The sequence below is a fragment of the Metabacillus litoralis genome (genome assembly GCF_020524045.1).
GTDB classification, from domain to species: domain Bacteria; phylum Bacillota; class Bacilli; order Bacillales; family Bacillaceae; genus Metabacillus; species Metabacillus litoralis_C.
Genome location: NZ_JAIVKL010000010.1, coordinates 115,344 through 173,014 on the forward strand (window position 1 = coordinate 115,344; position 57,671 = coordinate 173,014).

General features: G+C 33.4%; 60 protein-coding genes and 1 riboswitch (2 of these 61 cut by a window edge). Of the genes, 25 read left to right on the forward strand and 35 right to left on the reverse strand.

Features of this window, described 5'->3' with window-relative positions; translation table 11 throughout:
* Both LC076_RS15990 and LC076_RS15995 read right to left on the reverse strand, forming a co-directional pair.
* Positions 1-125, reverse strand: partial view of a YbjQ family protein gene (locus tag LC076_RS15990; RefSeq protein WP_226670102.1) — the 5' end (the start) only. It extends 193 nt beyond the left edge of the window; the window shows 125 of its 318 coding nt (coding positions 1-125); its start codon is at positions 123-125; its stop codon lies off the left edge, out of view.
* Entirely contained in the window at positions 106-309 is a 204-nt protein-coding gene (locus LC076_RS15995; protein WP_226670103.1) for a hypothetical protein, read from the reverse strand. The genes LC076_RS15990 and LC076_RS15995 overlap by 20 nt, the downstream gene beginning before the upstream one ends.
* Before the next feature lie 215 nt (positions 310-524).
* On the opposite strand from LC076_RS15995, the gene LC076_RS16000 reads away from it, so the two are divergent.
* The 6 genes from LC076_RS16000 to LC076_RS16025 all read left to right on the forward strand — a co-directional run bounded on the left by LC076_RS16000 (position 525) and on the right by LC076_RS16025 (position 8,651).
* Positions 525-842 (forward strand): hypothetical protein, encoded by a 318-nt coding sequence (locus tag LC076_RS16000; RefSeq protein ID WP_226670104.1) that lies wholly within the window; start codon positions 525-527, stop codon positions 840-842.
* Positions 843-1,092: 250 nt separating this feature from the next.
* The gene (locus LC076_RS16005; protein ID WP_226670105.1) at positions 1,093-1,605 is read left to right on the forward strand and encodes a universal stress protein; all 513 of its coding nucleotides are present in this window, start codon (positions 1,093-1,095) and stop codon (positions 1,603-1,605) included.
* Between the two features lie 117 nt (positions 1,606-1,722).
* Positions 1,723-3,033, forward strand: coding sequence for a globin-coupled sensor protein (locus LC076_RS16010; protein ID WP_226670106.1), 1,311 nt, complete (start codon positions 1,723-1,725; stop codon positions 3,031-3,033).
* Positions 3,034-3,235: 202 nt separating this feature from the next.
* Positions 3,236-4,603 (forward strand): Na+/H+ antiporter NhaC, encoded by a 1,368-nt coding sequence (gene nhaC, locus LC076_RS16015; protein WP_226670107.1) that lies wholly within the window; start codon positions 3,236-3,238, stop codon positions 4,601-4,603.
* 323 nt (positions 4,604-4,926) lie between these two features.
* Positions 4,927-5,104, forward strand: a riboswitch (cobalamin riboswitch).
* A 143-nt stretch (positions 5,105-5,247) separates the two neighbouring features.
* The gene (locus LC076_RS16020; protein WP_226670108.1) at positions 5,248-7,533 is read left to right on the forward strand and encodes a ribonucleoside-diphosphate reductase subunit alpha; all 2,286 of its coding nucleotides are present in this window, start codon (positions 5,248-5,250) and stop codon (positions 7,531-7,533) included.
* 71 nt (positions 7,534-7,604) lie between these two features.
* Positions 7,605-8,651 (forward strand): ribonucleotide-diphosphate reductase subunit beta, encoded by a 1,047-nt coding sequence (locus LC076_RS16025; RefSeq protein WP_226670109.1) that lies wholly within the window; start codon positions 7,605-7,607, stop codon positions 8,649-8,651.
* Between the two features lie 107 nt (positions 8,652-8,758).
* Here LC076_RS16025 and LC076_RS16030 read toward each other — a convergent pair whose 3' ends face one another.
* The gene (locus tag LC076_RS16030; RefSeq protein WP_226670110.1) at positions 8,759-8,857 is read right to left on the reverse strand and encodes a YhdX family protein; all 99 of its coding nucleotides are present in this window, start codon (positions 8,855-8,857) and stop codon (positions 8,759-8,761) included.
* A 272-nt stretch (positions 8,858-9,129) separates the two neighbouring features.
* On the opposite strand from LC076_RS16030, the gene sda reads away from it, so the two are divergent.
* Positions 9,130-9,294, forward strand: coding sequence for a sporulation histidine kinase inhibitor Sda (gene sda, locus LC076_RS16035; protein ID WP_226670111.1), 165 nt, complete (start codon positions 9,130-9,132; stop codon positions 9,292-9,294).
* Positions 9,295-9,361: 67 nt separating this feature from the next.
* Here the strand turns inward: sda and LC076_RS16040 are convergent, their stop codons facing one another.
* The 6 genes from LC076_RS16040 to LC076_RS16065 all read right to left on the reverse strand — a co-directional run bounded on the left by LC076_RS16040 (position 9,362) and on the right by LC076_RS16065 (position 15,813).
* A complete protein-coding gene (locus LC076_RS16040; protein ID WP_226670112.1) occupies positions 9,362-9,781 on the reverse strand; it encodes a universal stress protein in 420 nt (139 codons plus the stop codon).
* Positions 9,782-10,104: 323 nt separating this feature from the next.
* The gene (locus LC076_RS16045) at positions 10,105-10,782 is read right to left on the reverse strand and encodes an HAD family hydrolase (protein ID WP_226670113.1); all 678 of its coding nucleotides are present in this window, start codon (positions 10,780-10,782) and stop codon (positions 10,105-10,107) included.
* Positions 10,783-11,143: 361 nt separating this feature from the next.
* Positions 11,144-11,311 (reverse strand): transcriptional regulator SplA domain-containing protein, encoded by a 168-nt coding sequence (locus LC076_RS16050; RefSeq protein WP_226670114.1) that lies wholly within the window; start codon positions 11,309-11,311, stop codon positions 11,144-11,146.
* Positions 11,312-11,659: 348 nt separating this feature from the next.
* Complete coding sequence (locus LC076_RS16055; protein ID WP_226670115.1) at positions 11,660-13,291, reverse strand: MDR family MFS transporter; 1,632 nt, start codon at positions 13,289-13,291, stop codon at positions 11,660-11,662.
* A gap of 903 nt (positions 13,292-14,194) precedes the next feature.
* Positions 14,195-14,788, reverse strand: a complete 594-nt coding sequence (locus LC076_RS16060) for a DedA family protein (protein WP_226670116.1) — start codon at positions 14,786-14,788, stop codon at positions 14,195-14,197.
* Between the two features lie 149 nt (positions 14,789-14,937).
* Entirely contained in the window at positions 14,938-15,813 is an 876-nt protein-coding gene (locus tag LC076_RS16065) for a YitT family protein (RefSeq protein ID WP_413466002.1), read from the reverse strand.
* A 684-nt stretch (positions 15,814-16,497) separates the two neighbouring features.
* Here LC076_RS16065 and LC076_RS16070 point away from each other — a divergent pair.
* Both LC076_RS16070 and LC076_RS16075 read left to right on the forward strand, forming a co-directional pair.
* Entirely contained in the window at positions 16,498-17,151 is a 654-nt protein-coding gene (locus LC076_RS16070) for a B12-binding domain-containing protein (protein ID WP_226670118.1), read from the forward strand.
* 5 nt (positions 17,152-17,156) lie between these two features.
* Positions 17,157-17,906: an STAS domain-containing protein gene (locus tag LC076_RS16075; protein WP_226670119.1), complete on the forward strand. Its 750-nt coding sequence runs from the start codon at positions 17,157-17,159 to the stop codon at positions 17,904-17,906.
* A 605-nt stretch (positions 17,907-18,511) separates the two neighbouring features.
* On the opposite strand, the gene LC076_RS16080 is transcribed toward LC076_RS16075, so the two are convergent.
* From LC076_RS16080 to LC076_RS16095, 5 genes are all read right to left on the reverse strand, one after another.
* Positions 18,512-19,159 carry a class F sortase gene (locus LC076_RS16080; RefSeq protein ID WP_226670120.1) on the reverse strand — a complete coding sequence of 216 codons (648 nt, stop codon included), beginning with the start codon at positions 19,157-19,159 and terminating at the stop codon, positions 18,512-18,514.
* A 14-nt stretch (positions 19,160-19,173) separates the two neighbouring features.
* The gene (locus LC076_RS16085; RefSeq protein ID WP_226670121.1) at positions 19,174-20,532 is read right to left on the reverse strand and encodes a copper amine oxidase; all 1,359 of its coding nucleotides are present in this window, start codon (positions 20,530-20,532) and stop codon (positions 19,174-19,176) included.
* 434 nt (positions 20,533-20,966) lie between these two features.
* Positions 20,967-21,095, reverse strand: coding sequence for a hypothetical protein (locus LC076_RS24205; protein ID WP_264191579.1), 129 nt, complete (start codon positions 21,093-21,095; stop codon positions 20,967-20,969).
* Between the two features lie 258 nt (positions 21,096-21,353).
* The gene (locus LC076_RS16090) at positions 21,354-22,091 is read right to left on the reverse strand and encodes an anti-sigma factor domain-containing protein (RefSeq protein ID WP_226670122.1); all 738 of its coding nucleotides are present in this window, start codon (positions 22,089-22,091) and stop codon (positions 21,354-21,356) included.
* Positions 22,084-22,647, reverse strand: a complete 564-nt coding sequence (locus LC076_RS16095) for an RNA polymerase sigma factor (protein WP_226670123.1) — start codon at positions 22,645-22,647, stop codon at positions 22,084-22,086. The genes LC076_RS16090 and LC076_RS16095 overlap by 8 nt, the downstream gene beginning before the upstream one ends.
* A gap of 534 nt (positions 22,648-23,181) precedes the next feature.
* Here LC076_RS16095 and LC076_RS16100 point away from each other — a divergent pair.
* Positions 23,182-24,729 carry a catalase gene (locus LC076_RS16100; RefSeq protein ID WP_226670163.1) on the forward strand — a complete coding sequence of 516 codons (1,548 nt, stop codon included), beginning with the start codon at positions 23,182-23,184 and terminating at the stop codon, positions 24,727-24,729.
* Between the two features lie 71 nt (positions 24,730-24,800).
* On the opposite strand, the gene LC076_RS16105 is transcribed toward LC076_RS16100, so the two are convergent.
* Complete coding sequence (locus tag LC076_RS16105) at positions 24,801-25,784, reverse strand: Gfo/Idh/MocA family protein (RefSeq protein WP_226670124.1); 984 nt, start codon at positions 25,782-25,784, stop codon at positions 24,801-24,803.
* A 205-nt stretch (positions 25,785-25,989) separates the two neighbouring features.
* On the opposite strand from LC076_RS16105, the gene LC076_RS16110 reads away from it, so the two are divergent.
* Entirely contained in the window at positions 25,990-26,847 is an 858-nt protein-coding gene (locus LC076_RS16110; RefSeq protein ID WP_226670125.1) for a Cof-type HAD-IIB family hydrolase, read from the forward strand.
* Between the two features lie 416 nt (positions 26,848-27,263).
* Here the strand turns inward: LC076_RS16110 and LC076_RS16115 are convergent, their stop codons facing one another.
* From LC076_RS16115 to wrbA, 4 genes are all read right to left on the reverse strand, one after another.
* Positions 27,264-28,370: a diguanylate cyclase gene (locus LC076_RS16115; protein ID WP_226670126.1), complete on the reverse strand. Its 1,107-nt coding sequence runs from the start codon at positions 28,368-28,370 to the stop codon at positions 27,264-27,266.
* Between the two features lie 229 nt (positions 28,371-28,599).
* Positions 28,600-29,109: a hypothetical protein gene (locus tag LC076_RS16120; protein ID WP_226670127.1), complete on the reverse strand. Its 510-nt coding sequence runs from the start codon at positions 29,107-29,109 to the stop codon at positions 28,600-28,602.
* Positions 29,110-29,363: 254 nt separating this feature from the next.
* Entirely contained in the window at positions 29,364-29,864 is a 501-nt protein-coding gene (locus tag LC076_RS16125; protein ID WP_226670128.1) for a PCYCGC domain-containing protein, read from the reverse strand.
* A 184-nt stretch (positions 29,865-30,048) separates the two neighbouring features.
* Positions 30,049-30,648: an NAD(P)H:quinone oxidoreductase gene (gene wrbA / locus LC076_RS16130; RefSeq protein ID WP_226670129.1), complete on the reverse strand. Its 600-nt coding sequence runs from the start codon at positions 30,646-30,648 to the stop codon at positions 30,049-30,051.
* A gap of 258 nt (positions 30,649-30,906) precedes the next feature.
* Between wrbA and LC076_RS16135 the strand changes: the two genes are divergently transcribed.
* Together LC076_RS16135 and LC076_RS16140 are read left to right on the forward strand one after the other, a co-directional pair.
* Complete coding sequence (locus LC076_RS16135) at positions 30,907-31,332, forward strand: MarR family winged helix-turn-helix transcriptional regulator (protein WP_226670130.1); 426 nt, start codon at positions 30,907-30,909, stop codon at positions 31,330-31,332.
* Positions 31,333-31,467: 135 nt separating this feature from the next.
* Positions 31,468-32,094 (forward strand): FMN-dependent NADH-azoreductase, encoded by a 627-nt coding sequence (locus tag LC076_RS16140; RefSeq protein ID WP_226670131.1) that lies wholly within the window; start codon positions 31,468-31,470, stop codon positions 32,092-32,094.
* Between the two features lie 445 nt (positions 32,095-32,539).
* Here the strand turns inward: LC076_RS16140 and LC076_RS16145 are convergent, their stop codons facing one another.
* The 3 genes from LC076_RS16145 to LC076_RS16155 form a co-directional block, all read right to left on the reverse strand.
* On the reverse strand, positions 32,540-33,088 hold the full coding sequence (locus LC076_RS16145; RefSeq protein WP_226670132.1) for an NADPH-dependent FMN reductase: 549 nt from the start codon (positions 33,086-33,088) through the stop codon (positions 32,540-32,542).
* A gap of 12 nt (positions 33,089-33,100) precedes the next feature.
* Positions 33,101-34,084, reverse strand: coding sequence for an NAD(P)/FAD-dependent oxidoreductase (locus tag LC076_RS16150; RefSeq protein WP_264191580.1), 984 nt, complete (start codon positions 34,082-34,084; stop codon positions 33,101-33,103).
* 82 nt (positions 34,085-34,166) lie between these two features.
* On the reverse strand, positions 34,167-34,784 hold the full coding sequence (locus tag LC076_RS16155; protein ID WP_226670133.1) for a superoxide dismutase: 618 nt from the start codon (positions 34,782-34,784) through the stop codon (positions 34,167-34,169).
* Between the two features lie 222 nt (positions 34,785-35,006).
* Between LC076_RS16155 and LC076_RS16160 the strand changes: the two genes are divergently transcribed.
* Positions 35,007-35,639: a helix-turn-helix transcriptional regulator gene (locus LC076_RS16160; RefSeq protein WP_226670134.1), complete on the forward strand. Its 633-nt coding sequence runs from the start codon at positions 35,007-35,009 to the stop codon at positions 35,637-35,639.
* Between the two features lie 562 nt (positions 35,640-36,201).
* On the opposite strand, the gene LC076_RS16165 is transcribed toward LC076_RS16160, so the two are convergent.
* The 5 genes from LC076_RS16165 to LC076_RS16185 form a co-directional block, all read right to left on the reverse strand.
* Entirely contained in the window at positions 36,202-36,786 is a 585-nt protein-coding gene (locus LC076_RS16165) for a nitroreductase (protein WP_319005538.1), read from the reverse strand.
* Positions 36,787-36,834: 48 nt separating this feature from the next.
* The gene (locus LC076_RS16170; RefSeq protein WP_226670136.1) at positions 36,835-37,710 is read right to left on the reverse strand and encodes a pirin family protein; all 876 of its coding nucleotides are present in this window, start codon (positions 37,708-37,710) and stop codon (positions 36,835-36,837) included.
* Positions 37,711-38,344: 634 nt separating this feature from the next.
* Positions 38,345-38,764, reverse strand: coding sequence for an arsenate reductase (thioredoxin) (gene arsC / locus LC076_RS16175; RefSeq protein ID WP_226670137.1), 420 nt, complete (start codon positions 38,762-38,764; stop codon positions 38,345-38,347).
* A 23-nt stretch (positions 38,765-38,787) separates the two neighbouring features.
* The gene (locus LC076_RS16180) at positions 38,788-40,086 is read right to left on the reverse strand and encodes an arsenic transporter (RefSeq protein WP_226670138.1); all 1,299 of its coding nucleotides are present in this window, start codon (positions 40,084-40,086) and stop codon (positions 38,788-38,790) included.
* A gap of 14 nt (positions 40,087-40,100) precedes the next feature.
* Positions 40,101-40,445, reverse strand: coding sequence for an ArsR/SmtB family transcription factor (locus tag LC076_RS16185; protein WP_226670139.1), 345 nt, complete (start codon positions 40,443-40,445; stop codon positions 40,101-40,103).
* 698 nt (positions 40,446-41,143) lie between these two features.
* Between LC076_RS16185 and LC076_RS16190 the strand changes: the two genes are divergently transcribed.
* From LC076_RS16190 to LC076_RS16220, 7 genes are all read left to right on the forward strand, one after another.
* The gene (locus LC076_RS16190) at positions 41,144-42,445 is read left to right on the forward strand and encodes a voltage-gated chloride channel family protein (protein ID WP_226670140.1); all 1,302 of its coding nucleotides are present in this window, start codon (positions 41,144-41,146) and stop codon (positions 42,443-42,445) included.
* Positions 42,446-42,545: 100 nt separating this feature from the next.
* Positions 42,546-42,701 (forward strand): YjcZ family sporulation protein, encoded by a 156-nt coding sequence (locus tag LC076_RS16195; protein ID WP_226670141.1) that lies wholly within the window; start codon positions 42,546-42,548, stop codon positions 42,699-42,701.
* 337 nt (positions 42,702-43,038) lie between these two features.
* A complete protein-coding gene (locus tag LC076_RS16200; RefSeq protein WP_226670142.1) occupies positions 43,039-43,371 on the forward strand; it encodes a four-helix bundle copper-binding protein in 333 nt (110 codons plus the stop codon).
* A gap of 155 nt (positions 43,372-43,526) precedes the next feature.
* Positions 43,527-43,979 (forward strand): DUF305 domain-containing protein, encoded by a 453-nt coding sequence (locus LC076_RS16205; RefSeq protein ID WP_226670143.1) that lies wholly within the window; start codon positions 43,527-43,529, stop codon positions 43,977-43,979.
* A gap of 471 nt (positions 43,980-44,450) precedes the next feature.
* Positions 44,451-45,827, forward strand: a complete 1,377-nt coding sequence (locus tag LC076_RS16210) for a sensor histidine kinase (RefSeq protein ID WP_226670144.1) — start codon at positions 44,451-44,453, stop codon at positions 45,825-45,827.
* On the forward strand, positions 45,827-46,513 hold the full coding sequence (locus LC076_RS16215; RefSeq protein ID WP_226670145.1) for a response regulator transcription factor: 687 nt from the start codon (positions 45,827-45,829) through the stop codon (positions 46,511-46,513). Before LC076_RS16210 ends, LC076_RS16215 begins: the two co-directional genes overlap by 1 nt.
* A gap of 27 nt (positions 46,514-46,540) precedes the next feature.
* On the forward strand, positions 46,541-47,479 hold the full coding sequence (locus LC076_RS16220) for a F510_1955 family glycosylhydrolase (RefSeq protein ID WP_226670146.1): 939 nt from the start codon (positions 46,541-46,543) through the stop codon (positions 47,477-47,479).
* An 83-nt stretch (positions 47,480-47,562) separates the two neighbouring features.
* Here the strand turns inward: LC076_RS16220 and LC076_RS16225 are convergent, their stop codons facing one another.
* The 3 genes from LC076_RS16225 to hmpA form a co-directional block, all read right to left on the reverse strand.
* On the reverse strand, positions 47,563-48,135 hold the full coding sequence (locus LC076_RS16225) for a YdhK family protein (RefSeq protein ID WP_226670147.1): 573 nt from the start codon (positions 48,133-48,135) through the stop codon (positions 47,563-47,565).
* A 719-nt stretch (positions 48,136-48,854) separates the two neighbouring features.
* Positions 48,855-50,270 (reverse strand): SpoVR family protein, encoded by a 1,416-nt coding sequence (locus LC076_RS16230; RefSeq protein WP_226670148.1) that lies wholly within the window; start codon positions 50,268-50,270, stop codon positions 48,855-48,857.
* A 96-nt stretch (positions 50,271-50,366) separates the two neighbouring features.
* Entirely contained in the window at positions 50,367-51,587 is a 1,221-nt protein-coding gene (hmpA, locus tag LC076_RS16235; RefSeq protein ID WP_226670149.1) for an NO-inducible flavohemoprotein, read from the reverse strand.
* A gap of 190 nt (positions 51,588-51,777) precedes the next feature.
* Between hmpA and LC076_RS16240 the strand changes: the two genes are divergently transcribed.
* Positions 51,778-52,224: an RrF2 family transcriptional regulator gene (locus LC076_RS16240; RefSeq protein WP_226670150.1), complete on the forward strand. Its 447-nt coding sequence runs from the start codon at positions 51,778-51,780 to the stop codon at positions 52,222-52,224.
* A gap of 138 nt (positions 52,225-52,362) precedes the next feature.
* On the opposite strand, the gene LC076_RS16245 is transcribed toward LC076_RS16240, so the two are convergent.
* Positions 52,363-52,713 (reverse strand): DUF3889 domain-containing protein, encoded by a 351-nt coding sequence (locus tag LC076_RS16245; protein ID WP_226670151.1) that lies wholly within the window; start codon positions 52,711-52,713, stop codon positions 52,363-52,365.
* Between the two features lie 59 nt (positions 52,714-52,772).
* Entirely contained in the window at positions 52,773-53,744 is a 972-nt protein-coding gene (locus LC076_RS16250) for a M14 family zinc carboxypeptidase (protein WP_226670152.1), read from the reverse strand.
* 159 nt (positions 53,745-53,903) lie between these two features.
* Here LC076_RS16250 and LC076_RS16255 point away from each other — a divergent pair, with 159 nt between their 5' ends.
* Positions 53,904-54,146, forward strand: a complete 243-nt coding sequence (locus LC076_RS16255) for a YhdB family protein (protein ID WP_226670153.1) — start codon at positions 53,904-53,906, stop codon at positions 54,144-54,146.
* Between the two features lie 63 nt (positions 54,147-54,209).
* Here the strand turns inward: LC076_RS16255 and LC076_RS16260 are convergent, their stop codons facing one another.
* The 3 genes from LC076_RS16260 to LC076_RS16270 are packed head-to-tail and all read right to left on the reverse strand — an operon-like array spanning position 54,210 to position 56,542.
* Positions 54,210-54,740, reverse strand: a complete 531-nt coding sequence (locus LC076_RS16260; protein WP_226670154.1) for an NADPH-dependent FMN reductase — start codon at positions 54,738-54,740, stop codon at positions 54,210-54,212.
* A 20-nt stretch (positions 54,741-54,760) separates the two neighbouring features.
* A complete protein-coding gene (locus LC076_RS16265) occupies positions 54,761-55,408 on the reverse strand; it encodes a response regulator (protein ID WP_226670155.1) in 648 nt (215 codons plus the stop codon).
* Between the two features lie 6 nt (positions 55,409-55,414).
* Positions 55,415-56,542: a GAF domain-containing sensor histidine kinase gene (locus tag LC076_RS16270; protein WP_226670156.1), complete on the reverse strand. Its 1,128-nt coding sequence runs from the start codon at positions 56,540-56,542 to the stop codon at positions 55,415-55,417.
* Positions 56,543-56,726: 184 nt separating this feature from the next.
* On the opposite strand from LC076_RS16270, the gene LC076_RS16275 reads away from it, so the two are divergent.
* Complete coding sequence (locus tag LC076_RS16275; RefSeq protein WP_226670157.1) at positions 56,727-57,098, forward strand: GntR family transcriptional regulator; 372 nt, start codon at positions 56,727-56,729, stop codon at positions 57,096-57,098.
* 5 nt (positions 57,099-57,103) lie between these two features.
* A protein-coding gene (locus LC076_RS16280) for an ABC transporter ATP-binding protein (protein ID WP_226670158.1) crosses the window boundary here: on the forward strand, positions 57,104-57,671 show its 5' portion. The gene runs 305 nt beyond the window's last position; the window shows 568 of its 873 coding nt (coding positions 1-568); it begins with the start codon at positions 57,104-57,106; the stop codon falls past the right edge of the window.

The following is a 57,671-nucleotide window of genomic DNA, read 5'->3' on the forward strand; positions in this document are numbered from 1 at the left end:
ATGGTTTTTAATCCTGCCATAAGGTCTTTACCAATATGTTTCGATTGAACAGTACTTCCTCTAACAAACCCCTTATACTCTTTTGTTTCTTTACCAGGAACTGTTTCAGTAGTCACGATAATCACTTTCATCATCCTCCTTTTTTTCATCTAATCTAAGCTTAATAAAAGCAACAAGCAAGACAGCTAATGATATGAAATAAATAAAAAACAAGCCAATTGCAATCGTGATGTTTATAAATAAAAATATAATGCCAATAATCTGGGTGAAGACTGCAGTAATCATACTGATGTATTTTACTTTTTCCATCTTCAACTTCCTTTCATAACGCACTAATTTAACTATACCTTCTTTTTACAATATATTGAATTGTTTTATTAATAAAGAACTTATTTTTTCTAAATCCCTTCACAACAAATAGGACTTTATAATCATTTTATAATGAATGTGTTTTCATTTTTGGAAGTAGAGGTAATTAACGACTAACAAAACACAAATTACATTTTTGGATGGAGGAAACTAAAATGAACAAGCTATTAACTTTAAACTTGCAAGTAGAAAATCAGTTACGCATTGATCAAGTTATTAAAATGAATCAGCTTGCTAAATCATATAACGGTAAAATTTATTTACTAACTAAAAACAAAAGCGTGATCAACACTGGCAGCCTTCCTTCTCTCATTACATATCTTTTAACAGTGAAAAGTGGACAGGTGCTTAAAGTAGTAATTGATGGTCCTTTTCCTGAACTAAAACTAAACGATTTAAAACAGATATGTTCTTCAACTATTATGAGACAAAGTCAACAAGTATTACAACCTGCTATGAAAGTCAAAATATAAATTCGTTTCCTATTAGTGAGTTAAACAAATTTAGATTTATAAGGTGGTGTTTTATATGTTACGAACAATTTTTATGATTGTCGGCGCAATCGTAGTGATCGGATTTCTAATTGGTCTTATCTTTTAAAGGCTATAGAAATCAAAAATATTCTGTAATTCTTGTGTCAATAAAATGATCTATTAATTAAATGATTAGATTTATTTTAGAAGGGAATTAAACATATAACAAGTAAAGAAAGGATGATAAAAGATGAAAAAATTTCAACACTTAGTTGTCGCTTATGATGGAACGGACGATAGCAGAGAAGCACTAGAGCTTGGAATTGACATGAGTAAACAATTACAATCATCTCTTTCAGTTGTAAATATCCAAAAAGGAAGCACTTTTTCAGATGTAACCAGAAGTGACAGATCAGGTATGATTCCACCTTCTCATACCCCTCCAGTAGGAGGACTAAATAATTATCCAGTTGTTCCAGTACCAGTAGACAATCCAGATACTCGAAGTGACGAATATACTGAGAAGGAAGAAGCCTTAAAAAGTGAAGCTCAACGACTTTTAGATCAGAATAATATTGATGGACATGTTGAAGTTGCATACGGTGAACCATCAGATGAAATTGTCAACTATGCCAAAAATCATGATGGAGATTTAATTATCATTGGTAGTAGAGATATCAGTGGATTAAAGCGCTTAATATTTGGAAGTGTAAGTGAAAAGGTTTCACATCGTTCAACCATACCTGTGTTAATTGCTAAATGAAGTAGAGATTAAATTCTCTACTTTTTTTCATTTTCACAATCCTCTAAAACATTATCAATGTTAGCCGATATAACTAGTAAAGACAAATCTTTTAAAATGGCCAAAGGGGATTATTACATGGGAATTCTTTCTTTTAAAAAAGAAAAAAAGGCATCTACTACTTCATTTGCTCAAAACAAAAGTGAACTTTTATCACAAATTTCATTAAATATTAAAGAACAAGAGCTTCGTAAACAATTAGAAATGACTGGATTAACATCAGACGATCTTTATATTGCGCTTACTTTAAAGCCCTATATCCAAGAAAATATTGATTCTATTGTTACAGCCTTTTACTCTTCATTTGAAGCGAACGAGGGTCTTATTGACATAATCAATCAATATAGCTCAGTAGATAAATTAAAAGGTACACTTAAAGAACATATTTTAAAAATGTTTAACGGTCGCTTAGAAGATGACGATGTTGTTCGTATGAGAAGAATTGCTCATATTCATGTGAAAATAGGCCTTGAAGCAAAATGGTATATGGCCGCGTTTCAAAAATTATTTTCTTCCGTAATTGATACTATTGAGTCAAAGCTTTCAACTAAGGAAGACGTCATTTCAGTTGTTCATAGTTTAACTAAATTATTTAACTTTGAGCAGCAAATTGTGTTAGAAGCCTATGATAAAGAATATGCAAAGATTCAAACTGAAATTGATTCACAAAAGGAGCAAATTCGTTCTGAAGTTAATGGACTCGCCATACAACTTGCAGAATCTAGTGAAGAAACAAATGCGTTTATTCAAGAAATTCTTGCTCAATCAAAAGAAATTGCATCTTACTCCATTGATCGCTTTGAAGTTGCAGCTACAGCTGAAGATCAGGCTCATAACGGAAAGAAAGATTTAGAGAAGCAAAATGAATTAATGACATTTATTGAAAAAAGTACCGAAGACATTATCCAACAAATGAAATCACTAGAACAAACATCAGAAAAAATTAATAACGTCGTTGGAATCGTTACTTCTATTGCAGAACAAACAAACTTATTAGCCTTAAACGCTGCAATTGAATCAGCACGTGCTGGTGAATATGGAAAAGGATTTGCTGTTGTTGCAAGTGAAGTTCGAAAGCTAGCAGAAGAAACAAAAAATTCAGTACAAGGTGTTTCAAGCTTAATTACAAATATCCACTCACAAATAGATAGCATGTCTAATTCTATTAACAATGTAGCAGATCTGACAACAAAAGGTACAACACAAATGATCGAAATGAATTCATTTTTTGATTCAATTGTTGAAATTATGAACAATAATAAACAACAAAGTGAACAAGCAAAAACTGATTTAAACAATTTCACTACTATTATCAATGATGTATCAAATTCTATTTCTCAAATAGCTGACACTTCTGATAGTTTAAAGCAAATGGCAAAAAATATATAATAGCTATTTTCCCTGTAAAAGAGATCAACATTTTGTTGATCTCTTTTTTACACCCAATTAATATACCAAGAAACTAATTGATAAAATATATAACCATTAATTTAAGTTGTTATAGAAATGAATTGACATAATTTATTAGCTTGATATAATACTTTTATACAAGAAAGCAAAAAAGCGTTGAAGCTATAAAGGAGTCTTTTGTATGAAACAACATAAGGAAGGATTTATCTTCAAAGAAACTGTTTTTATTTTATTTTTAATATTAGCTATCATTTATACTAGTTTATTTATATGGAAAACTGAGCCACATATTGCATTATTAGCTTGTCTAATTGTAGTGAGTGCATTAAGTGTATTAAAAGGTTATAAGTGGAAAGAGATCGAACTGGGCCTTGTGAAAGGAATTCAGAATGGTGTTCAACCGATTATTGTTCTTGCTTTAATCGGAATATTAATTGGTGCATGGATGATCAGCGGCACGATCCCCACGGTGATGGCTTATGCCTTAACAAGCATCAACCCTAATTACCTACTAATTACATCCCTATTTTCTTGTATGGTTATCTCAAGTCTTGTCGGAAGTTCTTTTACTACTGTAAGTACTGTTGGTGTAGCTTTAATGGGTGCCGGAATGGCTATTGGTTTACCCGTTGAATGGGTAGCAGGTGCGGTTATTTCTGGTGCTTGTTTTGGTGATAAGATGTCTCCAATGTCAGACACTACAAACTTTGCGTCAGGCATTTCATCTGTTAAATTATTTACACATATTCGGCATATGACACATACAACAATTCCAAGTATCATCATAACAACACTAATCTTTTTCATACTCGGAAGACTCGCAACAATTGACACTGCTTCAATAAATGAAACGAAAAATATGGTGAGCATGATTAAAGATCACGTTTCAATTAGTAGTATTACGCTATTATCACCAATTTTGGTTATTATTCTAGCGATAAAAAAAGTTCCAGTTATCCCAGCTTTAGTTGTTGGCATTATAACAGGTGGTATGACAGCAATCGGCTTTCAAGAGGTGAAATTTGGTGAATTTCTTCAAGTTCTCCAAAACGGTACAGCTTTTCCAATTGATGATCGTGTTGTAAGTAATATGTTAAATCGCGGTGGCTTACAATCGATGATGTGGTCTATTTCCCTTATATTGGTCGCTTTTGCATTTGGAGGAATTTTAAATGCCCTCCATATTATTCCTACTCTTATAAAGGGCTTAATTTACCGGATTCATTCAAAAGGACAATTAATCCTATCTACCGCCGCTTCTTCTATTGGAGTAAATTTATTAACAGGTGAACAATACTTATCCATTTTAATTCCTGGTCAATCTTTTAAAGATTTGTATGACAATTTAAAAATTGATCGAAAGTATATGTCTCGTACGCTTGAAGATGCTGGTACTTTAATAAACCCTTTAATTCCATGGGGAGTCAGTGGTGCATTTTTTGCACAAACACTCGGAGTGCCAGTTATAGATTTTCTCCCTTTTGCCTTTTTCTTATATTTATCACTTTTCTTTTCAATTGGATTTGGCTTTATCAAAAGGAGAATATAACGTCTAAACTTAACATAGTTGAATACTAAATAAACTTGGCTGTTTTCACTTGTTGTTTTTGAATTAAATAGTAGGCAATAACGAGTTCATTCCACCCACTTGTTTCTCACTATAATTAATTTATTAGCAACAAGCTTAGAGAAAACAGTTTTTTTGTGATTAATAAACATCTATCAATCTCCTTTCTTCATTTTTCTATCAATCTAGATAATTTTCGACAATCACAAAGTATTTGTTGATAAATTTACCAAGGTGCTATATTATGTATATAGAAGATTAATTTACTATATATTGATAAACACTATTAAAATTTAACTACATATTGTATACAACGAGCTTTAGGCGCCTATGTGGCTGAAATGGGAATCTGGTGAAAATCCAGAGCTGTCCCCGCAACTGTAAATGTGACGAAATGAGAAAACCACTGTACACCATGTATGGGAAGGACTCAAATTAGGATGAGCATAAGTCAGGAGACCTACCTAATTACTTGTGAATGTTTCAATTTCTTCGGGGACTGAGAAGATGAAGCGATAGTAAGTAACTATGGATTTTTTATATCCAACTCTTCCTTCTCTGTCGTTTTATCTTTTCTTCCCTTAAACAGGAATGATTGATTATAACGAATAGATGGAGGAATACTAATGACTACTTTAACAACCCCAACAATCATCGACAAAACAAATGGTGATGAAGCTTTTGAAATGGACAAGCTTACATCATTTATTAGTAATATACAGCAACAATATCCCTCTCTCGAAATAGAAAATTACCTAAATCGAATTCAAACCACAATTTCCCAAAGAGATTCTTATACAACTGATCAGTTAACAAACCTTCTTATATTAGAAGGTTTATCACAAATCAATGAACATGAGCCAGAATGGACGTATTTCTGTGCCCAAATTTATTTATCAAAATTATATAAAGACGCTGCAGCTAATAGAGGCTATAACAAAGAAAAAAAATACGGTAATTTATATAACTTAATTACTACACTAGTTGAAAAAGGTCTTTATCATCCCAAATTACTTAAGGAATATAATAAGGAAGAAATTGAAAAAATAGGTTCTTTCGTTAAACCTGAACGAGATCAATTATTTACATATATAGGATTAAGAACATTAGCTGACCGCTATTTAACAAGAGATTTCTCTAAGCAATTATATGAACTACCACAAGAACGTTTCTTAATTATCGCTATGACACTTATGGCAAACGAAAAGAAAGAAAGACGTTTAGAGCTTATTAATCAAGCTTATTGGGCAATGAGTAATCTTTATATGACTGTTGCTACCCCTACCCTTTCAAATGCAGGTAAGCCTATTGGACAACTTTCTAGTTGTTTTATAGACACAATAGATGATAGCTTACAAGGGATTTTCGATAGCAATACAGATATTGCAAATTTATCAAAATCAGGTGGTGGCATTGGCGCGTATTTTGGCAAAATCCGCTCACGTGGAAGTGATATTAAGGGATTTAAAGGTGTTTCATCAGGTGTGATTCCTTGGATGAAACAGCTAAACAACACAGCTGTTAGTGTGGATCAATTAGGTCAAAGAAAAGGCGCCATTGCTGTTTATTTAGATGTATGGCATAAAGATATTTTCTCATTTTTAGATTCAAAGCTTAATAATGGTGATGAACGTATGAGAACACACGATTTATTTACAGGAGTATGTATTCCAGATTTATTTATGGAACAAGTTGAATCTCGTGGTGATTGGTACTTATTTGATCCACATGAAGTCCGTCAAGTTATGGGCTATAGCATTGAAGATTTTTTCGATGAAGAAAAAGGTAATGGTAGCTTCCGTGAAAAATATTGGGAATGTGTAGAAAATAACCAGCTTTCTAAAGAGAAAATACCTGCTATTGATATCATGAAACGAATTATGATTAGTCAATTAGAAGCCGGAACTCCATATATGTTTTATCGTGATGAGGTGAATAGAAAGAACGCTAACTCACATGAAGGCATGATTTACTGTAGCAATCTTTGTACTGAAATCACACAAAATCAAAGTGCAACAACAGTCGAAGAACAATTTACTGAAGATGGGAAAATCATTACAGTTAAAACTCCTGGTGACTTTGTTGTTTGTAATTTATCTTCTATTAACCTCGCGAATGCGGTGACAAATAATGTTTTAGAAGATTTAATACCTATTCAAGTAAGAATGTTAGACAATGTGATCGATTTAAATACGATACCTGTTCTTCAAGCTAAGCTCACAAACGCTAAATACCGAGCAATTGGATTAGGAACTTTTGGTTGGCATCATCTATTAGCACTTAAAGAATTGAGATGGGAGCATGATGAAGCAGTTCATTATGCTGATGAGCTTTATGAAAAAATATCTTATCTTACAATCAATGCAAGTTTGGAGCTTTCGAAGGAAAAAGGATCTTATTCCGTATTCAAAGGCTCTGATTGGGAGACTGGAAGTTATTTTGACAAAAGAGGTTACTCATCAAGCAATAGTAGTTTAGATTGGGACGCTTTACGACAAGAAGTAAGCGAACATGGCGTTAGAAATGGCTATTTAATGGCTGTTGCTCCTAATGCTTCGACATCAATCATTGCGGGAAGTACAGCTAGTATCGATCCTATTTTTCAGAAAGTATATTCTGAGGAAAAGAAAGATTATAAAATTCCGGTTACCGTTCCTGACTTAAATGCAACAACAACATGGTACTACAAATCTGCTTATTTTATTGATCAGCAATGGAGTATTTTACAAAATGCTGCAAGACAGCGTCATATTGATCAAGCAATTTCCTTTAATCTTTATGTTCAAAATTCAATTAAAGCAAAGGAATTATTGGATCTACACTTAGCAGCTTGGAACAATGGCTTAAAAACAACGTACTATTTACGATCAACTTCAAGTGAAATAGAAGAATGTGACTCATGTGCTAGTTAAGCTAGTTCATGAGTATCTCCTTCATCATTTATAGGTCTACTATAGAACAACAACTTAAAAGGTGTGATGAAATGAAACATACTATTTTAGAAAAACGTAAAATTATTGATGCAGAAGCTCCAAATCGTTCCACAGGGATTATTAATGGTTCAAGCTCAAACATTTTAAACTGGGATGATGTCGCTTTTCCATGGGCCTATCCAAGATACAAAAAAATGCTCGGTAATTTTTGGACTCCATTTGAAATTAATATGGCACAAGATATAAAGCAATATCCTAGTTTAACGGTTGAAGAAAAAGATGCTTTCTTAAAAATAATAGGATTATTAGCACTTCTTGATAGCATTCAAACAGATTATGCTGGGAAAGTTGCAGACTATGTAACAGATTCAAGTATAAACGCCCTAATGATTATTCTGGCTCAGCAAGAGGTTATACACAATCATTCCTATTCTTATGTACTGTCAAGCATTGTACCAAAGCAAACACAAGATGAGGTGTTTGAATATTGGCGTAACGAACCAATACTACGCAAACGAAATGAGTTTGTGACAAATGGTTATAAAGCATTCGCCGAAGAACCTACAATTGAGCATTTATTAAAATCAATTGTTTATGATGTTATTTTAGAAGGTTTATTCTTTTATTCGGGTTTTGCCTTCTTTTACAACCTTGCCCGAAATCAAAAAATGGTTGGGACAAGTACTATGATCAACTATATCAATCGAGATGAACAAATTCATGTGGATTTATTTGTTCAAATATTCAAGGAAGTTCTAAAGCAATATCCAGAATATGATACAAAAGAACTTGCTACATTTGTGAAAGAGACCTTCATTAAAGCGGCTGAACTTGAGATAGAATGGGGAAGATTTATAATCGGAAACAAAATGGATGGTCTAAACATGCAGGATGTTGAGGATTATATTAAATTTTATACTAATGTTCGCTGTAATCAATTAGGGTATGAACGACCATTTGATGGCTACCGTACTAATCCTCTAAAATGGATTAAAGCATATGAAGAAGTAGACTTAGGAAAATCTGATTTCTTCGAACAAAAATCTAGACAATACACAAAAGTAAATCATGCTGATAATGGTTTTGATGATCTCTAAGTTGTGCTTTTTATGAACTAGGAAAATAATTTTTCTCTTGAGATCTCATCCTTTTTTACCTACAAAAAAGGAGAACAATGGTTTTACATCGTTCTCCTTTTTTCTATTTAATTTTCATCTTCTTCATCTAAAAGTTTCGCTTCATATATCTCTTCATCTGTTTCAACCTTAATACTTTCTTCCACTCGGATTCTACCTTTACCCATTAAGATATCCCTCCTTTTGAAAGCTTATCCTTATTGTAATAGATACATCACAACAGTTAAACATAACAAAAGTACTAATCTAGTAAATAATGATAGAATTATCAGAAATATCTAATAAAAAAAATACTATAGTATTTTTTTTCGCAAATATCTACATTTTTTTACACTACGTTGTTTAGAACTTAAATCTTTGTGGTATAGATTAATAGATTATGCTAAGAGCAGGTTTAATCTATATCTATATTTCCAAAAAGAAAAAGGATGGTCTTAAATTGAGATTTTTAAAATTATCAGACAAGACACTGTTACATAGCTTTGAAGAAGCTAGTAGATTACAAATGAATCCTGAGTTTATTAAGTTGCTCGAAAAAGAGATAGATGATAGAGGGTTACATTTGCCAAACACACTTAAACAACAATTAGAAAGAATTAATTGAATTTTTTATAAGGCTGATCTGATATACTAGTCTCTACGATATCAGGTCAGCCTTTTTTGTCATTCATTTACTTAACAATCATTACAGGACATTCTACACGTTTCGCTATTTTATGACTTACACTACCTAGCACCATCTCTTGTAATGCATTGAGTCCTCTACTGCCCACTATTACTAAATCAAAATTTTCACTATTTGCATATTTTACAATTTCTGGACCTGGTTCACCTTTTAGCATTTTTACTTGAAAAGTAACATTTTCTTTCATAAACATTTGCTCTGTTGGTCTTAGCTTTCGAATTCGTTTTTCACTTATTGCTTCTTTATCACCTGCTGATAAAACATCTGATTTTGATGTTGAACCATCTACTACATAGATTACTGTGATAATCGCGTCAGAAGTTAATTTAGCAAGATCCGCTGCTTTTATTGCTGCACGTAATGCATGATCAGATCCATCAGTTGCTAATAATATTTTTTTAAACATCTTTACCCCTCCAATACCTTTTCTATTATTTAACAGGATAAATATAGATTAACATATAACTATATTTTAATTGCTTTTAAACTTCATTTATTACTGTTCTTGGTACTCAGTTGAAAAGATCTAGGTAAGATCTAAAAGCAAATGCTAAAATCACCGATTATTGAACATAGTAAATTACAAGCTATAGAATTTAAAAAACATACTAAGACATAACGTACTAATTAGCAAAAATTCCAAACAAAGTAATAGCTTAGCGGAGTATATTTCAGTAGCGACGTTAACTACACCTATAACCATTGTTCGGTTTCTATTTTGTTAAAATACTAATTTCCCAACCTCTTTGTTAGATTGCTCACTATTTCGTGAACCTCCATCAGATCTTCAATTATGTAATCTGCCTGAACGTGATCAAACTGATGATTTTTTTTCCAAATTGTCTTCATTCCAAGATTGCTAGGTGCAATAATATCATTTTCAGGATGATCTCCAATAAAAATACTTTCATTTGCACAAACATTTAAAGCTGATAATCCTTTTTTGAAGATTCTGGGATCTGGTTTCTTTACTCCTTCAATCTCTGAAATTAAGATTTTATCAAAGTAGCCTTTTATCTTTAATGCTTTTATATTATTCATTTGAAACGTTCCAAACCCATTTGAAATGATACCAAGTTTATATTTCTTTTTTTTGAGAATTTCCAATAACTCATGCAAATGGTTAAAGCCTATACAATGATCTTGAAAATATGTAAGATAATCCTCTAATAGTTCTCCTGCAGTTATACCCTCAATCTTGTATTCTTGAACAAGTTGTTCATATACTTTATCCTTCCAAACATATCCATGATTATCTAACTGAAGAAATCGATTTACATATTCCTCTACATTTATATTACCTAAATGTGAAGATAACCGATTGTATTGTTGAAAAATAAATTGTTTTACAGACTCATCACGATCCAGTAATGTTCCATCTAAATCAAAGAAAACCGCCTTAATCATAACAACTCCCCCACCTTTTTCACTTAATTTTACCATATATATCAAGTGGTAAATTTAAAATCATGAAAGAGGCTGGGACATAAGTATTTAAACTCATGATAAACCCGAATTATAAGGCGATTTTTAATTAATCATTCGTCTAATAATTCGAGTTTTTATTTACTGTCTTTAATTGATTTTATAATTTTGGTTAAAGAACTTAGTGGAATGGAGCGGAAGACACTCGACTCCTGCGGGTGCAGAGGAAAGCCAGTGTCTGCAGCGCAATGAAACGAACTTGTTTCTTTCAACTTAACTGAAATTTAGATTTATTCGTCTTCTTGTATGACATCTTTAATTATGTCCCAGCCTCTCTAAAACATTATTCTACTGACGATGAATCTTCAGAACTGGTTATGTCTTCATTTGAAAGTAAATGAAATGACTGGTTAAGAATGAGTGCTGAATGATTTTCCTCTTTTGGGTGCTGAACAACCTCCGCCTGAGCAAACACTTCATTATTATAAAAGTCTTTTTCTTTATTACTCAATATCTGTCATCCTTTCTTAGTGAAACTAAATTCAGTATCATTTTCCCCATTAGGAGTATCTTTATGTATGGCTCTTTTCTGAAGGATTGTTGCTATTTAACCTAATCACCTGTTAGTAACAATGTTTTTATCATATATAAGTACTATTCTAAGAAGAAAAGATGCCACTAGACTTTATACAGTGCTGTTTTCTTTATATGACTAAAAGCAACAAAGTTTACGAAAATTATGTATAGAAAGAGCTTTTTTTATATCTTCATTTTCATTCTCTTTTGTCTAACTAGACAAAAAATTAAGTAAGAATTTCTACATTTTATTCAAAAAAAAGAGAGCAGATGCTCTCTTTTTTCACACTGGCTGTTTCGTTAATTTTACTTCTTTCTTCGTTTCTTCCTTTGCTGGTACTTGAACAGGATCACTAGAACTTCTTAAAGGTATTTCTTTTAAGAAAAATGTTAAACCAACAGCTACAATCATAACTAATGTTGCTGTCATAAATACTCCTGAAAGAGCAAAACTCAGTGAGTCTTGTAACATGTTAATCATTTTCCCAAAGAAGCTAACCATACTATCAGGAAGGCTTTGTTGAATTTCTGCTAATTTTTCATGATCTAATAATAACTGTGGATTTTGTAGAGCTGTTAATTTTTCTTGCATTTCTGGTGGTACAGCGGCAGCTTGTTCACTAACACCTTCAAATGACTCTGCCATTTTCGTGCTCATTCTTTGATTTAATACAGTTCCCATTATTGCCACACCAACAGTTCCTCCTAAAGAGCGAAATAGCTGTGATGTAGCTGTTGCAACTCCTAAATACCGTTGTTCAACAGCATTTTGGACTGTTAATGTAAAAACTGTCATTCCAATACCAAGACCTAGACCAACTAAAACTAAATATAGAACTAAAAGCCATTGAGATGTTTGAGCATTCATTGTTGTAAATAAGAACATTCCGACAGTTGTAATCATTAATCCAATAATAGCCTGAGTTTTATATTTACCAGTTTTTGTAATAATTTGTCCTCCAATGGCACTTGCGATAACTAAGCCTAGTGTCATTGTCATTGTAATAAAACTCGAATGTGTTGCTGTGTAACCAAGTACACCTTGAACAAAATAAGGAATGTACATCACTCCACCGAACATAGCCACACCTATTGCAAATGCAATAATATTTGAAATGGTAAAAATGCTATTCCCAAATAAATTTAAAGGGATAATTGGACTTTTTGCCTTTTTCTCAGCTACAGCAAACAATATAAGTGACACAATGGCTGCTGAAAATAACCCAATAATTTGTGTAGAGTCCCAATCATATTTAGTTCCAGCCCAAGAAAATGCTAATAAAGCTGGGACGATTGTTGTTGTTAAGAAAATAGAACCTAAATAGTCTACTGTTTCTCCAGCCTTTTTTTCTGCTTTCGGGAAAAGCTTCCATATTAAAATTGCTGCAACAAATCCAAGTGGTAGGAATATCCAAAATACCCATTTCCACTCTAGATTATCAACAATGTATCCTCCTAATGTTGGACCAAATACACTAGAAATTCCAAATACTGCTCCCATTGCTCCTTGCCAACGACCACGTTCACGTGGTGCAAATAAATCTCCTACAGCAGTAAAAGCTGTTGACATAATCATACCTGCACCTAAACCTTGAATGCCTCGATATGTGATTAATTGAATGATATCCTGTGATAGTCCGGATAAAAATGCACCGATCATAAAGATGAAAATACCGATTAAAATAAATGGTCTTCTTCCATAAATATCAGAGAGCTTACCTACCAATATTGTTGTAATCGCAGATGTTAACATAAAGATTGTAAATACCCAGCTATAATAATCAAGTCCACCTAGATCTGCTATTATTTTAGGCAAGGCATTTCCTACGATTGTTTGATTAACTGCTGCGAAAAACATCGCACCAATAATCGCTATCATAATTGTGACTTTTTCTTTTTGACTTAAATGTTCCATTTTCTCCCTCACCACGAAATATATATTAAATTAATAATTAACTTAGTTAACTATATAACCTATTAAAAAGTGGTTAATATCATTCCACATCATTTTCAAGCTATATAGTTTACCACCTTAATAATTTTTATACTTAACATTTAGTTATTATATTCTCTTCTTTTTATAAAAGCAATGAGAAATTTTTCATATGGCTATATTGCTGTTAATTGCCGTTACAGCCATCCTGCTTTCCGAGTGCCTATTCGCAACCCTGTGCAACTTAAGAGCGTCACATTGACCATTCTTCTCTTCTGAGTCCTTCAATCAACAAAGGAAAAAAATAACATACAGAGGGCTTTAACATAACTTTTCACAAAATTATCTCTGTCCCAACCTCTGTGTTTTCCTTTTAACAACCCCAGGCTACTACTCTAGTTTTAATAGTATCATTTCCTTAATTTCATTGGCTCTATTAAACTTTGAGGTTGATTTCCGTTACAGGCATTCGCTTTCCCGGGAAAAAATGCAGTTCGTTTTTTCCTAGGGAAGAATAATGAAAAAGCCCAACTGCCGGCTTTTTCAAAGGGCAATTCTTCCTAGGTCCGGAATGCTCCTCGTAAGCTGCGCGCCTGTGGGGTCTTCCTTTGACACGCTTCTCTAAGCAGGAGTCTCATTTATTCACCTCCAATCAACAAAGTGCTAAAAATCAACCTTTATCTTTAACATAGCCATTTCATTAGTAAAAATGTAAGAATTCTTTAGAAATGAAAAAAAGAGGCTAGGACATAACTTAGTACTTAACAAAAATTCCGAACATAGTAATAGCTTAGCGGATTATATTCTAGGAGCAACGCAATTAAACTACAACTTTTGTTTGGTATCTATTTTGTTAACATACTTTTGTCCAACCTCACTCAAAATTCAGGTGTTTTTCATTTGGAGTTTCTTTGTGAAAAAATAGACGATAATCATTAAGAAAGAAATTGAGATGATGGGGATAATAAATGGCCTAGCTGCTTCTTTTATATACATCCAGTTGCTCCCTAATTCCATCCCTAGATACAGAAAAAAAATAGTCCAGGGAATCATAGCTGCCACTGTATACAGTGTGAATTTCCAAATAGACATTTTAGCTATTCCTGCAGGTATACTAATAGCATGTCTAACAACAGGAATAAATCTTGCACCAAAAATCACGCCTGATCCGTATTTTTTAAACCAAGCTTCTGATAAATCGATATGATGTTCTTTTAGTAATAAAAACTTACCATATTTCTTAAGAAAAGGACGACCACCTATACTACCGATCCAATACAAGATTAACTGGGCAACAGTTCCTCCAATAACACCAGCTACAATTGCACCAATTATTCCTATTTTTCCTAACACGATCATATACCCTCCATATCCTAATACAACCTCACTAGGAATGACCTCGAGCATTAGTCCTAACGCTATTCCTATATAACCAAGATTGGTTAGCCATTCCAATACATCTACTATTATTGCCTCCATTGCTTTTCACACCCTTAAGAGAAAAATACAATCTTGTCCATCTCCTATATGACTATGAAATTGCGTTAGAGAATATTAACCAATTTATAAGAAATCCTATTCTAACGATGAAAAAACTCTGTGAATATCTTTCACAGAGTTTAGGAGTATTAATGAATATCTTTTTTCTTAAATCTTCCGCCCCGAACTTCAGCAATGTTTGCTACTGCCAGAAAGGCTGAGGTATCTAAATCTTCTACGATGGATTTTAACTTTGCTTCCTCTAAACGAGTAATCACACAGAAAATGACTTTTTTGTCATCCCCCGTATATGCACCTTCTCCATTTAAATAGGTAACACCTCGTCCCAGTCGTGCAAGAATCGCATCACCAATTTCTTGATATTGATCACTTATAATCCAAGCTGATTTTGATTCATCTAACCCCTCTATCACAATATCAATTGTTTTAAAAGCAACAAAATAAGCGATAAGAGAATACATTGCTCTATTCCACCCAAATACAAATCCAGCACTACCGAGGATAAAAATATTAAAAAACATAATAATTTCACCAACTGAAAAAGGTAGCTTTTTATTGGCTAGTATCGCCAAGATCTCAGTACCATCAAGTGAACCACCATATCTAATGACAATCCCAACTCCAATTCCTAATGTAATCCCACCAAAAACAGTGGCTAATAGTACATCTTCAGTAAAAGCTGGAACTGGATGTAATAATACAGTTGCAACAGATAAGATTGATATTCCAAATAATGTTGATAATGCAAATGTTTTACCAATCTGCTTGTACCCTATAAAGAAAAAGGGGATATTTAGTAGGAAAATAAAAAGACCCAGTTTCCAACCTAGTAAGTGTGAGAGGATAATCGATATACCTACAATTCCACCATCAATAACCTTATTCGGAACTAAGAAGATCTCAAGTCCAACCGCCATTAATACAGCACCAATGAAAATGAAAAGTATCCTTTTTAGAATTTTAGATTTTGACATACCTTGATGTTTTTTCATTTGTTTTTGCATTTCCTTCTGGACTTCTAATGGTACTTCTGTCATAAAACTCCCCCTTGTATCATTTGTTGTTCATTTTATAAAAAATATTTCAATAGCTTGTTGCTTTTTACCTTATTGGCTCTGTTAAACTTTGTTGTTGATCTCCGTTACAGACATTCGCTTTCCAGGGAAAAAAGTACCTTTTTTCCTAGGGGAGAATAATGAAAAAGCCCAACTGCCGGCTTTTTCAAAGGGCAATTCTTCCTAGGGAGCCTCTTCGGCGCAAGCGCCTGTGGGGTCACCCTTTGACACGCTTCTCTAAGCAAGAGTCTTATGTCTTTCACTCCAATCAACAAAGTGCTAAATATCAACATTTAGCTTTAACATCGCCATCTTATTAAGAGCAAATTGTTGACTTATCTTTTTCATAATTAATGTAATTTTCAGCATTATTGTTTCGAAAAGAAACTTTTTAAAAACTAAAAAGTCTGTTTTTACTATTATAACTTACTTTTATTCATTAGTGGATTAATACGAATTCCCCTTCTCAAGACATGCTTTGTTGTAGTATGATAAACACTTCATTTTATATAGAGAATTTCCACAATCAACAAGTATAGGTAAATTTATGATAAAATATAATTGTTCTTTTTCAATTAACAAAGCCTGTAGGATAACAAAGACTGCTTTAATTATAAAGCTAGAGGTGATAACATGGCTTGGAACGTTGAAGAATTTGCTTCTTATCTTCTTATTGGTGATGAAGATATGGCATGGGATATCACGATAAAAGCTATAGAACGTGATGCGGGTAGAACTGAATTATTTGAAGAATTAATCACCAAAGCAATGCAGTACATAGGTTACTTGTGGGAAAACGATCAAATTACTGTTGCAGATGAGCATCTTGCAACTTCAACATGTGAATATATTTTAGCAAGATTTCATAATTATATGAAAAAAGAACAAAAATTACGACTCTTCGCAGAAAAGAAAGCTTTGTTTTTATGTCTAGAAAATGAACAACATACAATCGGTCTGAAAATGGCTTCACAGCTTTTTGAAGAATATGGTTGGAAAACACAACTTTTAGGTGCAAACTTACCATTAGAATATGCATTACAATCAGCTAGCAAATGGAAACCAGATGTGATTGGTCTTTCATTTTCAATTTGGTATCATGCAGAGATTTTAGCTAAATATATTCAAGCACTTGAAGATCTCCCTCATAAACCAGTTGTAATAGTAGGTGGAAGATTGTTATCAAACTATGATTTTTCCTCCTACTGTTCTGATAAAACCTGTTTGTTTCCATCTCTTAATGAACTTAAAGGTTGGCTAATGGAACATTCAAAACAAGGAGTGTAATTCAAATGTCAGCAGTCAAACATATCCCAGTGAATTATTTTCTACTTAATAAAGAACTTACTATTATTGAGTGCTCCGATCTTGCAATTCAAACATTTGGGGATGCCATAGATTTTTTAGAATTAATTGATAGCGAAAGTAAAGAAAAAGCAAAACGCATTCTTTACTCACTTGATAAGAAAACAACTGAGTTAGTCATGAAAACGACTGCTTCACCACTTTCCCTTTTTGAAATGAAAATACATTGGGATGGTCAACTTGGACATGTGGTTTGTTTAGAACAAGATGATCGAATCCAAAGGTTGATCGACGTTGTAGACAAGCACCGCACTCGCTTGGCAAAAACTGATTTTGAACTTTTGGAAAAAAAGGAGCAACTTGAGCATTCTCTTTCTTTAATTAGTGAGTTATCTGCTCCATATATTACAATAGCAAATGGAATTGTTCTAATTCCTCTTTTTGGTCATTTAGATAAGAAATTAATTGTTAACAATAGCCTGCGAATATTAAAGCAAATCAATAATAGTAATATTGAGCGAATTTTATTTGATTTTCATGGCATTGGGAATTTATCAACTGAAGGGATACTAGAATTACGAAATTTAATGACAGAATTATCACTTATGGGTGTCCGTTCATATATTATCGGATTACATCCAGAGCATGCCAAAATTATTCATAAAAGTGGAATTCAAACTGGCTCCCTCTTTTTGAAAAATCTTAATGAAGCAATAAGAACTTTTATTGTTAGTTAGTCATTTTATTTGATCATCAACTGATCATAGATAAGTGTATAAAGATAAGAAGAGGTTGGGACATAAGTATTTAAGTTAATGATAATCCCGAATTATTAGGTGATAGTTCAATTAAGCATTATCCTAATAGTTCGGGGTTTTATTGCCTTCTTCAATAGTTTTTTTGATTTTGTATACGATTTTTAGGAACTAGTGAAATGGAGTGGAAGACACTAGGGCATCTGTATGAATTCTTTAATTATGTCCCAGCCACTTCTTTTTTTGCTGTTCAGGATTTTTAAATACTAGCTGAAAATAAAACAGCGTGAGAAACTGATTTTCGGTGAAAACCTAAAAATTCCCCATCCCCATTTAAACATTATTAAAGTAACTCAGAGCACACCACATTGATTCCCTTCATAATCATCAAATGCAAACCTTTTTCAAATATAATAATTGAATCGTATAAACACATCTTAAAAGTAGTCTACAATATCTTGTTTATGTGACCCTGAAAAGTGTGTTAGCATAAGTGACTATAGCTGCACGTTAACAACAAAAGGGTGAAATCCTCTAGATTTCACCCTTTTGACTAGTTTCTATTTTATTGTTTGAGTCTCATAGATTTATTCCTTTAGTACTGTGTAGACAACTAAGCGTTCTTCATGGGTTCCTTTTTCTCTATTAAATGTTCCTGTGCATGTGATTAGGTTTAGCTGACTTCGATAAGAAAATCCAAACACTTTATCTACCGGAGAGGATTCGATTTTATAGCTTTTTTTGTCGTAAACAACAAAGGTGAGCGACTTTCCATCCTTATCTCTTACTATGATTTCATCACCCTCAACAAGTTCTTCTAAATCATAAAAGATAGCAGGTCCTGTCTTACTATCCACATGTCCTGCTAAAACAGCATTTCCATGTTCACCTGGCATCACACCGTCTTTAAACCAACCTACTTGATTAAAATCCTCTGGTACACCCATTTGTCCATTTTCCAATAAACCTACCTCTTCAATTTGAGCTTCCACGTTAATTGAAGGAATGCTTATTTGAGCTGGAATTATTTTTTCTCTCGTATCTTTAATGATTGGTTCATCATTTTTTGATACTGCTGTCATTTCTGGTTTAGTTATCGAAGAGGAAAGATCCTCCTTCATTTTTGCTTCATGCAAAACGTTAGGATCTTCACTCTCGGTTTCTATAATAGAATCATTTTGCTGACAGCCTGCAATAACGATCAAGAAAACCAACGTATAGATAACTCGCCACATTTACATACACCTCGTTAGTTTTGTTGAAGTTTTTTTCGAACAACTAACCCCATACTAGCAAAAATTGCTAGAATTAAGCCAAAAACAATATAATCTCCCGTCATGCTATTATCTGCTGTACCACCCATACCAGTTTTCGGCATCTCTTCTGGCATCATTGATTTAAATTTATCTGGAAATTGATCAACGAATGCTCCAGATAATCCTTTAGCAGGGTTTAACATATGAGCATATGCTTCTCTAATGGAATCATACGTTTTATCATAATCTCCAGCAACGTAGGAATCAAAAGCAGAAATTAGCTGTTCAACATGCATTTGTAAACCATCTGCTAGAGCATCAGATTTCAAACGACCATCTGTTGCAGTTTCAAGGAATTTAGAAAACTCAGCTCGATACCCATCGAGATTTTCTAATGCTTCTTTTTTCGCATTTTCATCATTAGCTCCTGTTGCTTTTACATAATCAACAAAAAATCCGATATGATTTGACCACATTGTCTTAAACTGTTCTCCTGCTTCTTCTCCATATACAGAAGCAATTGCTGCAGATAAATCTTCAGTATTTGCATTTAAGGCATTTGCTGCAGCTTCAAAATCTTCAGCACCTTCAGCACCTTGCTGCATAGCAACAACTGCTAAACCTGCATGCTCTGTTAAAAGATGATTTAATGTTGCTCTTAAATCAACAGCAGGTGTAACTGCTTTCGTTTGTTCAAATTTATCTGGAAATTGATCTGTAATTGCATTTGATAATCCTTTTGCTACCATATGCATATGGTTAATAGCTTCTCTTTCATATTCATACGCTTTTTCATAATCTTTTGCTAGGTAACTATCAAAAGCACCAACTAATTGGTTCACATGCATTTGCAAACCTTCTGCTAGGCCGCTAGCTTCTAAACGTTCACCTGTTGCAGTCTCTAAAAATTGTGAAAACTTTTCACGGTAAGTATCCAAATTTTTCAGTGCTTCTTCTTTTTTCGCTTCATCGTTTTCAGCAGTAGCAGTTACATAATCAACGAAAAATCCGATATGTTCCTCCCACATCTGTTTGAATTGTTTTCCTGCTTCTTCTCCATATACAGAGGTAATTGCATTTGACAAATCAACTGTATTTTCACTCAATGCTCCAACAGATGCCTCAAAGTCTTTTGCACCTAATGCCCCATTTCTCATCACTTCTACAGCTAAATAGGCATGCTCACTTAGTAAGTGACCTAGTGTAGAACGAAGCTCAGCAGCTGGAGTTGCAACAGCTTCACTTCCACTCATGTTAGAATGATTTCCATGTTCATGTGCAAAAGCTCCTTGAACTGGTACTAGTAAAGATAGACTTAATGGAATCGCTAAGAAAGATTTTTTTAGTTTCATTTTTATTTCCCCTTTCAAGTTTTCTATTAAGCTAACGAACTAGTTTTTCATTTGGATCACTTTTTTCTAAAAAAATTTAAATTTATTTTTTATGCTCTCAAGAAAAACCAAGCTTTTTCTTCGGGATCAGGTAATGAAACACTGGTGCTAGACAATAATTATAAATTTTTATACTTACCCTTTTTTAAAAAAGGCTCTGTTAAACTTTGTTGTTGATTTCCGTTACAGGCATTCGCTTTCCGCGGGCGGTTCGGGAGCCTCCTCGGCGCAAGCGCCTGTGGGGTCTCCCTTTGACACGCTTCTCCCGCAGGAGTCTCATGCCTTTCACTCCAATTAACAAAGTGCTAATAATCATCATTAAGCTTTAACATAGCCAAAAAAAAGCTTGAAATCGTCTCAATCTAGAGACAACTTCAAGCTCTTAAAACTAATTGTTATTTACCTTTTTTCTCATTATGTTTTCTTTCAGCTAAATCATTTCCAAAATCTTTATCGGTATTAATGGAATCACTTGCTTTTTTCATTCGTTGTTGTTGGTTTTTATGACTATCTCTTTGAACCATTTTATTACCTCTTTTCTGTTGAAATCATTCTTCAAGAACTTATTTTGTACAATAAGTAGAATATCATTCCTCATATAGAGGTTTTTTCTATAAGCTATTTTCGCAAACTATGTTGCTTTAATATCCCCGAAGAAATCAGCACAGTATTAAGTCTAGTGGCATCTTTTCTTCATATAATAGTGTCCTTATATGCAAAAACACACTGTTTCTACTGGATATTTTGGTTACATAGCAACAATCTTTCAGAAAAGAGCCTTTCTATAATGCGCCTGCTAAAACAACTTCTCCTTCTGGTAAAGGTAAGTTTTCTTCTTTTTCAACAGTAATCGCAACTGTATCCCATTTTCCTTCTAGCTCTTTTAGTGAATATGATAATGTCCCTTGACCTGATTCATTTGGTTGAAACGCTCCAGCTGGATATGGTTGATCTCCCTCAATGACCCAAACTTGATAAACTTCTTCAGCATTTAGTTTAGGTAAATTTGATGCTTGTAATAGTAACGTTTCTTCGTTTTTGTTAGAAAGAAGGGAAACAATGGCAACAGCTTCATTATTTTCTTCAACAGGTAATAAAGTTACTTGTGAGGAAGGCTCTATTTCAGCTATACCTGATGGCGACTTCTCTTTATTTTCTTGAAAAAGATAGGCATTTGTTATAAGAGAAATGATTAATGCCGCTGCAAGTGAAGGGATCATAAATCTTGGCGTCTTTCTAGCCTTTTGCTTTACACTTGGTTTTTGATCTGTTTCAATGACTGGAGATTTATCCACGATCTCATCTTTAAAAATCTCATCAAAGATTCGTGCCTTCATATCTTTTGGTACATCAACTGGTTCAGAAAGGTATGGTAGGTCTTCTGTGAGGCTCGTCAGCTCTGCTAATTCCTGTTGACATTCTGGGCAACTTTGAAGATGTTGTTCAAATTGCTTCATGTCCTCCTCTGCTAAGGATAAGTTAAAATAGTCAAATAGTTGATAGCATTTTTCGTTATTCATTGATGTCCCTCCTTTCCATATCTAACATTTTCCTTAAATGCTTTAATGCAATTCTTATCCTACCCTTTACTGTACCTAATGGTAATTCACATTGATCAGCAATATGTTGCTGACTTAATCCTTTAAAATAAAAAAGATGAATGATTTGCTGTTGATCATCCTTGAGTTTGGACATCGCTTGCTTTATTTTATTTTTTTGTTCATTCCATTCTACTTTCTCTTCCACTGAATCTTCATCTTGAACAAGTGCATCTTTATCAATCATTTCTTCATGAGTATGTCTCTTACGTTTTCTTATCTCGTCAATTGCTTTATTTCGTGTAACCGTTAATAACCATGAAGAAAATTTACCTTTATTTTCTTCATAGACATTTGTACCATTCCAAAGCTTTAGAAAAACATCCTGTATAACTTCCTCAGTTAAAGAAGGATCATTTGTCAGTCGATAGGCAAAGGAATAAAGCAGCTTTTCATAACGATCATACAATGTTTCAAAAGCCATGCGATCTTTATTCATAGCTTTACTATATAATGAAGCATCATCGTTTTGGATCATATGAATCTCCTTTATTTTAATATTTTATCTAAGAATATCACATTACCAAAACATGATAATAGAATGAACTGTTTTATTATGATGGCTATTTTCTAATAACTCTTTTCTGATCGATTGTTGCTATGTAACAAAATTTGGAGTGAAAACAGTGTTTTCATCACATAAAAGGTACTATTCTAGAAGAAAAGATACCAGTAGACTTATATAGTGCTGTTTCCATCAAACCTTAAAAAGCAACAAAGCTTACTAAAACAGCCATTATTAAGAATACGAATCAATCTTCATTTTAGATCATCTTTAAAGCAAAATATAACTGTATAATTATGGTTACTTTAGTAAATAAATGTACATGTTGAATTATTTTATTGATGCTGTTGATCCATGCATTCTTCTCAATAAACATCGTTCAAAACAGCATTTTGTTTAAACATGCCATTTTTATTAAAGGAGGCAATACATTTGAAGAAGGATTCATCTAATAATGAAGAATTTGGAACATCTATTGAAAGTGTTGGAGATTCTTTGGACAATCGAATGAGCAGCAATGAAAGTGATGACACACTAACAAATAGACAAGGACATCCAGTAACTGATAATCAAAATGTGCGTACTGTTGGAAACCGTGGTCCCACAACATTAGAAAATTATGATTTTCTAGAAAAAATAAGTCATTTCGATCGTGAACGAATTCCTGAACGTGTTGTACATGCTCGTGGTGCTGGTGCACATGGCTATTTTGAAGCATATGGATCTTTTGGTGAAGAAGCTATCGCAAAATACACTCGTGCTAAGCTTTTCCAGGAAAAAGGTAAACAAACTCCTGTATTTGTCCGTTTTTCTTCTGTCATCCATGGCGGACATTCACCTGAAACCTTACGTGATCCACGTGGATTTGCTATTAAATTTTACACAGAAGACGGCAACTGGGATTTAGTTGGTAATAACCTGAAAATTTTCTTTATCCGTGATCCTCTAAAATTCCCTGATCTTGTTCATGCGTTTAAGCCAGATCCTGTAACAAATATACAAGATAGTGAACGAATTTTTGATTTTATAAGTCAAACTCCTGAAGCAATGCATATGATTACATTCTTATTCTCACCTTGGGGTATTCCCGCTAATTATCGACAGATGCAAGGATCTGGTGTTAATACATATAAGTGGGTTAATGAAGATGGAGAAGCTGTACTTGTTAAGTATCACTTTGAACCAAAGCAAGGTATCAAAAACTTACTACAAAAAGAAGCTGATGAAATTCAAGGGAAAAATTTCAATCATGGTACACAGGATTTATACGAAGCAATTGAGCGCGGAGATTATCCAGAGTGGGAGATGTTTGTCCAAATTTTAAGTGATGCTGATCATCCAGAGCTTGATTTTGATCCTTTAGATCCTACTAAAATTTGGCCGAAGGATCAGATACCTTGGGTTCCTGTAGGTAAGATGGTTTTAGATAAAAATCCTACAAACTATTTTGCTGAAGTAGAGCAAGCTGCTTTTGGTACAGGTGTATTAGTGGATGGCTTAGACTTCTCAGATGACAAGCTATTGCAAGGAAGAACCTATTCTTATTCAGATACTCAGCGTTATCGTGTAGGTTCAAATTATCTACAATTGCCGATTAATTCTCCTAAAAAACATGTAGCAACAAATCAACGTGATGGTCAAATGGAATATAAAGTTGATATGGGAAAACAACAAAATCCTCATGTGAACTATGAGCCATCTATTCTTGGTGGGTTAAAAGAAGCAAAACAAGATGGAAAAGATCATCAACCACCTGTCGAAGGAAAGCTAGTTCGTCAAAAAATTGACCGTGAAAATAACTTTAAACAAGCTGGTGAAACATACCGTGAATTCTCTGATTTAGAGCGTGATGAATTGATTATGAACATTGTTGAAAATTTAAAAATGTGCCACCAGGAAATCAAAGATACTATGGTTGACATGTTTTATAAATGTGACGAAGATTATGGTAAAAGAGTACAAGATGGTCTTAAAAACGCAAAAATGAGTGATTCAAAAACAGAATCAGCAGTGAAACAAGCTGAAAATGAAGGGCACTCAACAGATTCTTATTAAGGAAAAAGGGTCAGTCCCTCACCTCTTTAAAGTAGCGAGGGACTGACCCCAATTTTTGTAAATACTAAATTTTATTTATCGGCTGGATAGTGCAATCCTATTTGCTTACGAGTTGTTTCTAGGATGTTTGCTGTAATAAGTGTGTTCTTATGTGAGTTTTGTTTCGATTGTCGTTTTTTAGCTTGAATGAGTTCGATAAATTCTTTTGCTTCATAATACATGCTTTCAGAGTCTTGTTTTCTTGAGATATCTTCCACTGTTCCATCTTTATAGTGAATTTTTACACTTTCAGGAGTATGTATTTTATCGATTATGATACTTCCTTCTTCACCCTGAATTTCAGAAGGCACATAGGAATTTGTAATTTTTGAATACATTATAACTGCATCCATTTCATCATATGTTAGTAGTATGCTACCTTCACCATCAACACCAGATTCAAGCATATAACTCGATGCTTTTATTTCCTTAGGATCTCCAAATAATGTAACTGCTGGGTAAACACAATAAATTCCGATATCCATTAATGATCCGTTTGAAAACTCTGGTTTAAATGCATTCAATATCGTTCCTTGTTTATATTTATCATAGCGAGAAGAATACTGACAATAGCTTGCAAAATAGCGTCTCACTTTACCGATTTTATGAAGATTTTCTTGGATCGCAAGGAAATTAGGTAATAACGTATTTTTAATCGCCTCCATTAAAACAACTGAATTTTCTTCAGCAACCTTAACCATTTCAGTCACTTCTTTTGTATTAGAAGCAATCGGCTTTTCACAAATAACATGCTTACCATTTTTCATACATAAAATAGCCTGTGAAGCATGAAGTGCGTTTGGACTAGCAAGATAAACAGCATCAAATTCAGTACTTTTAGCAAACTCTTCTAAATCTGTATATGTATGTTTCACATCATATTTGCTTGCAAATTCTTCTGCTTTATCACTTGTTCTTGAATAAATGGCAGTAAGTGAAAATCCCTCTACTTTACTTGCCGCACTTAAAAAGCTTTCTGTAATCCAGTTTGTACCAATGACACCAAAACGAACCATTATTCCACACTCCTATAAAAGTCTTTTCTCTTGGCAAGTATATCTTTTTTTCATAAAAATCAAAAGTGATCAAAGAAAGTAACGAAATAATTTAAATCATTTTCTACAATAAATAATTAAAAATATGTCATAATAGATAACTAAGTTCAACAATTCTTTACCTACATAAATTATGAAAAACGAACGATAAAGGAGAAAACTAACTATGAAAAAATTAATTGCCATTGACCTTGATGGAACGTTATTGTCATCTAACATTGAAATTTCACAAGAAAACATTCAAGCCATTCAAGCAGCACAAGAAGCCGGACACATCGTAATGATTTGTTCAGGTCGTGCTCCAGAAGATATTAAAACGGTCATTGATCAAACTCCATTACAATGTCCTGTTGGTGGTAGTAACGGAACAATGGTTATAGCGGATGGAAAGTTATTAAGCCAAATCTCTATTAACAAAGATACCGTTCGAAGTGTTGCAGAAATCTTAAATAACAATAAATACCCTTTTAAAATCTACTCAAGTAAGGGAATATTTGTTGCTTCAACATGGTCGGAACGGATGTTAGTATTTCTTGAACAAAATCCTGATATAGCCTCTGGTTTAACAGAAAAAGAATACAAATTTATGACAGAGCAACCTAAAGAAACGGAAACAATTAAGCATTTCACGACAATCGATGAAGTACTTACAAACGAAGATGTAACCATTCAAAAGTTCTTTGTCCCAACACTATCAGGAAAAGATGAACTAACAGCAACACTAAAGCAAATCGAAAACATAGCTATTACAACTTCTGGTCCATACAATATTGAAATTATGGATACGAATGGACATAAGGGGAATGGAGTAAAAGTAATGGCTGAATACTTCAACATTCCGATTGAACATACTGTTGCGATTGGTGATAACTTTAATGATGTTCCTATGCTTGAAGTTGCAGGCCTTTCAATAGCAATGGGTAATGGTGATCCAACCGTAAAGAAAATGGCTGATGTTGTCACATTAACTAATAATGAGAATGGTGTTGCTCATGCAATTAAAAAATATGTTCTAGAGCAGTAATTTTTGGAATTCAACTCACTATCACTATAGATTAAAAACGAGGCTGGAACATAAGTATTTTAACTAATGATAAACCCGAATTATAAGGCGATATTTCAATTAATTATGCGCCTAATAATTCGGGTTTTTATCTGCTGTCTTTAATAGATTTATGATTTCGGAAACTATGTTAAAGAACTTAGTGGAATAGAGCGGAAGACACTCGACTCCTGCGGGTGCAGAGGAAAGGCTGAGACCCCACAGGCGAGAAGCGCCGAGGAGGCTCAGCTTCCTCCCCGGCGAATGGTGTGTTTGCAGCGCAATGGAACGAACTTGTTTCTTTAAGCTTAACTGAATTTAGAGATTTATTCGTCTTTTTGTATGACTTCATTAATTAAGTCGCAGCCTCGTTTTATCTTCTCTCCAACATAAACTAGCTACTTTGCTAAAGGAGTACCAGATTGATTGATTGGTGCAATAGAGACTTTATTTCTTCCACTTTCCTTTGAAAGATATAATGCTTCATCAGCGTTTTCCACCAATTCCATTCCGTTCTGTGAAATGGTTGGATAATGTGAAATACCAATTGAAATTGTAACAAAGATGACTTTTCCAGATGTAAGCTTAAAAGGGTGTACTTCAACCGCTCTTCGAATTCGTTCAGCAATTTCTTGTGCTTTCGTTAACGTACTGTTTGGAAGGATAATACTGAACTCTTCTCCACCTTTACGATAACAGCGATCATTAGGTCTTACATGACTTACCATGATATTACTTATTTGCTTTAATACCTCGTCCCCTTCGCTATGACCATATGTATCATTCACCCTTTTAAAATAATCTATATCTAAATATAATAGAGAATGTTTTTTGATATGTTCCTCTTCATAAATTGCTTTTAAGTTTTCGTTGAAATAGCGAACATTCCATAACCCTGTTAGGAAATCTTTAGTAGACTGTGCTTTATAATGTTGAAATAGTTTGTGAGTTTTTCTTAAGTGTTCTGCGAAATAATAGCCTATCAATCCACCAATAAACGAAAGTACCCAAAATAATGGTACTAGACTTTTCAGTACATCCCATTCAGGAACTAAAAAAACAATCACAAAAGAAAAGATAACGTTCGCATGAAATAGCATCCATAGAAATTTATACACTCTCTTGATTTTTAGTTTTTTTATGAAATAAAAACCAATTGTTACAATGACAACATAAAGAAGGGCAACAAAAGAAGATAAATTAATTCCGATAAAAAAACGAGCAATGATTATGAGTAATGCACTGACGATTGCTGGAATTGTTCCACTATAAATCATCGAAAGTATAATTGGTATATGTCGAAAATCAACGATTGTCTCAGGTGTTACTTGGATAGAAAACTGCATTAATATGACACCTAAAACACCACTTGCTAGACCTCCTGCTATTTTACGGGAGAAAGGTTTAAGACCTTGAAAAAATGTCCAGTTTAATAGCTGACTATATGCGAAGACAAGTGCTATTAAGATATTGATATTTACAAATAAGTCGCGAACGATATGCATATGATGTCACCCTAAATCTAGTAATATTTTATAGTACTATTTTATCATGAATTTTATCCCAATTTATAGATAAATGTGTATAAATAAGGATATATATGAGTAAAAGCCACAACATATATAAATACCTTATCGTGAATTAGATTAGAGGATGTAAAGGTATAAGTATAAGGAAACAAATTTCCCAAAATAAAAAACGCACTTTTTCAAGATACGTTTTTCATATATTTCCTCATTCTTTGAGAATATGAAAATATTTTTGGAAGGTCTTAATCTGTTCTTTTTCTGTTGCTTTTGGTGTATAGTCCCCGTTGATTTGCTGAATCATTTCATTATATAAACCTTGAAGTTTAACTTGTTGTTTAGCCATTTCAACATGCACATGCTTAGCATTGGTATTTTTCATTCTAAGAGCAGAAGTGAAGTTATCACTGGCCATAGCTTTAGAAGTAGCTCTTGCTTCTAAGGCAACATGCTTTTCCTTTTCCGACATGTTATGATAAACAAATTCTTCTTGTTGAATAGGAATATTTGCAAGATGAACTGTCCCGTTATTTTGTGGATCAATTAAGGCTAACATCACCCGGACATGATCTCTCATAATTGTTATTGAAGTATAAAGAAGCTGTTTTAATGTTGGATTTTGTATGACTAAATAATCTCTTTTAAATTTATTAATTATTCCCTCATGTGCTGCTAGATGCTCTGCCATTAACCCAAGATCAGAAGCAGGTAATCGCACTTCATCACCCTCCTCAACTTCTTATTCTATGGTGCTGTTAAACATTGCTGTTGATTTCCCGTTAACTGGTTAGATCAACAATAAGCTTTAACATAGCCTTTTCTGTAGAAGTATATGAGAAATAATTAGTATTTCAGAACATGATCATGTAAATAGATATTTTTATTACGATAAAAGACTAAGCGTGTTTGCGCTTAGAGGAGCTAAAAGAGCCCTATGCACAATTTACTTAGTCTTCAATAACTATTCAACCTTTAAACTTCTGGTGTTGGTGTAGGCTCCGAATATCCTTCTTTATACAAATCATCAATCTTGGAACGAATTTCTTTAACAGACTTTCCTTCTTGAAAATCAACAATAGATTGGGCAGCAATTTCTAAACAAACTCCACATTTTGTTCCATGATCATCCCAAACGATACTCCCGTTTTCTTTGTTTTCAAACACAAAGCAATCGTAACTACTTTTATGACCTGCACTCTCACCACACCCACAATAACAAGGAATATTTTCCAAAATATCTTTATGCTGAGCTGCGGCTTGATAAACGACTTGAATATTTTCAGATTTTTCATTTAAAAATGTTGGTAACGTATCTATTCCAGCTGTTTCTTCTCTTATATCATTTATCACATGCTCTTGATGCTCACCATGACCGGTATGATCATCTTTTTCATTAGTATCACTATTATTTGAACAACCACTTATTATCGCTGCAGCTGTAAACACAATGATCAATTTTTTCTTGTAGTTCATGTTATTCACCTCACTATAAGTATTCTAAGCTCTACGCAACATTACCACAATACATATACCATAATTGCCATAATAAAACAGGGATATCTCAACTGCCTCAATTGGGGTCAGACCCCAATAAAGACACATTTGTGAGATATCCCTATTCTAGCTATTTAAAAGTTAAATTTTAAAGTACTTATGTTTATTTTAGTTTTTCAGCAATTGATAGTGTACGTTTGGCTTGATGTATTACTGCAGCTTGAACATCTTCAACCATTTCTCCATCTTGGTTTACTGATACACTTGTTCCGTAAGGATTACCTCCTGCAGCAAACGTAACAGGATCAGTGTATCCAGGTGCTGCCACAATTGCTCCCCAGTGATACATTGTTGTATAAAGTGCTAAAAGGGTTGACTCTTGTCCACCGTGTGGATTTTGAGCGGATGTCATAGCACTTACTGTTTTATTAACAAGTTTTCCATTAAACCATAAGCCACCAGTAGTGTCTAAGAAGGCTTTCATTTGTGATGGCATATTACCAAACCTAGTTGGTACACTGAAAATAATTGCATCTGCCCATTCAAGATCATCTAAAGTGACCTCAGGAACATCCTTTGTTGCCTCATAATGGGCTTTCCATGCTGGATTAGATTCAATCGCTTCTTGAGGAGCAGTTTCTGGTACCTTTAACAATTTCACTTCAGCACCAGCTTCTTTTCCCCCAGCCTCAGCCCACTGAGCTAGCTGATAATTAGTACCAGTTGAACTATAATAGATTACGGCTAATTTAAGATTTGTCATGAATTTTCATCTCCTTTTAGTTAAATTTCAACTTAAATTTCTTCATATAATTAACTATACCCATAAAAAATTGAGTTAAATCATATATCTCGTGTTAAATAGTTATCAATCCGAGATATCATGTTGATTTTATCGCTGTTTTTTCGAAGTTTTATTGCAATTGAATCCATAATTGTTTAATGGAGCGAAAATGTAAAATTGACATTTTCTGTCCCATTAAATATAATTCGATCAACAAAGATAAAATGGAGGATCCAAATGAAGGTCTCTATTGATGATTATATAAGTATTTTCATACATAAAACTGATTTGACTTTAACAAGTTATGTGAAAAATAAATTAGCACCTTTTAATCTTGCTCCAGAACAAAATTTAATTATGATGCTTCTTTGGGAAAAAGACGGAATAACTCAAAATGAAATTGCTGATCGTCTTTTTAAGGATAAAACCAATGTAGCTCGTATGGTCTCTAATTTAGAAAATAAGGGATTTATAAAAAGAATCATTAGCCAAAGTGATCGTCGCTCTTTACAGTTACACTTAACTGATAAAGGAAAAGAGCTCGGAGCTACTATAACACCTATTACAGAAGATTTTAATAAATTGGTATGCCAAGGTATCTCTAAAGAGGAAATATGTGAATTAAAAAGAATTCTAACTAAAATGCGTGATAATGTATTATAAATTTTACATTATCAATACTTATTAGTTGCTATAACAACTAATAGATGCTACGATAAACAATGTTCAAATTTCAACTACGCACAAAGGTTGCTATAACAACCTTTTAAAACACATACTATATGGAGGTATTTTTAAATGGCAAATGTTTTATTTATAAAAGCAAACTCTAGACCAATTGAACAGGCTGTTAGTGTTCAACTTTATCAGGCATTTTTAGATAGTTACAAGGAATCTAATCCACATGATCAAATAACTGAACTAGATTTATTTAAAGAAAACTTACCTTATTTTAGCACTGATATGATTAACGGTATGTTCAAACTAGGTAAAGGTCTTGAATTAACATCTGACGAGAAAAAAGCTACAGACATAGTGAACAAATACCTTGAGCAATTTCTTGCAGTAGATAAAGTTGTATTTGCTTTCCCATTATGGAATTTCTCTGTTCCTGCTGTTTTACACACTTACTTAGATTATCTAGGTCAAGCAGGAAAAACTTTCCGTTATACTGCTGAAGGCCCAATTGGTCTTCAAGGTGACAAAAAAGTTGCTTTGTTAAACGCAAGAGGTGGCGTTTATTCTGAAGGTCCTGCACAAGCAGCTGAGATGTCAGTAAACTACGTGAAAACAGTTTTAAATTTCTGGGGTGTGACTGATACAACGGAAGTTATTATAGAAGGTCATAACCAATATCCTGATCGTGCAAAAGATATTATTGAAGAAGGCTTAAGAAAAGCTGCTACAGCGGCAAGCACTTTTTAAGTTAGGAATTATTTCATAAAGGAATTTGCATAAATAAATAATAAAAACGCTGTTGATATTAAAATCAACAGCGTTTTTATTATTTACTTTTTTAATACCTGTTGCCTTATAACAAGGATTGCGATGGCTGATTTCCGCTACAGGTTGCTCGCTTTCCGCAGGGCGGGCGGTGAGCTTCCTCGGCGCACAGCGCCTGCGGGATCTCACCTGTCCTACTGCTCCCGCAGGAGTCTCGCACCTTCCGCTCCAATCAACCTTAAATAGTCTGTCTTTAAAACCTTTTTTAAAAAACCAAACGCTGAAATGCCAAGAAAAAATAAAACTTTTACATATTTTATGAATTCGTGCTAATATATCATTGTGTTTTACTATTTAACACATCTAAACCCTACATACTCACTATTTTATCGTAGTTCTCACTATTTATAAAAAATAACTTTAGTTACTATTTTTCCACTCTATTACTTATCCCATTTTGAAGATAAATCATTTCCTCAACCAATCTATCAATTCGGTTAATTATATCCGTATTTGTAATTTCATTATCTTTACTAAAATCATGGTTATGGACGTAAACATTTCCTACTGGAACAACGCCTTTTAAATAATTTATTATCGGCCTCAATTGATATTCTGTTACAAGAAAATGCTTTTCAGTTCCTCCTGTTGTGACAATTCCTGTTACTTTTGACTTTAAAGCATCAATTGGGAGATGATCGAACAGATTTTTCAGCACACCTGGAATGGAGGCTTGATATATGGGTGTTCCAATCAAAAGAAAATCTGCTGAGAGAATGGTAGTTACAACCTTGATCGTATCATCATTATAATCATTCAATGGTTTACCATTAACAAACTCAACCTTGTAATCTTTTAGATCAATTAACTCTGTTATCATACTTGCATCCTTTACTTTTGCTGTTTGTAACACTTCATGAACAGCTTTTGATGTTTTAGAGCCTATGATTGAACCAGAAATACCAACGAGCTTCATACTTTGTCCCCCCTATTTAAATACACTTGTGCTATGAAGTGGTTGAACTCTTGAAGTTGGATCAATATATTTCTTTATATTATTAATGGCTATAGGTGCTTCGCCTAATCCAACTGCAATGAGTTTTACTTTTCCATCATAAGTAGCAATATCTCCAGCAGCATAAATCCCCTCAATATTGGTTTCCATTTTTGGATTCACAAGAATTGAATTTTTCTCCATTTCCAAGCCCCAGCTTTTAATCGGACCTATTGAAGAGATGTTTCCATAATTAACAATTACAGAATCCACTTCTACTGTTTCTTCATTATTTTCTTTATCAACAATCACAACTTTGCTAATTTTCTCATGATTTCCAATTAGCTCCTTAATAACATAGGGAACCTTTATGTTGATAGTAGATTGATATAATTGCTCGACACTGCTTTCGTGTGCTTTGAATTCTCCTCGTCGATGGCATAAAGTAACTGATTCCGCAATTTCATTTAACATCATTGACCAATCCAAAGCTGAATCTCCACCACCACAAACAAGTACTTTAGCATCCTTAAATTCTTGCAAATCTTTTACAGAATAGTGCAGATTTTTCCCTTCATAATAAGAAGCAGATTCAAGATGTAATTTTCTTGGTTCAAAAGCTCCAATTCCACCAGTGATCAAAATTGCCTTTGTATAATGTTCACCCTTATTTGTTTTTAATGTGAAAACTTCACCATGTTTTTCAAGATCTATTACTGTTTCATTCAAACAAATCTCAGGCGAAGCATAATTAGCTTGGTTGATTAAATTCTCGACAAAGTCTTTTCCTAATACTTTAGGAAAACCACCTATATCATATATATATTTGTCAGGATAAAGCTCTGCCACCTGTCCTCCTAATTGACCTAAGCTATCAATTATTTTTACTGACATCTTTCTCATTCCTGCATAAAAGGCTGAAAATAATCCTGTCGGACCGCCACCTATGATCGTAATATCAACTATTTGCTGATTCATATATATTACCCCTTTGTTAATCTCTACATTTAACGAAGGAATAAGGTACCTAAATGGCACCTTATTCCTTCGTAGGATAGAATTAGATATTTTGCTCGTATTTCTCAGATACAACATTCCAATTGATTATATTAAAAAAGCTTGAGATATATTCTGGTCTTCTATTTTGATAATTTAGGTAATAAGCATGCTCCCAAACATCTAAGCCTAAAATTGCTTGGTTTCCTTCCATAATTGGATGATCTTGATTAGCTGTGCTTGTTACCTGTAGCTTTCCATCTTCATTAATAATCAACCAAGCCCAACCAGAACCAAAACGAGTTATTGCTGCTGTAGTAAATTCTTTTTGAAAGTTTTCAAAGCTCCCAAAAGACTCATGAATAGCTTTTTCTAAGTTTGTAGCGATAGTGTTTTGACCTGAAGCTGGAGCGATTACCTCCCAAAATAAAGAGTGGTTAAGGTGACCTCCACCATTGTTTCTTACAGCTGTTCTTATTGCCTCAGGTACATCATCTAAATTTTTCACTAATTCTTCTAATGATTTTGCTTGTAATTCTTCTTTGCCTTCTAGAACAGCATTCAAATTATTCACATATGTTTGATGATGTTTACCGTAGTGAATCTCCATTGTTTGTTGATCAATATGAGGTTCTAATGCGTTAAATTCATAGTTTAATTCTGGTAAAGTGTAGTTTGTCATTTGATATTCCTCCAAAATTTGTTTTTATACATTTTAGTATAATAAGTATAAATTTATAGTAAATCAAATTTTTAATATGATCAATTTATTTGCTTATGAAAATATGAAGCATCCAATTCGTTTCAACATTTTATACCTTGTGGTATAATAAATTTTAACTATTTTTGAAGCTCAATTCTAAATTTCCACCTTCTCCTAACTGCATCTAAAGGAGGTTTTATAATGACAATTGCACAAAAAAGTACAAAAGATAAAATACTGAATTTGATAAAAAAAGAAGGCTCTTTAACTGTAAATGAATTAACTTCACATCTAAATATTACGCATATGGCAGTAAGAAAGCATTTGACAAGCCTCGAAAAAGATGGCTTTATTTTGTCATCTGAACTGAAGCAGCCGATGGGTAGACCACTCCAAATTTACTCTTTATCACACAAAGCAGCAGAGTATTTCCCAAAAAACTATGAGGGAATGAGTGTTGATTTTCTTAACGATATTAAAGAGTTACATGGAGAAGAAACAATTGATCTTCTATTTAAAAAAAGAGAAGCAAGACTAAGCACAGAATATAAGACTCGAATGCAACATAAACATCATTCAGTTGAAAAGCTTAATGAAATGGTCAACATTCAAAACGAAAAAGGCTATATGGCTGAGCTTTTGAAAATAGATGACAACACATATGAACTAACAGAATATAATTGTCCAATTCTATCTGTAGCAAAAGAGTACAAGGTAGCATGTCGATGTGAAACAGCTATGTTTAAAGAAGTCATTGGCACAGAAAATATTAATAGAACTTGTTGCCAAACTGAGGGAGATCGTCATTGTAAGTTTTTAATAAAGATTTCCTAATAATGAAACATTCTTAGGGAGAGGGGCTGGGACATAAGTATTTAACCTAATGAAACCCGAAATACTAGGAGATATTTAATTTTATTAATCTCCTAGTATTTCGGCTTTTTATTTGTTGTCTTCAATTAGATTTTTTGATATTGCATACAATTTTTAAGAACTAGTGGAATGGAGCGGAAGACATTTGACTCCTGCGGGTGCAGAGGAAAGGCTGAGACCCCACAGGCGCGCAGCTTACGAGGAGGCTTAGCTTCCTCCCCGGCGACGGCGAATCTTATGTCTGCAGCGGAATGGGACAAACTTGTTTCTTTCAGCTTAACTGAATTTAGGTTTATTCGTTTTTTGTTTGATTTCTTTAATTAAGTTCCAGCCACATTCCCTTTAGTTGCTATAGCAACATTTTATCCTATAGATTTTACAATGATGTTTTGTATTTATTATAGCTACTCCATTCAAAAATCAACTCTAATATATAGTTATTGATATTATAACGGCTTATTATGAATGCTAATGTTGTAGCGTACTACATAATTAGAGTTAATTCATTTTTACTTATTCTCTCTTATTCTTCCCCTATCCATGTGGTCACTTCAGAAAATGGCTTTCTTTTTCCTTCTGGTAACGATCTTTTTGGATACCCAAAATAAAGAAAACCTAATACATCTCCTTTGTCGGATAAACCAAAAAACTCTTTCATTAATGGATCATAAGTAGGTTCGCCTGTTCGCCAGAAACCCGCTAACCCTAAACTATGTGCAGCCAACAACATATTTTGAATACTCGAGTATACTGCGCCATACTCTTCTTTGGAAATTGCTTTTGGATTATCACTTGGCTCAACAGCAACGGTTATAATCACAGGAGCCCTAAATGGTTTTTCAGCAATCTTCTCAAGCTTTTTCTGATTTCCTTCACTCAAAGGATCATCCAGTTTCTGTTGGGCAATATTCACAAGAACTTCGCCTAACTTCTTTCTGCCTTCACCTCTTAATACAAAAAATCGCCAAGGCTCAGTTCTGAAATGGCTAGGAGCCCAAGTCCCCGCTTCTAAAATTTGTTCAATGATTTCTTTTGGAATTGCCTCATCAGTCACAAGTCCATTACTTCTGCGTGTTTTAATCACTTCAAAAATATCCAATAGAAACACCCCAACTTATTTTTAGATTTGAGTCTCATATAGATGAAATGTTTACTTTCAGACTGCAGGAGGACCGAACTTTCCATTATGAAAGTCACGATATGCATCCTTAATTTCATCCATAGTATTCATTACAAAAGGACCATAAGGAACGATTTCTTCTTTGATCGGAGTACCTGAATAGATCAATACTTTCGAGCGCCTACTGTTTGCTTTAATTCTAAACTCACTCATCATATCTTTATTACCGCTCTCATCAAAACTTAAAGTAGCAACTCCATGTTTTGTCAGGTTCACTTCATTTTCTCCAAAATCCATATCACCTGATAATACATACAAAAATGCATTATGCGTTTCTGGTAGCTTGTGTGTGTATGTTGCTCCTTCATTTAATGAGATTTCTGATAATGTAAAAGGAACAACAGATTCCATCGGACCTTTAACTCCTGCTATATCGCCAGAAAATACTTTGACAGAGCCACCTGTAAAATCAACTGTTGGTGCATCTTCACTATAAATATTTTGGTAGCTAGTATCTGTTTTCTTTAAATGCTTTGGAAGGTTCAACCAAAGCTGTAAGGTGTGAGCAATATCATCTCCTACACCTTCCTCTCCATGTCTTGCGGCCCAACCAGCGTTCATATATTGAACATCACCAGGCTCAAGAATATCGCGTCCACCTGCATTATCTATATGTTCTAGTCTTCCATCAATAACATATGTTACTGTTTGAAAGCCTCTATGAGGATGGTCCGAAAAAGTGCCTCTTTTAAACCAATCTTCTGCCATTAAAATAAACGGATCAAAATCAGCCCAGCGTTCAACAGGTAATACCCATCCCTTTTGAATAGATGGAAATCCCACTTCCTCATATTTTACATACCAATGATCTTTTACTGATCTTTTTATGTTTTCTTTGTGTTCGTTAGACAAATGAATCACTCCTTAAATATATTATGAGGTAAATTGTTTTATTAAGGTTATTTTTCCTGACCTTTTTGCCTGAAGTACCTAGATAGTCTAATGCATTTTGACCTCAGGTAGAATCCTTTAATCAAGCAACCAAAATTCAGTTTAGTTGTTATACCAACTATTTTACACTATTCACTTTTTATACTAATTCATATAAAAAGTTTCTTCAATAATTACATCATAATGATATTTTGATTGCAAGAAATTTGGCTCTAGTATGAAAAGAGAGATATAAAAACCTTAATTCAATGTTGAACATATCAAGAGGAGATATTGATGTGGTAGAAGTATTGTTTTTAAATTAGTAGTAATCTCATTGTGGTGAGGATTACTACTAATATTTTGATTACTGAAGGTTCAGATACAGATATTTGCTATGTTACAGTGTTTATTTGCTCATTTTTCGTTATATTTGCTCCTTCAATAAATTTATTTGTTATTTTGATCAATATATTTGCTCAAACTCAAGATATATTAGTTTTTCGACAAAATATGACATTACAACATATAAAAGATTCACCACAAAAAAGAAAGCCGAGAGAATTTCTCACGGCATCATTTGACTTATTTATCTAGTGCTAAAACAAACTGCTCCTTACTCTCCAGTTTTAGCAAAACGTTCAATTCTTTCGCCAATTTCGTCACGTACACGTTGGAAGAAAGCCCATTTCTCTTCTTCTGAACCTTCAGCTTTTGCCGGATCATCAAACCCCCAGTGTACTCTTTTAATGTGAGCAGGTGTTACTGGGCAATTGTCTGCTGCGTGGCCACATAAAGTAACAATTAAATCTGCATTGTTAAGAATTTCTTGATCAATTACATCTGAAGTCTGGTTTGAAATATCGATTTCTGTTTCGTTCATCGCTTTTACAGCATTAGGATTTAAACCATGTGCTTCAAGTCCTGCACTTTTCACTTCCCACTCACTTCCTAAATGCTTTTTAGCCCAACCTTCTGCCATTTGGCTTCTGCAAGAGTTTCCTGTACATAGAAAATAAATTGTTTTTTTAGACATGATAATTGCTCCTTTAAGTTGAATTAATGAATAATAAGTAACCAAATATATAAACCAACAAGTGTAATAAACAAAGTCGGAATGGTTAAAACAAGACCTGTTTTAAAATAAGTACCCCAAGAAATTTTTACACCTTTCAATGAAAGGACGTGTAACCATAATAATGTAGCAAGTGATCCGATTGGAGTGATTTTTGGCCCCAAATCTGAACCAATCACATTAGCATAAATCAGCGCTTCTCTTATAACTCCTGATGTATTTGTGTCAGAAATTGCAAGTGCATCGATCATAACTGTTGGCATATTATTCATCACTGATGAAAGAATGGCTGCAATAAATCCCATTCCAATTGTTGCTGCAAATAAGCCTTGATCAGCAGTCGCTTGAATCACATCTGCTAAAACATCTGTTAATCCTACATTTCGCAAGCTATAAACAACTACATACATACCTATTGAGAAAAAGACAATCGCCCAAGGTGCTCCCTTTATGACAGTTTTTGTGTTCACTGCAGAACTTCTTTTTGCCATAAACAAGAAGAAGATTGCCACAATCCCCGCAATAATTGATACAGGAATTCCAATAAACTCACTAGCAAAATAACCGATTAGTAATATGCCCAAAACAATCCACGACAGTTTAAACATCTTTTCATCACGAATTGCTTCTACTGGTTTCTTTAGCTGTGATAAATCATAATTTTTTGGAATACTTTTTCGGAAGAATAGCAGTAAAACTAATATGCTTGCTCCCAATGAGAAAAAGTTAGGAATAATCATTCTTGATGCAAATTCAACAAAACCTATACCAAAAAAGTCAGCAGAAACGATGTTAACAAGGTTACTAACAACTAGTGGCAGTGATGTTGTATCGGCAATAAATCCACTTGCAATAATAAATGGGAAAACCATTTTTTCACTAAAGTTAAGATTTCTTACCATCGCTAATACAATAGGTGTAAGAATCAAAGCAGCTCCATCATTTGCAAAAAATGCCGCAACAACCGCACCTAGAATACTTACATAAATAAACATCTTAATACCATTTCCTTTGGCCGCTCGTGCCATGTGTAAAGCAGACCATTCAAAAAAGCCAATTTCATCTAAAATAAGTGAAATAATTATAATTGCAATAAAAGCTAGTGTTGCGTTCCAAACGATAGATGTTACATCAATCACATCATTAAAATCTACTACACCTACAAGAAGAGCTAATATTGCTCCTCCACAAGCAGACCACCCGATCGATAATCCTTTAGGTTGCCAAATAACTAATGTAAGTGTGAGTAAAAAAATGACAGATGCTAATATTACTTGTGTCATGTTATACCCTCCATTTATTCACACGAAATACGTAAACCTTGATCTTCCAATTCTTTCATTCGATAATCTTGATTAGGTAGATGTTGTAATAAATTTTGCACAAGTGGATAATAGTCAATATTTTTATTGAGTGAGTAGATAATCCATTGTCCTCTTCTTGTTTCTTTAACAATTCCTGCATCTTTTAGTTTCCGGATATGCTGACTAATCGCAGGTTGACTTGCTTTAAAAACCTCAACAAATTCACACACACAACAATCATTAGAATCCAGCATTTTCACCATGGTCAGTCTTGTTTTATCTCCTAAGAGTTTTAAAATTGTTGCAGCATTTTCTATTTCTATTAGTGCTTCTGACATCTTTTAACCCTCCCCATCATTTATTAAGAATAAACATATAATAATATACTTATTTTGACTTCATATGAATTCAGTATCCCTACTTAATACAAAATTCATTCACGATAATAAAGCTGTTCTGGAATATTATATAAGCATTTAATTATATACTAATTCACTTATTTAGTTTATTCAAGGTTTAATTATAAAGATTTATCAAATAGCAAAAAAGTATTATTGAAATAGCCTAAAATAAAAAAGGCTGATGACATATTGATCACCAACCTCTTATGGATTTAACTACAGCAAGAATTGTTTTTATTCTCGTTTGTTTCAACTTCCCCATAATCTATTGAATTCAACTTCTTCACTTTTAGTTGTTTTACAACTTTCATTTTGATCAATTATTTTCATCATAAATCCCTCCAAATGTTTATATATCTAATAAGATTTCACTTTTTCTAAAAGGACCAAAAAATTCTAAAAAAATATACAGATTCGGTATAATGAAATAAATTAAGAGATGTTTTATTGACATGCTGTTCCATTGAAATGTATAAGATAGAACAGGCAATGTGATAAACTATACAAAAAACGAAAAAACTTGTTGCAACAATACGGACAACTAATACAATAACTTAGATTTTCATTCGCAGTTTAATATCTAGGAAGATTACATTTAGGTAGCTAATCAAGAGTGAAAATTGAAAGGATATAAAATGCACAATTTTAAGAACGTTCTTAAAGAACAGATACATGTCCATTTATTGTTATATATGATCAAATGGACGATCTTAGCTGGAATAGTTGGAATTTTAGCTGGATCTGCTTCAGCTTTTTTCTTAGTTAGTTTAGAATGGGCAGTCCAAACAAGAGAAGCTTATTCATGGGTTTTATTTTTACTTCCATTTGGTGGAATGCTTGTTAGTTTTCTCTATTGGAAATATGGCTTAAATTCTGCAAAAGGGAATAATTTATTAATCGAACAAGCATATGGTGCTAAGGAAAGTATTCCATTTCGGATGGCTCCATTAGTGTTATTTGGAACAATTATCACCCATTTATTTGGTGGATCTGCTGGTCGAGAGGGTACGGCCGTTCAAATGGGTGGTGCCTTCTCTGAACTAATTGGAAAAATCTTTAGATTAGATGATGTGGACCGAAAAATCATTATTATCTGTGGAATTAGTAGTGGGTTTGGATCTGTCTTTGGAACGCCGTTAGCAGGAACAGTATTTGGATTAGAAGTTTTAGCTCTAGGTCTGATCAAGCATGAAGCAATATTTCCTGCATTTATCGCTGCTGTTGTTGGAGATTTTATCACAACTGCATGGGGAGTTGGTCATCATCATTATTATATTGGTTCAATCCCTACACTATCACTACTACTTTTATTTAAAATTATAGTTGCTGCCATTCTATTTGGATTAACAAGCACATTATTTTCACAACTAACACACTGGTTAAAAAAGCAATACACACAGTTTTTTCCTAATCCTATGATCAAAAGCTTTGTTGGGGGACTTGTCATTATTGCACTAGTTTATATTGTTGGAACTCGAAAATATCTTGGATTGGGTCTACCACTAATTGATGATGCCTTTGCAGGGGATGTCTCACCGCTTACATTTATAACAAAGCTACTATTCACCTCCCTAACACTTGGAGCAGGTTATCAAGGTGGTGAAGTAACACCATTATTTGCTATTGGATCAACGCTTGGTAGTTACCTCGGCGAATTTCTGCATGTTTCAATTCCATTTTTAGCAGCTTTAGGTTTTATTGGTGTTTTTTGTGGAGCCACAAATACTCCGATCGCATGCTTTATCATGGGTATTGAACTATTTGGTTCTGAGGCAAGTCTTTATTTATTCCTTGTTTGTATTGTGAGTTATTTATTTTCAGGACACACAGGGATCTATACTTCTCAACAAATAGGTAGTTCTAAAGGAAAGCTTTTCAATTACTTTGGTAATGAAACACTTAGTACAATCAATAGTAAAAGAAAAAAGAAGGATTAACAAAAACACCCAATTTATTTTAATCTAGGCATTCGCACAGTCAATTTCCCATTTCCTTAATACTCTATTATTAATCCTACAAATGAAAGGAGAATTATTTATGGGTTTCGGATATGGTAACTATGGTGGATATGGTGCTGGATTTGGTGGTTATGGCGCTGGAGGTTACGGCGGATATGGCGCAGGTGGATCAACATTTGCTTTGATCGTTGTTCTATTTATATTACTAATTATTGTTGGAGCTGCATTCCTTTAATGCAAAGCCTCTAGCAAATTTAATATGAAAGGATGACTCAAATTGGTCGATAAAAGACCAATTTGTAGTCATCCTTTTTTATCATTTCAATAAATATAATGGCTGATTTATAAACCATCATTCATATGAAAATAAAACTGCCTTATTCTTCTAATACAATTTTCATATGTACAAATCTACCCCATAACTAATACAAAGAATGAAGAAGCTTTCCTATATAATACACAGAGTCTATTCCTATAAAATGTGCAGATTTTAAGGAGTTTGCTTGAACCACGTTATTTTCTTTAGTTGACGGGTACTATTAATAATATAAAAAATTAAGGAGGTATTATTTATGTTAACTCAACAACAATATAAAGAATGTATTCAAGCATGCTTAGAATGTATGGAGGCTTGTAATTCATGTTATAATGCATGCCTTAACGAAGAAGATGTAACAATGATGTCAGCCTGTATTCGTCTAGATAGAGAATGTGCTGATATTTGTGGATTTGCAGTAAAAGCGATGCAATCAAATAGTCCATTTGCTGAACAAATTTGTAGACTATGTGCTGACATATGTGAGGCATGTGGTAAAGAGTGTGAAAAACATGAACAAGATCATTGTAAAAAATGTGCAGAGTCTTGCTTTAGATGTGCAGAAGCATGTCGCAAAATGGCTTCATAAAAAGGACAAGCTGGATAGCAAAGTTTTCAGATCTTGGAGCAAAGCATATAGCTTTGCTCTGTCATTTGAGTTTTCAACTTCAAAAATAAGTATACTTATACTTACCTAATAATTAGGTAAAACACTATGTAAATAGCTTGAAAGGAGTAGCTATTATGAAACAATACATTAAATTTGCTGGGATGATCATCACTTCAACCATTGTGATGTTTCTTTTTAAATATTTTAGCACATACAGTCTTGATCATATCTTTTTTAGTGAATCAAGGCTTTATATGGCTCTGTTAATGGGAGCTACCATGACTCTCATTATGTTAGGATTTATGTACCGTATGCTAAAAAATCGAAAGGTAAATATTAGCATTGCCGTTGTCAGTGTACTCGTTTTTGCTCTTTCCCTCTTCCTATTTCGAAGTCAAACATTGGTGGATGATACTGACTATATGGAAGCCATGATTCCCCATCATTCTATTGCGATATTAACTAGTGAACGTGCTAAAATATCAGATCCAAGAGTTCGTGAATTGGCAGATGAGATCATAAAAGCTCAACGTAAAGAAATTGATGAAATGAAGAAATTAATTGAGGATCTTGAAGAAGAAGAATAAATACTTAAAAACCTCCAATAGGGGGTTTTTTATCTGATTAAAGGAGTTTACAGCTTTCTGCAATACCTTCTTTCAAGTCTTTAACAGCATCCTGCATTCTTTGCTTTGATCTCTTATGAACTTTACCTATTGCATTTTCTAAATGGACTTTCGCTTGAATTGATTTTCTATTTCACATGCTTCTATTGCCAAAATAATCTCTTTGTTATACACGAAACGATAAATGTTATCACTTGGTTCAAGGTTCGAGATTTAATTCTTTTCTGATACAATTTGGGGGATAGACTTGTCTCGATTTAGTTAGTTTAGATTGGATGTAAACAAGCTATCATGCAAAGTTTTTTTTCAGTGTTATAAAATTTGTATAGAAAGTTGTTATTTAATGTACTTCACTAAATACACGCCAAATCTGCATATTTTCTCAACAATTTCCCATTACAATATTCTTATTAAGGTAAAAAGGTGTAGTCTATGAAAATTTCAATCAAACTTGGTCTTTGGTTTTTTATCTGTATTTTTATAATTGAAGCCTCTTCTATGTTCTTCTTACATCGTAATGTTGTACATTCTCTTGTAAATGAAGAGTTAAAAGCATTAAAATCACGTGGAAATAGTCATAGTGATGTTTTAGAAATTTCTTACGATGAAACGACATTACACCATATTCAAATGATGGAGACAGAAACAGATACAGAAGTAGTCATAACTGATGATACTGGGAAAATGATAACATCATCTAAACCAATAGATGATGGGATGAACAAAATAGTAACAAGAAATGGAGCTGAACTAAAAGCATCTAATGAAGGTCTGATTCTACAATCGGATTGGCAAAACGAACAATATATTTCAACGGTTTCCTCCTTTAAAGATCCTAATGGAGACATTGGTTATGTTTACATGTTCAAAAGTACGGAACAAATACAAAGTTTGATTTCACGTTTAAATGAACATTTCATCTTGGCTTCGGTGCTCATTTTATTATTCATGTTGATAACCATATTCTTTTTATCAAAAGCTTTAACAAAACCTTTAATATCAATGAAGGAAGCGACAAGAAGAATAAGCAAAGGTGATTTTTCAGTTTCTTTACAAAGAACTTCAAATGATGAAATTGGAGAGTTATCAAATTCTATTCAAACCTTAGCAAACGATTTAAACTATTTAAAAAAAGAAAGAAACGAGTTTTTAGCGAGTATTTCTCATGAACTACGTACTCCTCTTACCTACATTAAAGGTTATACAGATATTGCAAGAAAAGACAACTTACCAGAAAAAGATCGACTGAACTACTTAAATATTATTTATGAAGAATCCACCCATGTAAGTGACCTACTAAAAGAACTTTTTGATTTAGCTAAAATGGATCAAAATACTTTTTCTATTTCTAAGGAAAAAGTAAAGCTTGGTTCATTCATGCACTCCATTTTCCTTAAAATGAAGCCGGCCTATAATAGTAAAGGAGTAAAACTTGAATTAGTTCAAAAAATAGACGCTTTTGTAGATATCGATCCTATCCGGTTTGAACAAGTCTTTTTAAATTTATTAGATAATGCTTTAAAATACTCTGATAACAATACAGTGACTACAATTGAAATAACAAACGAAGGGAATTTCATAAGTATATTTGTCAAAGATCAAGGTACAGGAATTCCTACTGAAGATTTGCCATATATCTTTGATCGTTTATTTAGAGTAGATAAATCACGATCAAGGTTAACAGGTGGTTACGGATTAGGATTATCAATAGTAAAACAAATTGTAGATGCTCATGGTGGAAATATTACGGTTACAAGTCAATTAAATATAGGCACATGTTTTAAGATTACTCTAAAAGGGGCTTTTTGATGAAAACAGTTTTGCTAATAGATGATGAGCAGAGAATGCTCGATTTATTATCATTATATATAGAACCTTATGGATATACTTGTTTTAAGAAGACATCTGGTATTGAAGGCTTAGAATTTTTACAGCACAAAAACGTTGATATTGTCATTCTTGATATTATGATGCCAGAAATGGATGGATGGAAAACCTGTGAAAAAATAAGAGCAATTTCTAATGTACCAATCATCATGTTAACAGCAAGAAGTGAAAAAGAAGATATCGTTAAAGGATTAAAAAAAGGTGCTGATGATTACCTTGTTAAACCATTTAATGAAGAAGAATTGTTAGCACGTATAGAAGCCATTATGAGAAGAACCAGCAGAATCTCTAATTTTGAAGACATCATCAATTTTGAAGGTTTAACAATGAATCAATCAACGTATCAGGTTACATTTCAAGAAAAAGAGATCATACTTACACCTAAGGAATATGCCTTGCTTGGGCTGTTTTTGCAGAACAACAATAAAGTATTTTCACGAGAACATTTACTTTCAAAAATTTGGGGAATAAAGGCTGAAACAGAAGATCGAACCATTGATTCACATATACGGAATATGAGAGAAAAGCTACGACAAGCAAACTTCCCTGTTGAAAAATATTTAAAAACTGTTTGGGGAGTAGGCTACAAATGGATTACTAGTAACTAAAAAAAAATAGGAGGTATTATCGTACCAATGATAAAAAAGATATTTTCATTTTTCATAGTAACTATTTTACTAACTGCATGTTCACAAGGGGAAAATGAACAGTTAACGAAAGATGATACTACCACTTACAAAGAAGTAAAAGATGAAAACATTGAACATATACACGGTCTTGGCTATGTAGGAAATAACGATGAACTTTATCTAGCTTCACATGATGGATTATTAAGATTCTCAAATGAAAAGTGGTTTAAAATAACTGATAACAAACATGACTATATGGGGTTTCAAGCAACTGATGAAGGTTTTTATTCAAGTGGGCATCCTGAGCATGGATCAGATTTAAAAAATCCTCTTGGTATTATAAAAAGCATCGATGATGGAGAGACATTAAACAAACTTGCTTTTTATGGCGAGACAGACTTCCACTATTTAGCAACTGGATATAACACTCATATGATCTATGTGATTAATGAATCAGAGAATTCAAGATTAGACCGTGGAATTTATTATTCTGAAGATGAAGGTGAGAACTGGGCACAAAGTAATGCTGAGGGACTTTCATTTAACAATATCGGTAATATAGCTACTCACCCAACCAAGGAAAATATCGTGGGAATATCCACAGATCAAGGTTTATTTATTTCAAATGATAATGGTGATTTATTTTCTTTAGCCTCACAATCTCAGCCAGTTACAAGTGTCGAATTTAGAGAAAAATCCCTACTCTATTTTACTTTAAACGGAGATAAATTATCACTTAATAGACAGGAACTGAGCAATAAAAAGGAAGAAGCTATCTCCTTACCTAACGAAGTGAATAAAGAGAATCCTGTCATGTACATTTCATCTCATCCAGGAAACGAAGAAATTCTAACCGTTGTTACTTACAATAATGATATTTTTCAAACAATAGATAATGGACAATCATGGACTACTTTAGTTCATAAAGGCAATATACAATCATAGCTCTATACTGCAAAAAGAACTTGGAATTTAGCCAAGTTCTTTTCAGTAGTTTAAGCACCCATATGCGATATTAACTTTTCATATTATTTTGGCGATAATTCACTTTCCGTCACCCACTTATGGTTTTTCACTTCCTCACCACCAGTTGTTGGTGTGTAATCAACCATATAGACTGTCATATCTTCCACTGAGTCTACAACCGCTGTTGCACCTTTCATACCTTCCATATGCTCCGTATTTAGAACAACCTCTTCCCCTGACTGAAATGGTTCATTTCCTGCATTTTCAATTTCTTCGTGGATAACCCATTTATGATCTTCAACTCTTTCGCCACCAGTTGTTGGTGTATAAGAAACAACATAAACATTTGTATCATATGCTCCTACAATTGTAGCTTCTGCACCCTTCATGCCTTTCATGTGGTCTGTGTCAAGTATAGCTTGACTTCCAACTTTATAAGTTGAATTTTCTTCTACTTTTAATCCTTCTGGAACGTCACCAGAGTCTGAATGATTCATCTCAGAATGATCAATTTCCATATTATGGTCATAATTAGAATTTTTCTCTTCGGAACTTTTATCATCATTGTTTGCACAAGCTGAAAGGAAAATAGCTAAAATTAATGTCACAATACCGATCCCGAGTTTTTCTCTCATTTTATTTACTCCTCAATTAAATTAGAATTCATCTTTGTAATAATTTAGGGTGCTTATCAAAAAGATAACAAAAGATTTTGCAGAAAATATGCAAAAATGATTTCAACTTTGTAAAAAAAAGAACAGCATGTAGAAATTTCTACATGCTGCTTATTATATCCTTATTGGCCATAAATTAATTTTAAAAACAAACTGGTGTTTTTCTATTATTTGTCTAATGAAATGTGTGTCAGGTTTTGTGGAGAAAAACTCGATATCTATCCCTTGTCCAGAAGCAACATTAAAAGTCATGCTGTAATAGAGACAAAAAACTTAGAACGTGAATTATTCGGAAGAGCTAATTTTGAAGGCTATGTTAAAGCTTATGGTTGATTTTTAGCACTTGGTTGATTGAAGTGAAAGGCATGAGACTCCTGCGGGAGAAGCGTGTCGAAGGGAGACCCCACAGGCCCTTGCGCCGAGGAGGCTTCCGGACCGCCCGCGGAAAGCGAATGCCTGTAACGGAAATCAACCACAAAGTTTAACAGAGCCATTTTGAAAGAGTAAGAATTTCAGGAGGCAAACAAAATGATTCATAGTAAATTTGAGTATACAAAAGCTTAAAGTTCAAGATGTAGCAAAGGCTTATGAAGAATGTTGACTATCTTGTAGGTAAAAGTTAAAGTATAACAAGAAAAATGAATAGAAAAAGTCACTGAAATCTCAGTGACTTTTCAACCTTATAAATACTTTCTAGAAATACTTTTTCCATCATACGTAAATAGCACAGCCTTATCTTCTAAAACACTTTCCATATGAACAGGTCTTCCCCACAGCTGATAAATATAAGGAAGGACTTTCTCTAAATACTTAAGATCAAGCTCGATATCCTCGAACCAATGCTTTAAATAGAGCTCATTATTTTTTAAATAATCTCCATCATTGACAGTTATATAAGGAAATCCACCATTCACCCTCATACTAACAAGCTGATCACGAACATTTTCCCATTCTTTATCAACCACTTTATAATCTCTACCTTGCTTTTGGAATAAATACATATCTTCACGCATCACAAGATCTTTTGTTAAATAATTTCGAATAAATGATATATCTGATTCAACCTCACGGACTTCAAACATTTTCTCTCGACCAGATCCAGGAGTTGCTCCAAACATTTTCATTTCTTCTGTTGGATGATTATATCGTTCCTCGATGTCTTCAAAAATCTTCAAACCCAAGTAATAAGGATTAATGCTTGTTTTTGAAGGCTGTACAACACCAGCATTAAGCTTAGCAAATTCAATGGATTCGTCTGATGTTAGTTCAAGCTCCCGAAGTATTCGTTGATGCCAATACGAAGCCCAGCCTTCGTTCATGATTTTCGTTTCTAGCTGTGGCCAGAAATACAACATTTCATCACGCATCATTGTTAAGATATCACGTTGCCAATCTTCTAATTCACGGCTATATTCTTCAATAAATAGCAAAATATCTTTTTCAGGTGTTGGTGGAAATTTACGTTTCTTCTTTTTTACTGTATGTTTTGGCTTTTGTTTATCATCAAGCTTCCAAAGATCATCATAAGGTGTGATTGTTTTTTCTTCCATTTCTTCGAACTCAATATCATCAATAGTCCAAGAAAGCTTAGGTCTAACTAATGATGGATCAATATGCTCTTGTATAGCAAGAACAGCATCTAAAAATGTTTCTACTTCATGCCTTCCATATTGTATTTCATAATGTTTAATTCGTTCAGCAGTGGCTGACATGCTTTCGACCATCTCCCGCTTTGTATTTCCAAAGCGTGCATTATTTTTAAAGAAATCACAGTGAGCTAAAACGTGGGCAACAATTAATTTATTTTGGATAAGAGAGTTCGTGTCTAGAAGAAATGCGTAGCAAGGATCTGAGTTAATAACAAGTTCATATATTTTGCTCAAACCTAAATCATATTGCAGCTTCATCTTATGAAATTGCTTCCCAAAACTCCAGTGTGAAAATCTTGTTGGCATTCCATAAGCACCAAATGTATAAATAATATCTGCTGGACAGATTTCATATCTCATAGGATAAAAATCAAGTCCAAAGCCAGTAGCAACTTCCGTTATTTCAGCAATTGCATATTCAAGAGCCTTTTGTTCAGATTCTTTCATGCTCTCCCCCCTAAGCTATTGTTATCCTAAATGTATGTGCTTAGGAGAGAAAAGATGAAAGGGTTTGTTTATATTTAAAATTTAGTCTTCAAAAAATTAAGCATTTTGAGTTTCTTTTAAATTGATTGATGGTCCAAAAAATTCATAACGAATCGCATCTTCTTTGACATTTAGAGACTCTAACTGATCAATCATGCTTTTCATGAAAGGCGCTGGTCCGCAAATATAAAAAGAATGATCTTTGTCCGCTATTAAATTTTTAAAATTCCTTAAATTTATTCTTCCCTCAGAAATATGTTCACTTTCATCAATAGCAGTTACGCGATCGTAGTAGAAATATCCTTCTGCATTCATTAGTTTATTCAATGTTTCTTTTACTTCAAGTTTAAACGCATGAACTTCTTCATTTTTTGCAGCATGAATAAATGTAACAGGACGATTTGGTTGGTTCTCAGCGATATCCTTTAACATACTCATCATTGGTGTAATTCCAACACCACCACTAATAAGGAAAACCGGATTTTCCTCACGATCATCTAAAACAAAATCACCAGCCGGAGCCGTTATTGCTATTGTATCTCCTATATCCATATTATTATGAAGATAATTCGAAACCTTACCTTCCTCCTGAAGTTGTTCACCACTTTCTCGCTTTATAGAAATTCTTAAATATTTTTTTCCAGGTGAATCTGATAAGCTATATTGTCGATTTAATAGATATGTTTCGCCTGGTATCTCTAATCGAACTGTTACATATTGGCCCGGTTTAAAATTTGGAATCGTCGTTTCATCTTTTGCTTCTAAATAAAATGATGTAATCATTGAACTTTCTTTTTCTTTCCTAACAATTCGAAAATCCTTGAAGCCTTCCCATGCAACAGCTTTTGTTTGTTCATACATTTCCTGTTCTACATCAATAAACACACTAGCAATGACTCCATAAGCCTCTTCCCATGCTTTTAGAATATCTGGGGTAGCAGCGTCTCCTAATACATCTTTAATTGCTTTAAGTAAGTACTCTCCCACAATTGGGTAATGCTCTTTTTTCACATTCAAACTTCTATGTTTATATGCGATTTGTTTGACAGCTGGAAGCAGCACTTCTAATTGATCAATGTATGTTGCCGCTGCATAAACTGTATTGGCTAATGCCGTTTGTTGTCGTCCTTTTTTCTGGTTAACGAAATTAAAAATATTTAATAGTTCGGGATGAGCTTCAAACATTGTTTTATAAAAATAAGTAGTAATTTCTGTTCCTCGCTCAGCTAAAATTGGTGCTGTTGATTTAACAATTTCAATCGTTTTTTGAGAAAGCACATCATCATCTCCTAAAGATGTATTTAAAATATATCTTTAGGATAATGCACACACCTTTTAAAAGCAATATATTAAATACATCTTTAAAAATTTGTCACATTTACTTACATAAATTAAGATTTTAAAATAATATATGGTAAGATGAATAAAATAAAACATTTAGAAGTCAATGATATGTGAGGTCCTTTATATGCGCTTAACTCTATACACAGATTACTCTCTTAGAGTTTTAGTATTTTTAGCAACAAAACCAAAAGAAGAGCTATCAAATATAAAAGAAATTGCTGAAACTTATAATATATCCAAAAACCATTTAATGAAGGTTACGTATGAGTTAGGAAAAATGGATATTATCGAAACGATTAGAGGACGTAATGGTGGAATAAGGCTTGCTGTACCTCCAGAAGACATTAATATTGGAAAAGTTGTTCGTCAAACAGAAGAAGACTTCCATATTGTTGAGTGTTTTGATGAAGAGCGTAACCAATGTATCATCTCACCGGCTTGTGGATTAAAACATGTTTTGAATAAAGCTTTACAAGCTTACTTAGCCGTTTTAGATGAATATACTTTAGCGGACTTAGTGAAAAATCAGTCAGCTTTATTATCCTATTTCTCGATTAATCAATCGAACTAAAAGTTAAACTTGGACATGGCTCCACAAGACAAAAATAGTAAAAGCTAGCTACCTGTGTGAATGGTGTGCTAGCTTTTTAGCTTAAGGTTTTTTCGTCATTTTTGTTTCCTTTAAAAACTCTACTCGATACTACCTTACTTAAAAATCCCTCTCGTTACCCTCAACCATTTTCACCGTAATGAGCTTTCCTGTTTTCGGGTTAAACACAACATCAATCATAACAACAAAAACTCTTCCCTTTTTATTCGCTTTAACATGAAAAATATCCTTTGCTTCTTGCTCATTAACTTCCTCGCGTTTTACATATTTATAATCAATAAGCTCTGTGTCTGGATATTTTTCTTGTACCGATGAAATAGCAATACGACTCCATTTTTTATATTCTATATCAACATCATTATGCTCTCCATATGCTTTCATTCCAGCTGATAAAATAATAACAAAGGCAATAAATGTGAAGAATATTTTAGATAGTGAGATCGATTTCATATAATCCTCCGCTATTGTTTCTTTTGAATATAACTTGCCCTATTTTACCCGAGCTTATCCTACCTTTTCACATATTTCTCTGCATATTCCGCTAGTATGAGACCTATTGATTTATTTCTGTCCCATTCTTCATGGAAAACAGATAAAGGTGGATTTGTTTCGTCTACTAAGTAGCTTAGCTCAATAGTCATTGCGGGCTTTTGATAATTTTGAATAAACCAATCTGTATACCCTCCCCCTAATGCATCTCCTGGAGGATATGAAATTTTGTATCCAGTAACATCTGAAACCATTGTAGCTAATTTGGAATCACGTTGAAGATTTTCTAAAGAATTAAAATAATACCAAAACACTTCTCGACCTGAAGTATGATAGGCCACAGAAGCTAGTGGTTTTATTTCTTCAGTAAAAGTAAATAATGACTTTGTTTCACTAGCACTAAAGGGTTTTTCTCCCTTATAGTGTGAATAGGAGGCATAAGGTGTATTTCCATTAATTTCTTTCCAGCCTGCTGGATATTGACGATTAAGATCAACACCTTTTCCGTTCGCTTTCCATCTTTTAAAATTGTTTTCTCCCCCATTCATATCAATATAAATTTCTTGTAAGGAGAGTGGCAGATGTTCAACGCCTTTTTGCTGGATTGTTACACCATCTGGATTCACCATCGGGACAAACCAAATGGAAACACGATCTAATATATTCAAGCTATGTCCATATAATGAATACTTCTTATCATAAGCAGCTGTATAATTCTTCAACATTTCCATAATGATATGAGTTGTCAACCATTCTCGTCCATGATGACTTCCTGTTATGAGAACATTCTTTTTTCCTTCCCCTAGCTTAATCGCATAAATTTCACGACCAAACTCTGTATGACCTATCGATTTCATCTCTAAATTATATTTATGTGATAGCAATTTCAAATGATTTTCCATTCGTTCATATGTATACATTTCTGTTGCTGTACTTCTTATCGGATGAACCAATAAGAAAATAATCATAAAACAGTGAAATATTTTTTTCATATGCAAAACCCTTTTTTATTTTTAGGTTTCCATTATGTCTTACTTTTATAAGGGTAAACACTTCCAAGCCTTATAAATCAACAACACCAAGTTTTGCCCAGTAAGATCAAGAACATTTCACACACACTAAGCATATCTCCTTAAGAAGGAGGGATTTTAATGGACAGCAGTGTGGATTATGACAAAGCTTTATATTACACTCATCGTTCTCAGTGGGATAACCTACTCATCTTAATGGTTCGCACAAAGGACGATTTTCTTTCAAAAAAAATCGAACAATTTCTTCATGCATATAACTTTGAGCATGACTATCAGGAGGTAGAAAAACAACTCTACTCTCTTCTGCGATATATAGATCATGCTGTTGAACACCCAGAGTTGGAATATGTTCAACAAATATAAAAGCCATAGCACTCAAAAAAGACTGACAGTTGGTTACTGTTATAACCAATGTCAGTCTTTTTTTTAATTTTTGCTGATTTTTTTAAGTGCTTCAGTATATATTTCTAACTCTTCAACTAACTGATCAACAAGTAATGCAGGATCTTCTTTTATTTCTTTTTTATCATAATCGAAGCAATGAGGATCAAGAATTAATTGCTTTGCAATTGCATTAGCATAAACACCTCGCATAACCGTCCTCATGTTGTTTAGAGCATTTATCCCGCCTTTACCACCTCCAGCTATTGCAATAAGACCAACAGGTTTATGTGAAAAATGCTCGCTACTTAAGAAATCCAATGCATTTTTTAACGCTCCACTCATTGCATTATGATATTCAGGTGATAATAAAATAACAGAATCAGACTCACTAACCATCTTCTTTAGTTCTTTAATATCTTCTAACTCATTTTGCTCTTCTTCTCCATTAAACAAAGGGAGTTCTCTTGTACTTAAATCAAATAACAATCCATTGTGTTTTTTAGCAATAAATGAAGCTGCCATTCTTGTTCGTCCTGTTTTTCTTGGACTACCATTAATAACTAATACATTCATAAATTAATCTACTCCTTCATTTAATTCTCGATATATCCATTCTTCACAGCAAACAATGCTGCTTGAGTCCTGTCTGAAAGTTGCAGTTTAGAAAGGATATTAGATATATGGGTTTTCACTGTTTTTTCTGTAATAAATAGCGCCGATGCAATCTCTTTATTGCTTTTCCCTTTAGCCAGCTCGTTTAAAACTTCTTTTTCACGCTTCGTTAAATCATTAAACTTTGTTGATTCTTGTTTAGATCCTGAAGATAGATGTGTCATCACATGAGAAGTTACTTTTGGATGTAGTTTACTTTCTCCTTTTAATACATCACGAATCGTTTGCACTAATTCATCTGGCTCAATATCTTTTAACTGATAACCAGAAGCTCCTGCACGAATCGCTGGAATGACATGATCTTGATCTGCATAGCTCGTCAAAATGATAATTCTCACCTTATTGTTTGTTTCACGAATTGCTTTTGTTGCCTCAACACCGTCCATTTCAGGCATGGACAAATCCATTAACACAACATCAGGGCTTAATTCTGTCACCAATGTTACTGCTTCACGCCCATTTGTTGCTTCACCAACAATTTCAATGTCTTTTTGAGTTTTTAGGAAAAATAACAATCCTCTGCGAACCACATGATGATCATCAGCAATAAGTACTTTTATTTTATTCATATGAAACTACCCCCCTTTCTGTAACGGAATAAAAATTGTAATGATTGTGCCCTCACCATTACTACTATTTAACTTGAAGTTTCCGTCAATTTTTCTTACACGTTCCTTCATACCTCTTAGACCCATTGTAGGTAGTTGATTTTTTTCATCATAGTGAAACCCAATTCCCTTATCCTCAATAATCATTTGTACTGTATAATTCTTTCGTAAAAGAGAAAGCCAAACTTTATTTGTACCAGAATGTTTTTTGCAATTATTTAATGCTTCCTGTCCTATTCTCCACAGTTCTTCTTCAATATGACAAGGTAGTGTACACACACCTTCAATGTTCGAATCAACATTCAATCCTAAAACAGTAGCATAATTTAATAATGCTGAACCAATACCATTTTCTAAGCCTTGTGGTCTGAGCTGCCAAATGAGTCCTTTCATCTCAGTTAGTGCTTCTTGTGAAAGCTCCTGTATATATGAAAGCATCTCTTTTACTTCATTTTCTTTCGTTATTTCCTTTGTTCCTCTAGCAGTTAACATAATTGAAAATAACAATTGATTGACAGAATCGTGCAAATCTTGAGCAAGTCTGTTTCTTTCCTCTATTAATGCATGTTTCCGGTCTTTTTCAACAAGTTGTATTCTCTTGATTGCTGTTCCAATTTGAAATGCAACTGATTCTAATAAGGCAAGCTCTTCATCAGTGAAATGCGTTTTATTTGGAGATGCCATATTTAGCAAACCAAATTTTTCATTACCAGCCCGCAACGGAACAGTTGCATGATGCGTCATGCCATTTGTTTCTCCCCAATTATTTTCAATGGCATTCTCTATCCTTTTACAATTGATTATATTTGCTGCTTTATTTAAACGACCATCATGATACCGATCAATACACCAACAGTCACCTTCACACATGACCTTTTTCTTATTCCATGTGAGCCCTTTGGGTAAGTTATATTCTGCTGCTAATTCATATTCACCTTGATTATTTATTAAGAAAATCCACCCTGAATGAAGCTCAGTAAGCTTTAGTAATTCACATAAAATATCCTTAAGCATTTCTTTCACATCAGTTGCTTCATTTAATTTCTCTGCAATTATTTTAAGTGTATTTAGTTCTCGAATTCGTTTATCTTTCATCACATTAACTCTCCCAGCTTCAACAATTCCTTAACCATATTATAGCAATTTTTCATTTGATAAAACCTTCTCTATCTGAATGAAATTTTCTACAACCTTTGGAGTAGTTTTCCATTATTTGTTGACACAACTGTGCATACTGTATATATTATATATAAACAGTATGCACAAAGGAGGTGACTAATTGAATATTATTATTACTAACACAATCGATCAGCCAATCTATCTGCAGATTAAAACCCAAATAAAAGAACAAATATTACATGGCTCTCTAAAAGAAAAGGATAGTTTACCTTCGATAAGAAAACTTGCCAAAGATTTGCAAATTAGTGTGATTACTACAAAAAAGGCCTACGAAGAACTAGAAAAAGAAGGGTTTATTGAAACATATCCTGGAAAAGGTTCATATGTTGCTGGTCAAAATAGAGAACTACTAAAAGAACAGCAGTTAAAGTTAATTGAAACACATTTAACAAAAGTAATTGAAGAGAGTAAAGCTTTCGACATTAGTCTTGAAGAATTGAAAAACATTCTAACGCTACTTTATGAGGAGTGAAATATATGGAAAACATCGTTGAACTACGAGAAGTATCAAAAACTCGAAGTAATTTCTCAATCCAAAAGATTAATCTGGACATTAAAAAGGGATTTATTACAGGTTTAATAGGACCAAATGGGGCAGGTAAAACCACACTTATTCGTTGTATCATGAACTTACTTCATTTTGATTCTGGAACGATTGCACTCTTTGGTAAAACTCATGCTGAAGCGACAAAAGAAATTAAACAGCAAATTGGCTTTGTTTATGATGAAAACTATTTTTATGAAGATTTATCACTTGAACAAAATAAACGAATTGTCAGCATGTTTTATAGCAATTGGAATGAATCTATTTTCACTAATTATATAGCTAGATTTCAACTACCAAAGCATAAAAAAGTGAAAGACTTATCCAAGGGGATGAAAATGAAGTTCTCTCTTGCGATTGCTCTTTCACACGAACCATCACTTCTTATCATGGATGAACCAACATCTGGACTTGATCCTATCTTCAGAAGAGAACTACTTGATATTCTTTTAGAAATTATACAAGACGAAAATAAAGCAATATTCTTTTCAACACATATGA

Excerpts from the sequence above, each read along its gene's own strand:
- LC076_RS15995 (WP_226670103.1), bottom strand. The coding sequence starts at position 309 with ATGGAAAAAGTAAAATACATCAGTATGATTACTGCAGTCTTCACCCAG.
- LC076_RS16000 (WP_226670104.1), top strand. The coding sequence starts at position 525 with ATGAACAAGCTATTAACTTTAAACTTGCAAGTAGAAAATCAGTTACGC.
- LC076_RS16005 (WP_226670105.1), top strand. The coding sequence starts at position 1,093 with ATGAAAAAATTTCAACACTTAGTTGTCGCTTATGATGGAACGGACGAT.
- LC076_RS16010 (WP_226670106.1), top strand. The coding sequence starts at position 1,723 with ATGGGAATTCTTTCTTTTAAAAAAGAAAAAAAGGCATCTACTACTTCA.
- nhaC (WP_226670107.1), top strand. The coding sequence starts at position 3,236 with ATGAAACAACATAAGGAAGGATTTATCTTCAAAGAAACTGTTTTTATT.
- LC076_RS16020 (WP_226670108.1), top strand. The coding sequence starts at position 5,248 with ATGACTACTTTAACAACCCCAACAATCATCGACAAAACAAATGGTGAT.
- LC076_RS16025 (WP_226670109.1), top strand. The coding sequence starts at position 7,605 with ATGAAACATACTATTTTAGAAAAACGTAAAATTATTGATGCAGAAGCT.
- LC076_RS16030 (WP_226670110.1), bottom strand. The coding sequence starts at position 8,857 with ATGGGTAAAGGTAGAATCCGAGTGGAAGAAAGTATTAAGGTTGAAACA.
- LC076_RS16040 (WP_226670112.1), bottom strand. The coding sequence starts at position 9,781 with ATGTTTAAAAAAATATTATTAGCAACTGATGGATCTGATCATGCATTA.
- LC076_RS16045 (WP_226670113.1), bottom strand. The coding sequence starts at position 10,782 with ATGATTAAGGCGGTTTTCTTTGATTTAGATGGAACATTACTGGATCGT.
- LC076_RS16055 (WP_226670115.1), bottom strand. The coding sequence starts at position 13,291 with ATGGAACATTTAAGTCAAAAAGAAAAAGTCACAATTATGATAGCGATT.
- LC076_RS16060 (WP_226670116.1), bottom strand. The coding sequence starts at position 14,788 with ATGGAGGCAATAATAGTAGATGTATTGGAATGGCTAACCAATCTTGGT.
- LC076_RS16065 (WP_413466002.1), bottom strand. The coding sequence starts at position 15,813 with ATGCAAAAACAAATGAAAAAACATCAAGGTATGTCAAAATCTAAAATT.
- LC076_RS16070 (WP_226670118.1), top strand. The coding sequence starts at position 16,498 with ATGGCTTGGAACGTTGAAGAATTTGCTTCTTATCTTCTTATTGGTGAT.
- LC076_RS16075 (WP_226670119.1), top strand. The coding sequence starts at position 17,157 with ATGTCAGCAGTCAAACATATCCCAGTGAATTATTTTCTACTTAATAAA.
- LC076_RS16080 (WP_226670120.1), bottom strand. The coding sequence starts at position 19,159 with ATGTGGCGAGTTATCTATACGTTGGTTTTCTTGATCGTTATTGCAGGC.
- LC076_RS16085 (WP_226670121.1), bottom strand. The coding sequence starts at position 20,532 with ATGAAACTAAAAAAATCTTTCTTAGCGATTCCATTAAGTCTATCTTTA.
- LC076_RS24205 (WP_264191579.1), bottom strand. The coding sequence starts at position 21,095 with ATGGTTCAAAGAGATAGTCATAAAAACCAACAACAACGAATGAAAAAA.
- LC076_RS16090 (WP_226670122.1), bottom strand. The coding sequence starts at position 22,091 with ATGAATAACGAAAAATGCTATCAACTATTTGACTATTTTAACTTATCC.
- LC076_RS16095 (WP_226670123.1), bottom strand. The coding sequence starts at position 22,647 with ATGATCCAAAACGATGATGCTTCATTATATAGTAAAGCTATGAATAAA.
- LC076_RS16100 (WP_226670163.1), top strand. The coding sequence starts at position 23,182 with ATGAGCAGCAATGAAAGTGATGACACACTAACAAATAGACAAGGACAT.
- LC076_RS16105 (WP_226670124.1), bottom strand. The coding sequence starts at position 25,784 with ATGGTTCGTTTTGGTGTCATTGGTACAAACTGGATTACAGAAAGCTTT.
- LC076_RS16110 (WP_226670125.1), top strand. The coding sequence starts at position 25,990 with ATGAAAAAATTAATTGCCATTGACCTTGATGGAACGTTATTGTCATCT.
- LC076_RS16115 (WP_226670126.1), bottom strand. The coding sequence starts at position 28,370 with ATGCATATCGTTCGCGACTTATTTGTAAATATCAATATCTTAATAGCA.
- LC076_RS16125 (WP_226670128.1), bottom strand. The coding sequence starts at position 29,864 with ATGAACTACAAGAAAAAATTGATCATTGTGTTTACAGCTGCAGCGATA.
- wrbA (WP_226670129.1), bottom strand. The coding sequence starts at position 30,648 with ATGACAAATCTTAAATTAGCCGTAATCTATTATAGTTCAACTGGTACT.
- LC076_RS16135 (WP_226670130.1), top strand. The coding sequence starts at position 30,907 with ATGAAGGTCTCTATTGATGATTATATAAGTATTTTCATACATAAAACT.
- LC076_RS16140 (WP_226670131.1), top strand. The coding sequence starts at position 31,468 with ATGGCAAATGTTTTATTTATAAAAGCAAACTCTAGACCAATTGAACAG.
- LC076_RS16145 (WP_226670132.1), bottom strand. The coding sequence starts at position 33,088 with ATGAAGCTCGTTGGTATTTCTGGTTCAATCATAGGCTCTAAAACATCA.
- LC076_RS16150 (WP_264191580.1), bottom strand. The coding sequence starts at position 34,084 with ATGAATCAGCAAATAGTTGATATTACGATCATAGGTGGCGGTCCGACA.
- LC076_RS16155 (WP_226670133.1), bottom strand. The coding sequence starts at position 34,784 with ATGACAAACTACACTTTACCAGAATTAAACTATGAATTTAACGCATTA.
- LC076_RS16160 (WP_226670134.1), top strand. The coding sequence starts at position 35,007 with ATGACAATTGCACAAAAAAGTACAAAAGATAAAATACTGAATTTGATA.
- arsC (WP_226670137.1), bottom strand. The coding sequence starts at position 38,764 with ATGTCTAAAAAAACAATTTATTTTCTATGTACAGGAAACTCTTGCAGA.
- LC076_RS16180 (WP_226670138.1), bottom strand. The coding sequence starts at position 40,086 with ATGACACAAGTAATATTAGCATCTGTCATTTTTTTACTCACACTTACA.
- LC076_RS16185 (WP_226670139.1), bottom strand. The coding sequence starts at position 40,445 with ATGTCAGAAGCACTAATAGAAATAGAAAATGCTGCAACAATTTTAAAA.
- LC076_RS16190 (WP_226670140.1), top strand. The coding sequence starts at position 41,144 with ATGCACAATTTTAAGAACGTTCTTAAAGAACAGATACATGTCCATTTA.
- LC076_RS16195 (WP_226670141.1), top strand. The coding sequence starts at position 42,546 with ATGGGTTTCGGATATGGTAACTATGGTGGATATGGTGCTGGATTTGGT.
- LC076_RS16200 (WP_226670142.1), top strand. The coding sequence starts at position 43,039 with ATGTTAACTCAACAACAATATAAAGAATGTATTCAAGCATGCTTAGAA.
- LC076_RS16205 (WP_226670143.1), top strand. The coding sequence starts at position 43,527 with ATGAAACAATACATTAAATTTGCTGGGATGATCATCACTTCAACCATT.
- LC076_RS16210 (WP_226670144.1), top strand. The coding sequence starts at position 44,451 with ATGAAAATTTCAATCAAACTTGGTCTTTGGTTTTTTATCTGTATTTTT.
- LC076_RS16215 (WP_226670145.1), top strand. The coding sequence starts at position 45,827 with ATGAAAACAGTTTTGCTAATAGATGATGAGCAGAGAATGCTCGATTTA.
- LC076_RS16220 (WP_226670146.1), top strand. The coding sequence starts at position 46,541 with ATGATAAAAAAGATATTTTCATTTTTCATAGTAACTATTTTACTAACT.
- LC076_RS16225 (WP_226670147.1), bottom strand. The coding sequence starts at position 48,135 with ATGAGAGAAAAACTCGGGATCGGTATTGTGACATTAATTTTAGCTATT.
- LC076_RS16230 (WP_226670148.1), bottom strand. The coding sequence starts at position 50,270 with ATGAAAGAATCTGAACAAAAGGCTCTTGAATATGCAATTGCTGAAATA.
- LC076_RS16240 (WP_226670150.1), top strand. The coding sequence starts at position 51,778 with ATGCGCTTAACTCTATACACAGATTACTCTCTTAGAGTTTTAGTATTT.
- LC076_RS16245 (WP_226670151.1), bottom strand. The coding sequence starts at position 52,713 with ATGAAATCGATCTCACTATCTAAAATATTCTTCACATTTATTGCCTTT.
- LC076_RS16250 (WP_226670152.1), bottom strand. The coding sequence starts at position 53,744 with ATGAAAAAAATATTTCACTGTTTTATGATTATTTTCTTATTGGTTCAT.
- LC076_RS16255 (WP_226670153.1), top strand. The coding sequence starts at position 53,904 with ATGGACAGCAGTGTGGATTATGACAAAGCTTTATATTACACTCATCGT.
- LC076_RS16260 (WP_226670154.1), bottom strand. The coding sequence starts at position 54,740 with ATGAATGTATTAGTTATTAATGGTAGTCCAAGAAAAACAGGACGAACA.
- LC076_RS16265 (WP_226670155.1), bottom strand. The coding sequence starts at position 55,408 with ATGAATAAAATAAAAGTACTTATTGCTGATGATCATCATGTGGTTCGC.
- LC076_RS16270 (WP_226670156.1), bottom strand. The coding sequence starts at position 56,542 with ATGAAAGATAAACGAATTCGAGAACTAAATACACTTAAAATAATTGCA.